The sequence below is a fragment of the Shewanella sp. TC10 genome, assembly GCF_009663145.1.
GTDB lineage: Bacteria > Pseudomonadota > Gammaproteobacteria > Enterobacterales > Shewanellaceae > Shewanella.
This window is the reverse complement of sequence record NZ_VKHR01000023.1, coordinates 1-57,671: the sequence shown is the minus strand read 5'-3', so window position 1 is coordinate 57,671 and position 57,671 is coordinate 1. Positions and strand designations below refer to the sequence as shown.

The window sequence follows — 57,671 nt, the reverse complement described above, 5'->3', positions numbered from 1 at the left end:
CGTTCGTAGTGAATTAGCAGAGCGAAACAATATCGAAGATGTGAATGCATTAATCATCAACCCTAATAGCCAACATGCCATTCCATTGAGTGCGGTAGCCGATGTTTCATTACAAGTTGGCCCTTCTGCAATTAACCGAGTGAGTCAGCAGCGTGTGGCAATTGTATCGGCTAATTTAAGTTATGGTGATTTAAGTGAAGCAGTTAAAGAAGCACAGCTAATCTTAAACCAACAGCAATTCCCTTCTTCTATTCAGGCTCGTTTTGGCGGTCAAAATGAAGAAATGGAACATTCTTTTGAGTCGCTTAAAATTGCATTAGTGCTTGCTGTGTTCTTGGTTTATCTGGTCATGGCGAGTCAGTTTGAGTCGTTATTGCACCCTTTACTCATTTTATTCGCTGTACCTATGGCTGTTGGCGGAAGTGTTATTGGTTTATTTATTACTGGCACACATATCAGCGTCGTCGTCTTTATAGGCTTGATTATGTTGGCAGGTATTGTGGTGAACAACGCCATTGTATTAGTCGACAGAATTAACCAATTGCGTAAAGAAGGCATAGAAAAAGACCAAGCAATTAGCACTGCTGCTAAATCTAGGCTTCGCCCAATTATGATGACAACCATGACAACTACACTTGGCTTATTACCAATGGCAATTGGTGTCGGTGATGGTAGTGAAATCCGTGCGCCAATGGCAATTACCGTTATATTTGGCCTAAGTATGTCAACCATGCTGACGCTGTTGGTGATCCCTGCCCTGTACGGCATATTCGATAAGAAAAATTATCAACAAACTGATGCAGAGCAAACAGCGTCAAAAGTATCAACTGAACCTTCAATGGAGGGACAGTCATGAGTAAAGAAAACCCCAATACACAAAACATGAAAAATGAGCAGCCAGGTTTTAGTATTACCAGATTGGCAATAAAAAGACCTGTCACAACGAGCATGTTCTTCCTCGCCATTTTATTGTTTGGCATGGCTTCAAGCCGATTGTTACCTCTAGAAATGTTTCCTGGGATCGACATTCCACAAATTCAGGTTAATGTGCCGTACAAAGGCTCAACTCCTGCTGAAGTCGAGCGAGATATTACTCGTGTGTTAGAAGAGTCATTGGCAACAATGAGCGGCATCGAAGAGGTACGCTCAAACTCTTCACAAGATGGCGCGAATATTCAACTGAACATGAAATGGGGAGAAGATGTCGCCACCAAAAGCTTAGAGGCTAGGGAAAAAATTGATACAGTAAGGCACTTACTTCCTAAAGATGTTGAGCGGGTATTTATTCAGCAGTTCTCAACTGCAGACATGCCAGTGCTCACTATACGGATCTCAAGTGAACGAGAGTTATCTAACGCATTTGACTTGCTCGATAAACAGCTTCGTAAACCCCTCGAACGTATTGAAGGTGTTTCCAAAGTGACTCTCTATGGTGTTGACCAAAAACAAATAGAGATCCGACTTGATGCAGACAAGCTTGCAGCTTCAGGAATTAACCCATCAGAGCTGAGACAACGTCTGCAATTAGAAAACTTTGTCATTAGTGCTGGCACAGTGCGTAATAACAATCAGGTATTTCAGGTATCGCCTAAAGGTGAGTTTTTATCTCTTGAAGATATCAAAGCTGTGAAACTCAATACCACAACCACTGTGGGAGATATCGCATCTGTTAAGTTCACTTTGCCAGAACCTTTTGAAGGTCGTCATTTGGATCAAAAGTATGCCGTCGGTTTAGATGTATTTAAAGAATCTGGTGCAAACCTCGTACATGTGTCAGAGCGTGTTCTTAATGTCATTGAACAAACTAAACAAGACCAACAATTCCAAGGCATCAAACTCTTTGTCATGGAAGACCAAGCCTATGGGGTTAAATCATCATTACAAGATTTGCTGATTTCAGGATTAATCGGTGCCTTCTTATCATTTGGAGTTCTGTATCTATTTTTACGAAACCTGAAAATGACACTAGTGGTGGTTTCATCGGTACCTATATCAATTTGTATGACCCTCGCTGGTATGTATTTACTGGGCTACAGCTTAAATATTTTATCAATGATGGGACTGTTATTAGCTGTGGGTATGCTGATTGATAATGCGGTTGTGGTTACCGAAAGCGTATTGCAGGAGAAACAACGCAATGGTTTAACTGGCCAAGAAGATACTAAGCCTCAGTGCCAAAAGGCCAATGAATCCGCGGTATTAACAGGTGTCGAGAAAGTCGCCTTGGCGGTACTGGCTGGTACATTAACCACAGCGATTGTATTTTTGCCAAACATTGTGGGGGTAAAGGTTGAGCTGACCATTTTCCTTGAGCATGTAGCAATCTCAATTTGTATTTCTCTGGCAGCATCTTTATTAGTGGCAAAAACATTAATTCCGTTACTGCTCACCAAGTTGCATTTTGAAATTGATACCGAAGAAAAAGAGTCTAAGCTGCAACACTATTATCAGCGTAGCTTAAGCTGGGTTTTAGCCCACTCAAAAATATCAGGAGTACTTGCGGTATTAATCCTTGTTTCTACTGCCCTTCCCCTGAGCTTGGTAAAGCAAGACCAATCTGATGGTGAAGGAAACGACCGCCTCTATATTAACTATCAATTAGAAGGTCGCCATAACCTTAAAGTCACTGAAGCCATGATTAATCAAATGGAAGACTATCTTTATAGCAATAAAGAAGCATTTATGATTGATTCGGTTTATAGCTATTATTCAGCCGACAGTATTCAGACGACGATTCTTTTGCAAAAAGACATTGAAACACCGATGTCTGAGCTTAAACAAACTATCCGAGATGGTTTTCCTAAATACGCGGCAGCAACTCCGCAATTTGGTTGGGGCAATGAAAACTCTGGGCTAAGGATAACCTTAACTGGTCGTTCAACGTCTGAGTTAATTACCTTAAGTGAACAAGTCGTGCCGTTATTAAGCGCTATTGAAGGGCTTGAAGATGTCCGCTCTGAAGTTAATGCTGCCCAGCAAGAAGTCATTGTGACTATAAATCGAGAAATGGCTGCGCGTTTAGACTTAAAACTTAATGAGGTTGCATCGCATATTTCGATGGCACTTCGCGGCTCACCACTTCGCTCATTCAGGCACGATCCTAACGGCGAGTTACGTATTGAATTGGCTTACGATAAAAGCTGGCAACGCTCTTTAGAGCAACTAAAGCAATTACCTATCATTCGTAAAGGTGAACGAGTATACAGCTTAGATAACTTAGCTGAGATTAAAATCCAGCCGCGTTTTGACACCATCAGACATTACAATCGCCAAACTGCGTTATCCATTGGCGCCAATGTCAACGATATCACCACTGAAGAGGCTCAAGAACAAATAGAAAAAGTCATGCAGAATGTTAACTTCCCATACGGGTATGACTATAGTCTGCGTGGTGGCTTCCAACGCCAAGATGAAGACCAATCGATTATGGCAGTAAACATGATTTTAGCGCTGGCGATGATTTATATCGTTATGGCAGCCTTGTTCGAATCACTGTTATTACCTACTGCGATTATCAGCTCAATCTTGTTTTCAATTACTGGTGTATTCTGGGCCTTATGGATATCAGGTACAGCGATGTCAGTTATGGCAATGATAGGGATCCTTATCCTGATGGGGATCGTAGTAAACAATGGGATTGTTCTGGTTGACCAAATAAACCAGATGACACCTAAACTTACCGATCTTTCGACAACCATAAAATCAATTTGTATTACACGATTACGTCCGGTATTGATGACAGTGGCAACCACAGTATTAGGTCTTGTGCCATTAGCAATGGGAGACACTCAAATAGGCGGTGGTGGACCACCTTACTCACCAATGGCGATTGCGATTATTGGTGGATTAAGCTTCTCCACTATCACAAGTTTATATTTGGTGCCCTTGTGCTATCAGGCCTTGTACCGTATCCGTTATCAATCTTCAGTTAAATTAGGTTTAGCTGACAAAAGAGCAAAAAAACTGCTACCTTGGACATTGTAATGGAGTAATACCAATGCTTAACCATCTTGCCAGAAGCTCTACTGATTAAGTAGCTTTACTAATTTAGTCGCTTTACTGGCAAGATGGTCAAATAACACAGGAGCTTGTAATGACGCTGAAACGTCTCAGTTTATTGACCCTTTCATTGATACAACTATCCTTTTATAGCACCGCTGCACTTGCAGATGATGACCGTTTTAAAGATGTACAAATCACTTCGCAAAAACTCACTGATTCCACATACATGTTCACCGGCTCTGGTGGCAATATCGGCGTCTCAGCTGGCAGTGATGGCATATTAATCATTGATGACCAATTTGCCCCTTTAGCAGATAAAATAAGTGCTTCATTAAATAAAATTCAACCGGGTAATCCTAAGTACGTCATCAATACCCATTATCATGGTGATCATACTGGTGGTAATGCTCACTTCGGTGAACAAGGCATAATTTTTGCCCATCACAATGTATTAAAACGTCTTAGCGCTAAAGAAGGCACACCCAAAGCGGCATTACCTGTAGTCACCTACTCAGAAGATGTCTCAATTCATTTTAATAATGATACTTTGACCTTAAAGCACTTAGGTCCTGGGCATACTGATGGGGACAGTGTCGTATTTTGGAAAAAGGATAATGTCGTGCATATGGGCGATTTATTCTTTAAAGACCGCTTTCCTTATGTTGACTTAAAAGGCGGCGGCTCGGTTCTTGGCTATCGCAATAATGTCGCTAAAGTGCTTATGATCATTGATAACCAAACTCAGGTCATCCCGGGACATGGCGAGCTCGCGAGCAAAGATGATTTAATGAAATTTAAACATATGCTCGACGATTCAATTAATTGGATGAACAAGCAATTAACTAACGGAAGAACGCTTGAGCAAATCCATGCGACAGGTTTACCAGAACAATGGAAAAGTTGGAGTTGGAATTTCATCACTGAGAAAAAGTGGATTGATACTCTTTATCAAGACTTAAAGGCTTAAGCGTTTAAGTTTCAATAAAAAGCTTGTGCTTGTCACAAGCTTTTTTAGTTGCTCAGCAATTAATTATTTCTGAAATGCCATAAAACCCAATAAACAGGCTTTAAGTCTTTACCGCCAATGTTTTTAAAAGGACGTGCACAGTAATACAACCATTGCCATGAAGTGAGAAACTGCTTAGATTTTTGCCAAATCAATTCACCACCAGCCTGTCGATAAGCGGTAATAGCCTTCGAAATCCGCTCGCTGTCTTCACCTAAATATCGATATAAGCTATGAACATAAACCAATAAATCACGGATCTGTAGATCCACCACTGTGCCTTTTTGCTGATTTGCTTCAAAATCAATAAATTTAACTTCACCTGATCGCCAGCTGATATCCCTTAGTGCAGGACGTCCGTGAGCTAATTGCATTTGATGTAAGTGGGCTAATGCTTGGCTTGAGTCATTGAGGATACCTTGCAACTTTGAAGATTCGATATCATCTCTATCTAACCATTCTCGAACCGTTCTACCCGCGTCTTCAACCACTAAATAACCTTCACCGTTCGCCACAACTTTAGGCACAGGTGCTCCTTCGGTATCCAGTTGTTTTAAAACTTGTGTTTCTTTAGTCAACGCTTTAGCAGAATTGGCTTTTAAAAAACGCATTGCACCTTCTAACTGTTCAACTTGTTTTAACCAGTAACGCTTACCATCATATTCAAAGTGACTGATCCTTTGCCCTTGGTTTAATACCAACATTTGAGCGACTTTGTCTTTGAAGGATTGCATTTGAGTCATTGAAATTATCCGATACTGATCTGAATATTCAGTATCCTGATAAAAAGACAATAACTGCAAACTTAAGCAGAATTAATTCTCTAAGTTTTACTTCAGACAAACTTAGTGCAATTACTCTATAAACAGTACCTACATACGAATAACATTAAACGCACAAAATTTAACCAAAGCAATTAAATGTACCTCAGTTAAAGTAGGCACAAAAAAAGCGCCATATAGGCGCTTTTTATCATTTTAATAAACTCGTTTACTAAAAGTCAGCTAAAGGATTTTCGCAAGCTAAAGGCTTCTAACAAGCTAAAGGCTTTAACCGTAAGCTAATGACTTCTCGCAAGCTAAGAATCATTACGACTCTAGTGGTATCGCTCTGTTTTCGAGTAATACAGGAATACCTTCTGTTATTGGGTAAGCTAATTTATCAGCTTTACAGATAAGTTGATCTGCTTCTTTATCAAATTCCAACTTACCTTTACATACAGGGCAAGCCACAATCTCAAGTAATTTTTTATCGAACGCCATGGAGGTTTCCTTGTTTAACTTTGATGACTTCTTTTAGTCTGTTCAAAAATGCTAGATCAAAACTTTCATTAAGCTTCGCATTTACTGGCAAATACCACCAGTTTTGTTGTGCAAAATCGCGACATTTAACCGCATCTTTTTCAGTCATAATCAATGGACTTTGAAGAGATAGCTGCTTTAACTCCTCTTCATCAAAGGTTTGATGGTCTTCAAATGCTTTAGTTTGTGTAATTGAATAACCCAAAGTCTGCAGACTATCAAAAAACCGTTGGGGATTACCAATGCCAGCCATCGCCACAGCATCTTGATGCAGCCATCCATCATTATTTGACGGCTTTACTGATTTAAGCGTACTAGGCTCTAGACTCATACTAACTTCATTAGCTTGAGACTCTCCGCCATTATTTATCACCCAATCGATACTGTTTAATCGCCATAGCCCTTCTCTAAGTGGTCCTGCTGGGATTAAACATTCATTACCATAACGGCGTTGCCCATCAACAATGGCAAGCTCTATATCTCTTGCTAAAGCATAATGCTGTAAGCCATCATCACTAATGATCACATCAACATCAAATTCAGATAATAATGACTTAGCAGCATCGATACGTTTCGCGCCAACAACCATAGGAACTTGAGTACGAGCAACAATCATAGCTGGCTCATCACCTACTTCAGTCGCTTTATCAGTAGGCCTTACCGCTTTAACGCCATCAATATTAACACCGTAACCACGGCTAATGACCCCAGGCTTGTAACCTTGTTGGCGCAATAAATTAATCAAATAAATCACCGTGGGCGTTTTACCACTTCCGCCAGCGGTAATATTACCTACGATAATGACTGGAACAGGGAGAGTTTCTGCAGTGCTTAAACCTAGTTTATAACCTAGACGTCTAAGAAAAGACACTAAAGCAAACAACCAGCTTAATGGCATTAATAACCATTTAGCTGGATGCCCTTGGTACCAGATTTTATTCACTAACGATTGCATTTAATTACCAAATTGCATTTGGTACAGGTTGGAATAAATGCCTTCTTTGGCGATAAGATCTGTGTGAGTTCCACGCTCAACGACCGAGCCTTGATCTATCACTAAGATTTCATCAGCAGATTCAATAGTTGAAAGGCGGTGAGCAATCACGATTGAAGTACGGTTATGGCGTAAATTGTCTAAACCATGTTGAATGGCTTTTTCTGATTCAGTGTCTAAGGCAGACGTTGCTTCATCTAAAATCAACACAGGAGCATCACGTAACATCGCTCTTGCTATCGCAATTCGTTGACGCTGACCACCAGAAAGTAAAACACCATTCTCGCCCACTTCGGTATCTAAACCTTCAGGTAAGGTTTCAATAAACTCCATGGCATAAGCAAGCTCAGCTGCTTTGACAATTTGTTCACGGGTTACCTCACCTGGATATGCGTAAGCAATATTATTGGCAATGGTGTCATTGAATAAGGTCACTTGTTGAGAGACTAGTGCCACTTGATTACGTAAAGAGGTTAATTTGTAATCATAAATACTAACATCATCAAGAGTAATATCCCCTTCAGATACCCCAGTATAAAAACGTGTCATTAAGCTGGCAATCGTCGACTTACCCGAGCCACTGCGACCTACCAATGCAATAGTTTTACCTTGCTTAACTTCAAAATCGATATTGGTTAATGCTGGTTTTTCGGTATCAGGATAGCTGAACGTCACGTTATTAAACTTCAAATTACCTTTAACGCGCTTGGTTTCAAATTCACCGGTATCAGATTCAGGCGCGGTATCTAATAACTCGAACACTGTGGTACAAGCTGCAATACCACGCTGAAACTCAGCGTTAACTCGGGTTAAGTTTTTAATTGGCTGAAGCATCGCCATCATGGCACCTAAAATAGCCGCAAAAGTACCTGCTGTGATGTCTTCTTTAAGACCAGGAAAAGTCGCTGCATATAACACAAAGGCCAGAGCAAAAGAGCCAATAATCATAATGACTGGTTGGCTAATAGCTTGAGCCACAGCAAGTTTCATATTCTGATGACGGTTAGAGTCATTCACTTTAAAGAATCGATTAACTTCGGTCTTTTGACCACCAAAAGCCAACACATTTTTATGGCCTTTAATCATCTGCTCTGTAGTTGCTGTTACGCCGCCCATTGCAGATTGAATTTGCTTAGAGACTTTACGAAAACGCTTACTCACAACACTAATAACAATGCCCATCAATGGACCAATCACTAAAATACACAGTGATAATTTCCATGAATAAAAGAACATAATGGCTAGCATAGCAATAACAGTGATTGAGTCACGGACGATAGAAATTAGCGCGCTGCCTGATGCACGTGCAATTTGCTCAGTATCAAAGGTCACACGAGAAATTAAGTTACCGCTATTTTCACGGTCAATATAACTCACAGGTAAACGTAAATAATGCTCAAATACCTGTTGGCGCATATCCATGATTAACTTTGCACTCATATACGAAACACAATAAGTGGATACAAAGTTGGCAATACCACGCAAAGTAAACATGCCAATCACCACTAATGGTGCCATCAACATAATATCTTTATTGGCATTAAAGCCACCGTGGGTAGGAACATCGACTTCAACGCCTCCTACAACAGCAGGCGCTTGGCCGAAGCCTTCATCAATAAAAGGCTTAATGAATGCAATAAAAGCAGCATCAACTAGGCCATAAGTCAGTAGGCCTGCGATAGCTAACAGGAACATCCCTTTCATAGGGACCAGATAAGTAAGAAGGCGTCTAAATACGCTCGACATTTCGTTATTAGTTGTTGTCATTGATTACATTAACACTTGAATAGCAAACAAAGGCCATATTCTACTCTGCTTTAACTTTCTCACCAAATCTAAACAGCTTGTTATACCAAAATGGCGCAATATCTGTACGATATTGACGAATAACATAATTTGATGGTTTAAAATCTATACTAATTTGACCAGACCGTCCGCTTACAAGTGTTTCTATTCCTCTTATTTTGTATCGATTAACGACATCATCTTTAGGGAATCCATATTGATTGGCAAATCCTGCTGTAAAGATAACTTGCTTTGGTGACACTTCATCAATAAATGCAGCTGTAGATGAAGTACGACTGCCGTGATGTGGTGCCAGTAATATATCAGCCTTGGTTAAGCTGTTATTTTCGATAAAATACTGCTCAGATTGCTTCTCAATATCTCCAGCCAATAACAGCTGATGTTTATCATCACTAATATAAGCAATACAGGAACGATTATTATCGTTTTCAGCTTTGGAGTTAACAGCTAGATCCACCTTTAGTCCCTGCCAAATAAATTGCCGTTTACTACACGGGTTTACAATAGGCTCTTTTACCTTGCTTAGATTAAAGTGATGCTCATGCGTATCGCTAATGAGCGTGCTATTAGGATATTGAGCGAGTAATGTGCTTAGTCCACCAGCATGATCATTATCGTCATGGCTAATAATAATATAATCAAGCTGGCTTACGCCTTTAGCTTTTAAGGTGGGAATAATCACCCGCTCTGCATAACTGAAATTTTCGCCGTATGCAGCGCCAGTATCATAAAGTATTCCCCTATTCCCTTGTTGGATCAAAACAGCAGTGCCCTGACCAACATCTAAAATATGGGCTTGCCAGTTTGTAGGAAGGTCATTGTTTTCTTCATTTATTAAGTTGTTAGTGAGATACATAAAAAATGGCAAACACAGTAACCCAGCACATAACCGCCACTGGATATTGCCCGTCCATTTCAATAGAAACAGCCCAAAAACAAACATCATTAAACAGATAATTAATCGATCAGGTAAATAAATTAACGCCACTGGCCAATGGTTGCTTTGGCTGATAAGTAGCTGAAAACCTTCAAGTGTAAAATTTGCCACCGTCATTAACTGAGTGCCAATACCAACCATTATTTCATCAGACAATGGCAACAACATCATCAGTAAAATTAATACCAATGCAATGATGCTTAAGGGGATAACCAAAATGCTAAACCATGGCACCATGAGCAAATTAACCCATATACTATTAATCGATACTGTACCGAACAAAACGGCTTGAATTAACCCAAGTCCAACAGCGAGTCGCCATTGAATTGACCAAAACCGCTGAAAATAAATCACTAACTGCCAAAAATAATTTCGAGACTTCATTTTGAACAAATGAATATATGACCAATTATTTGCTAATGATGGGTCAACTTGATGGATACTTTTTTCGTTATCTTGAGTTTGGTTATCATGAGTATCGATATCTTGAGTATCGATACCTTTAGCAGCATTAACTTCATCGTTGTTAACTTCATCATTGTTAAATTCAGTGTCGTTAGTTCCAGCGTCGTTAGCTCCTGTGTCGTTAAATTCGATCACTTCATTTATGCTTCTGGAATTAGCTTCTGAATATTCAAGTGTAAACAGTATGATGACCAGTGCACTAAACGATAGCCAAAACCCTGCACTTAAACTTGCGAATGGATCAATGATTAAAACGGCAAATAACGCCCACATAAGCCGCTGCCAGGGTGATGAGTATTGATTCACCATAGTGAGTACCACCAGCATAAGTAACATTACGAATGCTCGCTGAGTCGAAATAGCAAACCCAGCTAAGTAGCCATACCCAGCTGTCATTAACACAGCAAAAACCATGGCCATCAATACATTTCGTCTACTTTCTGTAGGTAAAATGCGTTGCAAACCAAAGCGAGATAAAAACCAAAACAAGCCAAATACCACTGATAAGTGCAAACCTGATATTGCCACTAAATGTCCAGTACCCGTTTGCCTTAATTGCTGCCATTGCTGTGGCGTTAATGCTGACTTGTCACCGAATAAAAGCGCTCTTAACACAGATCCATTAGATAAGCTGTGTAATATTGGCGTCATCTTATCAATGATTATTTGTCGTATTGGCGCTTCATAATGAAGAAGCTTTGCTTGCTTGACTCTACCTTTAGCGACAATATGACGACTTAATAAGTATTTTTGTTGATTAAAACCACCTTGATTCAATGGGCTTGTTATGGGTTTCATGCGGGCTGTAAATAACCATACTTGACCGACTTTAACCTCGGGCGGATGTTGCCAAGTGAGTCTATAGTTAGATTGGTAGAATGCTTTATGTTCAGAAATCAACCGAATGTCGAAACTTATCCAGTCGCTGTTTGTGCTAACTAGTGATACTATCTCTGCCTTGAATTGTTTTTGAACAGGAATTTCAGATTCGTGTGATGAAAATAGTGAATTAAAACAAAAAGAAACTAATAAAACTCCACTAAGTGTCCCACTGATGAATGGCCATTTTTTGAAGGTGGATAAAACGACAATCAGAATGATAGACGCCATCCATATAGGAAGTAAGCTTGGCAATATATTGCTAAAAAGCATACTGGCGCAAAAACCATAAATGAATCGATTTATCATTGATTAATTAAAGACAGTAATCGCGTATATGCCAAAAAAATTATTACAAAAATTTATGCCGAAGCCTGAAACCTTGCGTAATCACAAGTATTTACGTGTTTTCGGTAATTTATTAGATAAGCCCAACTTGTGGAGTTTAAATCGTAAGTCAGCTCCAGGTTCATTTGCGGTAGGTCTATTTGTTGCTTGGCTTCCAGTCCCATTTCAAATGGTCATTGCTGCTGGCATGGCGATATTTTTTAACGTCAATATTCCTTTGGCGGTTGCACTTGTATGGTTAACAAACCCAATCACAATGCCGTTTATGTTTTACGCCGCTTACCTGTTAGGCGCTAAAATATTAGGTATGGACACCACTGACTTTGCGTTTGAAGCCAATTGGCAGTGGATAGAAAGCTCAATTGGAACCATTGGTCCACCTTTTCTATTAGGGTGTGTAGCACTAGGACTTATTTTTGCTTTTATTAGCTTCTTTGTGATTAAAAGCCTGTGGAAGTACTCAGTACTCTTTAAATGGAAAAACAGAAGTTAACCCATTAGCAGCATCAAACAAGTCAAAATAAAAAGTCAGCTTGTTCGCTGACTTTTTATTGATATCCTATTAGCCGTTTTTTATATAAAACCCTAGGGCCTGTTGATCTTTGCAGGTTAAGTTTTGTTCGAAATAAAAGCATTTTAATCGAGGCGGATGAATTGATGCCTAGTCATCTAAGCAAAGTTCATTCAACAAAGAGTAAAACGCTTTTAGTCGAACCCTTCGGGCAGCGTTTGTTGGTCATTTTTACTGCGTTATCGACTTTTTATGTAGAATAACTACACCACAAAGTCTCTGCCTTGTACAAATGACCAACAATTCGCTGCAAAAGCAACCTCGAAAGATCAACAGGCCCTAACCTATTCATTCTAAGTGATTAAGCTTTCGATACCCCAATACCAGCAAGTGAATGCTTAATAAACCAGTAAAAGCGCCACAAAAGAACATCATTGCAATAGATTCAACGGATGAAATATCGTCGCTAAACAAATACCACCAAAGTGGCCACCCCAACAACGATAAAACCGTTAATTGCCACATACAAGTCTTACAACGGCCAATTTTTTGTTTAAAAATAGAATCCTGACAATCATCGCAAGACATTGACGCCTTCCTTTGATTTAGTCATGTATTCACTATTAAGCATGGCAAAAAAACATTCATCGCCCCAGCGGCCTTTAAAAAAGATGTTTTGCAAATAATGGCCTTCTTTTCTAAATCCTAACTTTAGCAATAAGGCCATTGAAGCAAGGTTTTCAGCATCTGTAGTGGCAACGATTCGATGTTTATTTAACGAATTAAACAAGTACTCGATCACTGCTGATACCGCTTCATACGCAATCCCTTGTTGTTGGTAATCTTGAGCAATCGTGAAACCGATTTCTATTTGCTGCTTATCAATAAAATGCAATGCAATATCGCCCATGAGCTGATTAGTTTGATTATCTGCAATCGCCAATTGAAACCATAAACCAGATTCACCGAATTGTTGATAATCCATTTGCTCAAACATGGCTTGAGCTTGCTCAAGGCTATAATCAGTCCAACTTTGGTATTGCGCAATCTGAGGATCAGCTCTGTATTTCGTAAATGCCGCTAAATCGCCCGCTTCAAACGCTCGAATGCTAAGACGTTGCGTTTTTATTTGAATATCCATGTTTACCTCAAAACGTTGCAAATTATATTCAGGTTCATTGTGTTTTCTCAATAAAGCTCGTACTGCTCAATGCTTGAATAAAAAGCTCATAAATTATTGTTTCATTCTAGCCACCAAGAAATCCACTGCCGCTTTGACTTTCGGAACATGATAGCGCTGTTTTTGATATATAAGATAAACCCCAAAATCAGCACTTTGAGTTGCTGATAATGGTGGTTCAAAATTTAACTCTAATAACTCGCCTCTTTCTAAAAAAGGACTAAGCACCCAACGAGGCATCATCACAATACCATCATGGTTTTTGGCTTTTTCTATTAGCCACTCCCCTACGTTACTGATTGCAGCTGCGGGAGCAGAAACATCCTGCCATTGGCCATCAATATAACTAAGCCAAGATACTCTGCCATTGGGCGAGCGGTAATATAGACCTTTATGGTTTGATAACTGGTTAGGATGACTTGGCCGGCCCATTTTTTGTAAATATTGCTCGGTTGCAGCTGGAATAAACTGATTGTCCATCAGGCGTATAGCCATCACTCTATCATTGGGAGCATAACCCCCTCTTATAGCAATATCGACATCATCACGGCCCACAGAAGACAATTCATCGCTTAACTCAATATCAAGGATCACCTTAGGATATAACTGCGAAAACTCTTCCATCAGTGGAATTAACACTTCTCGACCAATCCCCACCATTGCACTTATTCGCAGCTTTCCCATTGGTTCGGTCTGATAAGTTCTCACTGCCTCATTACTTTGCTCTAGCTGGTTCAGCAACACCGAGACTTGCTTATAATATTCAGCGCCAATCTCAGTTAAGTTCACCGCCCTTGTTGAGCGTTTTAATAAGGTTGCCCCAAGGCTTTTTTCTAAATCAGCCACACGCCTTGAAAGTGAAGAAGCGGGAACCGAAAAAACCTTAGCAGCTTGAGTGAAACTACCAAGCTCCACCACTTTCACAAAGTATTTAAGCGCTCTTAATTGATCCATACCCCAACCATTATTGTCTTAAAAGCAATAAAGAATCGCTTTTTAACCACTATATCTTATAAAAAAGAAAAGGAATAATAACTTCATTAACTTTTAAAACCGTTTCCATTTAATAAGGATTTTCAATGAGCACCTTTACCGCCATTAAACTTGTCAAGCGTCCACAAGGTGGCCCAATCACATCAGACATTTTTGAAGTGGTTCAAAAGCCAATGCCTACCGTTAAACCTGGTGAGTTACTGGTTAAGCAAAACTACATGTCACTAGACCCTGCTATGTTTGGTTGGATGCAGCCGGATACTGATAGCTATATTCCACCGGTTAATTTAGGCGATGTGATGCGAAGTAGTGGTGTTGGTGAGGTCGTTGAAAGTAATCATCCTGATTTTAAAGCTGGCGATCGCGTGATGGGTATGATGGGTTGGCAAGAATACTTTGTCAGTGAAGGTAAAGGTTTAAACAAAATCGATGCACCGCTCCCTGATGAAGCCATTTTATCTGTTTTCGCATTACCAGGACTTACAGCCACTCAAGGTTTATTCAATGTCGGTAAACCCAAAGCTGGCGAAACAATCATTGTCACCGGCGCAGCGGGCTCTGTTGGTTCTATTGTGGGGCAATTAGCTAAAGCTGATGGCTTACATGTGATTGGCGTGGTAGGCAGTGATGAAAAAGCAGACTGGATTGTCAACGAGCTTGGTTTTGATTCTGCGATAAATTATAAAACAGCAGATCTCGCTGCTGAATTAGATAAGTTAGCCCCGCAAGGAATTGACTTATTTTTTGAAAATACCGCTGGTCCAATTCAAAGCTTAATTATCGACAGAATGAATCCACATGGGCGCGTCATGGTATGCGGCTTAATTGCTGATTACAGCAAACAAACACCTGCACCAGGACCAAGTTGGATGAATATCCTAAAACGACGCATTACAGTGCAAGGGTTTACTATGCCAGATCATTATGGCGAAGTACCAAGCCTACTAGAGAAGTTAACCCCTTATGTGCTACAAGGTAAAATCAAACATCGTGCACACGTATTAGAAGGGCTTGAGTCATCAATTGAAGGACTAAATTTTTTCTTTAGTGGTGGTAACAAAGGTAAGCTGATGGTGAAGCTCTAATTCAATGAAGTCGTCTCTCCTTCGACATTGATTTTATTGATATTTAATCAGTTCAAAAAACTGCTTATTAGCGTTGCATTCCCCCAAATGTAGCGCTTTTTTATGTGCTATGTGCTATGTGCTATGTGCTATGTGCTCAGCAGCTTTATCCATGTCACAGCACTTAGCTGACTTAATAACGGTTTTGGTTGGGGATAATCTCAACCCCAGCTAAAAGCTCGTCTAGAAGATTGCGAACCACACGCTCAGCATCAGAGTAAATAGGATGCTGATGGTTTGCTTGCAAGTAATAAATGGCATAACTCAAGGACGTCGGTAACAGCTTATTCAATCGCTGTGGCGCTTGATAACAATAATATTCTTCATAATAATGGCTAGACAACTCATCGACTAAGATAACACTATTGTCATTCAGTAAATGATTCGCCAATATCGACTGTGACTCAGACCGATATTTAAATCTAAACCCTTCCATTAAATCCGTGTTTTCTAGAATTGCCTGAATGCGATTAATCCCACTGAGTATGACACCAGCAAAAACGTGGTCTTTAAAGCCACTATTTTCCATGCCCTCTTCAATCCATTTATTTTCAGTTCTGCTAACAAAAATAGGCTTTGATTCTCTGATAGGAATTTGTCTAATTTCTTTTGGGGCATTTAATGGAAACAGGTTAAAACCAATATGAACATCACCATTAATAATTTGATCAAGGGTATGGTCGTTCCAATGAATAAACGAAATTCTCGCTTTTGGCAAAATCTTTGAGCTGACCTCAACGAGTGGTTTTGAAATGATATCAATCAGTGGACTGGAAATGGCAAATGTGATCTCGCCGTCAAAATCGGCCTGATTAAAAAACTCATCAGGATATAGCTTTTTTTCCAATGACATCAGCTCAGCAGCTAAACCATCACCGATTGTTGTTGCTCTAACTGTAGGTACTAAATGACCTTGGCCCTTGATGAATAAAGGATCGCCAGTAGCTTCGCGTAACTTAGATAATATCTGGCTTACAGCAGACTGAGAGATCCCTAATTTTGCCGCCGCACCTGTGGTACTGCGTGTAATATACAGTTCATTAAATACACGTAGGTAGTTGAGGTTTATTTGATCAGAATACTTTACGTACATGCGTTAACCCTTGATAAATTCGCCCTAATATTAGCATAGCTTATAGTTATTATAAGTAGCCTATGTCACAGATGTTAACTAGGATTTGCACCGTTTAAATAGCAACGACATTTAGCTCACATATGTATCAAGGGGAAGCGCGTGGCAAATCAGTTCACTGAGACCGAATTTAACAAAGAAAGTTTTTCAACTGTGTTAAGACAATACCGAAAGTCGTATCGTCTATCTCAACAAACCTTAGCTGATGATTTAGCTAATAATCACAGCCTGTTTAAAAACATCAACCAGTCAATGGTGAGTCTTTGGGAAAAAGGCACTATTCTTCCGTCTTTAAATCGAAGAGTAGGTTTAGCGAACTTTTTTAATCAGTGCTACCAATACGACGAACATGAATTAAAAGTTATCAGAAAAGCCCGTAAAAATCGTACTCATGATGGCCAAATGCCAAACATTTACAATTACAGCATTAATCAAATTAAAGAGTTTTGGTTTGACGAGATGACTGAAGATGACAAAGAGTCGATATACCAAGCGCACAAAGTACAAAGCGGTTACGACTTTAATGAGACTCTTAAGCATATTGAATGTAAACGTTTAAAGGTTGTATGTTTTTACTACAACAATTCAATCATCGGACACCTTGCTTTTTGTGTTGCACAAAACGGTTACCTGAAACTGGCGAGTGTCGTGGCGATTGATAAAACTATTCGTATGAATATTTTCAAATTCATTCAAACGTTATCATCAAATCTTGTACTGATTTTACCAAGCTTCATTAACTATTATAGCCATTTGTTTAATGACATTTACCTTGAACAAGTGCCAACTAGCGGCCCAATCACCTTGCATAGCGCTACGAGTGAGAGCCTGTTTAATAATCCTTTTATTAAACACGTACTCAACGGTAACGATGACTTGGTATTACTTCGCTATGAGCAAAATACTGACTAACGTCACTTATTGAGTAAAGTCACTCATGATGTGACGTAAGATTAACGCCTATCAAGCTATTGATAGGCGTTTTTGTTTTTAATCTTAGACGTTTGCACACTAATTCACGCTTAAAACGATGAGCCAGGTTGAGTGAGAAAGGTCATTTCAGTAGCAGTAGACTCTCTAGCTAAAATATTGTTTCGATGAGGGTAGCGGCCAAATTGCTTGATGATGTCAAAATGCTTAATTTCAAACTGATAGTTTGACTCCAAGCCATCTTGATTAAATAACACTAATGCCTGCTGATGGATAGCCATAGACTCGCTATGCATGTAAGGCATGTATAAAAAGCTGCGCTCAGTGACTGTTAACAGCTTATCTTGCCCCTGCGCTACGGCTTCTTGGGCTAATACCAATGCAAGTGCGTCTGATGCGAACGCTTTTGCAGTGTCTCGGAACATATTTCTGGAAAACTGATCCAATATAATAATTTCTGCCAACCTGCCTTGAGGATGCTTTCGCCACTCATACAGTTCACCAGCCATAGCTTGACTGTGCAGCGAGGTAAATTTAGACATGATAACTCGATCGAACTCAGTGTCTTTTTTAAACCACATTGCCTTGTCTATTTCATCAAACCAAAATGAAATCACTTGCTGAAAATCTGTCATCATTAATGCCTTAAATATTCCGTTGTGTTCCATTTCAGTAACCATACAATTGTATGCTAGATTTAACTTAATGGTTAATAAAGATAAACAAGAGTAAGGTTAGTATGACTGGCGCTCCTCAAGTTCCAACAAATGACGCCATTAGGCAAGATCCACTCATTGAAAAAATGCTCAAACGCTCACCATCCGATGTTGCATCAAGTTTTACTGATGAACAACTCCATGCCATAAAGATGTCACTAGGTCCTAATACTTGGGGAGGACACTTCGTAGATAAACGGGGGACATTCAAATTTCCTTTCATTAAGTTGCGTTTTTATTATGTGTTTTTATTAGGTAAAAACAAACGCGCCTATACTCGTCGAGAAAAGAACCTATCTATGCTGATGATGTTTGCTAGTGTCAGTGGCTTTATCATTGTTAGTATGCTATTTGGACTGCTAATGTTGTACCTTTTAAAATCGGCACTGGGTATCGACTTATTTCCTGATACGTCTTTAGGGATTTGGGACAGTGTTAAAAGTTACTTTGACTAAGGTGAGTGGTTAGATCTAACAAGGGAATTGGACTCCATGAGCTGAAATCGAGAGGCATTTAACGAGCCAGTAGAATTTCTATTTCAGTAAACCAGCTTCAGAATCGTTAAAATTAAGCCTCTAATGGTGTTGATACGTGAAATCAAAGGGAATATTCCACTAGAAAGTGAGTTGTACGGACGCTGTAAACAAAGAAATCATCTACATTTTACCACTATAGATTAATTCTATATCCTCAACGCCCTAATAATGGGCAAAAAATTGTTTGCTAAAATGTTGAGGAACGAAAACAGCAAGCTGTTTTTTGTCCTTATTTATTAGCTTGTTATATGGCAAAGCTACCAAAATCGCCACCATGGTTTTTTATTAGGAAAGTTAAGAAGTTTAGCGTTGTCGTAGCAGATGCCACATAGAATTTTGATGTTTGCAAATTTCTCAGCTTCTCCTTCCCATTCTCCAGTCTTATTTACTAAGTCTTCACACTCTGAACACCACGCATCTGGTCTAGGATTTTCTGGTTGCTCAATTGACCACCAAAAACCTCTAGGCTTGTCATCTTTCAAGCTTTCAACGATGTGCTGGCAAACAAAAGTTTCTTGCTGCTTTCCATGTTGGCAACATTCAACATACTCGATTTCATCAGCCATACTTTAGTGCCATGTAACAGCTTATTATAGGGCTCGCCTGATAAAGCCGAGCGTTTAAGTTATTGATTAATTACACCAAGCACTTGCTATCTTATTGATAAAGACAACAAACTCAACTTACAGAATCAAACAAACCTTGCTTGCTCTGGAAAACTAGCGGCGTAGAAATAAGCCCTTAACGACCTGCCAGTGCTGATGCTGGAGCAATTTTAGTGGCTTTATAAGCTGGGTAAATTGTCGCAAGTAAGCTCATGATGAGTCCCATTGAGACCACTAGAATTACATCTTGTTGTTGTAATTCAGACGGTAAAAAATCGATAAAATAAATATCTGAAGCTAATAGCTGGATCCCGAAGGTTTGTTCAACAAAACTGGCTGTTGCGCTTAAGTTGGTTGCCAGCAGCACACCAATACCAGCGCCGATGGTACAACCTAACAATCCGTTCAAACCACCCTGCATGATAAAAATCGCCATAACAGCGCCACGTTTTAAGCCCATGGTCATTAAAATCGCTATTTCAGCGCTTTTGTCTCTTACTGCCATCACTAAGGTAGACACGATATTAAAACACGCCACAGCGATAACAAGAGCTAGCACAAGGTACATTACCATTCTAACAAGCTGAATATCTTGATATAAATGTCCTTGAGAGCGAGTCCAATTATTTAAATGCAAATACTGACTTTGCGCATAACCTAGATCGCGAGTAATTCTTGGCGCACTGAATACATTGTTAACGGTAATTCTAAGGCCCGTTGCTGAACCTTGGGGAATTTTTAATACGTCAGCAAGGTATGACATCGAAACATAAGCCTGAGTCGATTCAATCTCGCCGCCTAAATCGTAAACGCCTGCGACAATAAAACGGTGACTTTTAGCTGCTGACAATTTATTAGATTGGCTCATGTCCGGCGTATACATAGATAATGTATCGCCTTCTTTCAACCCTAGCTTATCAAGTAAGCTTCGTCCTAATACGATGTTATTTACAGGTTCTGCTAACGCATTCCAAGCCTTGGCAGGCATAAATTCAGCCAAGGTTGAAACCTGTCGCTCAAAGTCAGGCTCGATACCGTTAAGCTCAATACCTTGAAAACCACCCGGCTTTTGCACGAGTCCTTGCATTCGAATAAAGGGCGCTGTGGCGACGATTTCGGGCATGTTTTTAGCTGTTTCTGCAATAGACTGCCAATCATGTAATGGCTCATTCACACTGAGCAATTCACCATGGGAAACGACCCCTAGCAAACGCTGTTCAAGCTCGCGCTCAAAACCGTTCATGGCGGATAACACTAAAATAAGGACAGCAACCCCAAGGGCAATACCCGCGGTAGAGGCAAATGAAATAAACCCAATGAATCCATTAGATTGCCTTGCTCGATAAAAACGCCAGCCTATTGTCAGTGGCAATAATGATTTCATTAGCTATTTTCCACTGCAATCGATTCAGACGAAGACTCATTTGATAAAGTTTGTAGCACTCCATCTTTCATTGTCAGTTGCCTATCCATTTTTGCGGCTAACTTGTAATCATGGGTTACCACAACAAATGCTGTCCCTAACTGTTGAGCCAACTCTCGGATCAGTTGATAAACACTGTCGCCGCTGTTGGCATCTAAGTTACCCGTCGGCTCATCAGCAAGGACAAGTTTAGGTTTATTAATTAGCGCTCTAGCAATCGCGACACGTTGACGTTCACCACCAGAAAGTTGCGCGGGAATATGTTGCAGGCGATGACCTAGCCCGACTCTTTCGAGTAATTCAGTCGCCTCTTTCAGGGTTTGCTTTTTATCTCGGCCTTGAATAAATGCTGGCATCGCCACATTTTCAAGTGCTGAAAACTCAGGTAACAAGTGATGAAATTGATAAATAAACCCTAAATCTTGATTACGAATTTCAGCCTGACGAGTAGCAGTTAATTGGTACAGGTTTTCCCCATCCAGTAACACTTGACCAGAAGTTGGAATATCTAACGTTCCCATTATATGTAGCAAGGTACTCTTGCCAGAACCTGAACTCCCCACAATGGCCAACTGCTCACCTTTGAATACATTCAAGTCAACATTTGCCAGAACTTTAGTGGTGGTTTCGCCATCGTGAAACTGTTTACTTACATTGCTAACTTGCAATATCACAGGACGTTCATTATTCATTATTCATATCTCAATGCGGTTGCAGGCTGAACTCGAGCAGCGGTTAATGCAGGGTAAATAGTGGCAATTAAGGTCATTGCCAGTGTGCCCACAACGATAATAGCAATCTGGGTGACGGATATTGCAACTGGTAACATTTGACCCGCACCAAGGACAGAAATGCCCAAGACACCCAAAATAAGGTTCAAGTTTAGGGTGATGGTGACTCCAGCCAATGCTCCCAACGCTAAACCAATAATGGCGTTAAGGGAGCCTTGAACGATGAAAATGTTCATCACAGCCTGAGTGGTTAACCCTTGGGTTTTTAGCACTGCCACATCGGTGGTTTTATCAATTACCATCATGACCAAGGCCGACACAATATTAAATGCAGCTACCGCAACAATTAGCGATAACATCAGCGACATCATGTTTTTTTCCATTTTCACCGCAGCAAATAAATGACCGAAATCATCGCGCCAATCTCTTGTGGTGATATCAATGTCCTGCTGATTAAGCTGAGCTTTTATGGTTTCACCCATTTGCGGTGCAGAAAAAGGATCGGCTAGATACACTCTAAGCTCGTTAATCTCACTTGGCTTTAAGCGCATTAACCGTCTGGCATCTTGATAATGGATATAAGCTAACGCTGAATCGACTTGCGAGCCCATTTCAAATACGCCAGCAACAGTAAATTTACGCTGACTTGGCACAGGACCGAGGGGCGAATACACCACACCGTCACCACTAAGTAGTCTGACTCTGTCGCCAATATTGATGGATAACTTTCTCGCTAATTCACTGCCAAGTACAATATTGTAACTACCCGGTGTCAGCTGCTCAAACGCACTGGAATAGGTATTAGCGATAATGGCCGACAAGTTTTGTTCATATTCAGGGAATACGCCATAAACTTGCACAGCACTGATATTTTGACTGGATTGCACCATGGCTTGAGTTGTTACAGTAGGCGCTAGCCCATGTACTTGAGATTGAGCAGTTAATGACTGGGTCTGTTGTTGCCAGTCACTAAAACCTGCTTCATTCACTAAGGTCAATTGTGGAACAGCGCCTAAAATACGGTCTTTAAGCTGGCCTTCTAAGCCATTCATCACTGAGCTGACGATGATCAATGCAGCAACGCCTAGAAAAATGCCAGAAACAGCGAAAAAAGTAATGAAAGATGCAAAAGCATTGGCCTTTCTTGTGCGCCAATAGCGGTAACCAATAAATAATGAAAACCGAAAGTTCATAAAGAAAAATGCATCCCTGGTGTAATTTGAATTAAAAAGTCGTTTATTAGAATAAAAAACAGCCATTTAATTAAGCAAGCGGGCTAAAACTTGCTAAATGATAAAGATGAGCATGATAATAGGGGTATTAGTTTGATAAATAAAGAGGCAAACCTTGATCACTGAATCCAATGCATATTTTACTGTGCCTCATCAATTTAATGTCTATTTAGAAACCTGGCCTGATTCAAAAGGTATCCCGACAGAAGAAGACTTACGTTCAATGCAATCTGTTGGCTTAAAGCTGCTGTCTGAAGTCAAAGAACTTGAATCAAGCTGCCTATTACAGCTGCGTAGTTTAGATAATGACGCTAAAGCTGTGGTTGACTTCCTTAAGCTTCAATCACGTAAAGTCGATTTAGTGCTGCACCACGTTTTGGAGAAAGAAGTCCAAACGGGTGAGAGATTCAGCGGTACTCATTTTGGCGGAAGCGGCATTAACCTAAGCTCAGACACTCCCCTTAACGTTGGCGATTATTTTAAATCATCCATTTATATCAGCAGTGAATTAGTGGCCATATTATGTTTATGCCAAGTCACTCAATGCCAAAAAGTCGACCCATCAGCAATTCATAATGATGACACTGTTCTATTCAATATTAGCCTCGAATTTAGCCAAATTTTAGATGCCGATGTTGAGCAACTCGTTAAAGCCAGCTTAAATGTGCAACAAAAAATGCTTAAAATGCGTAAACAAAGTCGTCAACAAGCTGCTGACTAACGAATAATTCCTGCAACTTAGCTTATGCTCGCTTATAATAGCTGCCATCATTTAAGGCAGCGAGGAAGCTTGCCTTAGTTAAAACCTTTTATGACCAGTTACGCTGTTTTTTATATGACCGATATCGAAAACATTAGCTGGATAAACTACACATTTATAGAAGCCAACTTAATAATTCAATGAAGAATTTTAGCGTTTTAACACCGCCTAGTGTCAAAAAAGGCCAACAATTTCAGACCTTATCGACTTTAGGTGGCGTGTCGCAAGCCATAACGCTTGCCAGTCTCATCACCCAGCATTCTGGTACCAGTTTAATTGTCACCAGTGATACGCCAAGTGCATTACAACTGGAAGTTGAATTGGCCTATCTATTATCGCAGTCTGATGTAAATGTGTGTTTATTTCCCGATAGAGAAACGCTGCCATATGACAGCTTTTCACCTCATCAAGATTTGATTTCTCAGCGATTAGAAACGTTAGCGCAAATGAGCCAAAGCCAGCACAATGTCATTATTGTGCCGGTGAATACCTTAATGGTGAAATTGCCGCCAAAGTCGTTTTTAACCGCCAATGTCATGTTGCTCAAAAAAGGCGACACATACAGCCTGCAGCAGGTTCGTCAGCATCTAACAGATACAGGTTATTACCTTGTTGACCAAGTTTATGAGCACGGCGAGTTTGCCATTCGTGGCTCAATTATGGATATATTCCTGACAGGTTCAGATCAGCCGTTACGTATCGAATTATTCGATGATGAAGTTGAGTCTATTCGCTATTTTGATGTTGATACCCAGCGTTCTAAACAAGAAGTTGATGCAGTGCGTATGCTACCTGCAAAAGAGTTCCCAACGGACGCTGCCGGTATTGAAGGTTTTAGGCAACGTTATCGCCGCCGCTTTGAAGTAATTTCCAAAGAGGCTGAATCTGTTTATCAGCTGGTCAGTCGCAACTTAATGCCAGCAGGGATAGAAAACTACCTGCCGCTATTTTTTGATGATTCAGCTAACTTGTTTGACTATTTGCCTGCTGATACTCAGCTAATGACCTTGGGTGATATTGAACAAGCAAGCCAACATCACTTAAATGAAATTAATGCGCGTTATGAAGACAGACGTGTCGATCCGTTAAGACCACTTCTTGCTCCGCAAGAGTTGTATTTACTGATTGATGAACTGTTTGCTCAGTTTAAAAACTACCAGCGCTCTCAGTTTGCTTTAAATAGCGAAGATGTTGCTAAAGCGCAGCTAGCCAATGTTTCAGCGCTGCCAGACATTAATGCAAACCATAAATTAAAGCAGCCACTGATTAATTTGCAGGAGTACAGCGAAACCCACAAACAATTGGTGTTTTGCGCCGAATCTGAAGGCCGCCGAGAAGCGTTAATCGAACTGTTAGCCAAAATTGGCCTGAAACCCAAGCTGTTTAATCACCTTGATGAGTACTTAAACGCCAAAGACAGTATTGGCCTTGTGGTATCTCCGCTTTCCCGTGGTTGTGTGCTACATGACACGCCTAAAGGTGAAGTCAGCATAATTTGCGAAACCGAATTATTTGGCCAGCGTATATCTCAGCAGCGCCGCCGTGAAAAGCAAAAGCAAGTGAGCTCAGATGTACTGGTTAAAAACCTTGCTGAACTTAAAGTTGGTGAGCCAATTGTTCACCTTGAACATGGCGTTGCACTTTATAACGGCCTAGTGACCCTTGATACCGGTGGCTTAGTCGCAGAATATTTACAGCTTGAATACACTGGCGGCGATAAATTATATGTACCTGTTTCATCATTACATTTAATCAGCCGTTACAGTGTTGGCGCTGATGAAACGCCAAGCTTAAATAAGCTTGGCAATGAAACTTGGGCAAAAGCCAAGAAAAAAGCCATTGAAAAAATTCGTGATGTTGCCGCTGAATTACTCGATGTTTACGCGCGCAGACAAGCCCGTCCTGGCGATGCGATGAAAATTGAAGCAGATGAATATGCTCAGTTTGCGCAAGGTTTCCCATTTGAAGAAACCGTTGACCAAGAAACGGCGATTGAAGCCGTACTCACCGATATGCAAACCCCCATGGCAATGGATAGACTAGTCTGTGGCGATGTGGGCTTTGGTAAAACCGAAGTGGCTATGCGCGCTGCTTTTGTTGCGGTAAATGCCGGTAAACAAGTGGTTGTGTTAGTGCCAACTACCCTGCTTGCCCAGCAGCATTATGAAAACTTTAAAGACCGTTTTGCCGATTGGCCTGTGGTTATAGAGGTCATGTCACGTTTTCGCTCAGTTAAAGAGCAAAATGGCGTGCTACAACAATTATCAGAAGGCAAAGTGGATATCGTTATCGGTACTCATAAATTGCTTCAAGCCGAAGCCAACTTCGATAACTTAGGTTTGCTGGTTATTGATGAAGAACACCGCTTTGGTGTGCGTCAAAAAGAAAAAATCAAAGCCCTGCGTGCGAATGTGGATATCCTTACCCTAACCGCCACCCCAATTCCACGTACTTTGAACATGGCGATGTCGGGCATGCGTGATTTATCGATTATCGCGACCCCACCCGCTAAACGCTTAGCAGTAAAAACTTTTGTTCGCGAATATGATATCGCGACAGTAAGAGAAGCGATTTTACGTGAAATCCTCCGTGGTGGTCAGGTTTACTTCCTACATAACAATGTTGAGACCATTGAAAAGTGTGCCCAAGACATTCGTGATTTATTGCCAGAAGCCCGTGTTGTAACCGCTCATGGTCAAATGCGAGAGCGTGAACTTGAAAAAGTGATGTCAGAGTTTTACCACCAGCGTTTTAACGTTTTAGTGTGTACCACGATTATTGAAACAGGTATTGATGTACCAAGTGCTAACACCATCATTATTGACCGTGCTGATAAGTTTGGTTTAGCTCAGTTACATCAATTACGTGGTCGTGTGGGACGCTCACATCACCAAGCTTATGCATATTTAATGACGCCGCACCCGAAACTAATGAGTGCAGATGCCCGTAAACGTCTTGCCGCTATTGATGCTTTAGAAGATTTAGGCGCAGGCTTTATGCTTGCTACTCAGGATTTAGAAATCCGCGGCGCGGGTGAACTCCTTGGTGATGAGCAAAGTGGTCATATTTCAAAAATTGGCTTTAGCCTTTACATGGAAATGCTTGAATCAGCAGTTAAAGCATTAAAAGAAGGTAAGGAACCATCACTTACATATATGCTCAATTCACAATGTGAAGTGGATTTACGCATACCTGCTCTTTTGCCTGATGATTATGTATCCGACGTCAATATGCGCTTGTCTTTATACAAACGTATTGCCAATTGTGAAACGGAAAAAATGCTTGATGAATTGAAAGTCGAGTTCATTGACCGCTTTGGTTTATTGCCTGATCCAACACGTAACTTGATGGAACTGACTTTATATAAACACCAAGCAACAGCCTTAGGCGCCAGCAAAATTGAAATGCACGCCAAAGGCGGTAGTATCGAATTTAGTGATGACCATAAAATCGATCCTATGTTTATCATTGGTTTATTACAGAGTCAGCCACAAATTTATCGAATGGAAGGCTCAAATAAGTTAAAGTTCACTATGCCTGCAGAAACCAGTAAACAACGTCTAGACTTAATTAAGACTTTACTGGAGCAATTAGCTAAACACCGTATTGGAGAAACTAAATAGTGCTGCGTAACTTTGCTATTTCCATTGCCGCTATAACAGCGATGACAGTATCAATTAATGCTCAAGCCAAATCATGGTTTGAGGTTGAAGTGTTTGTATTCGAAAGACAGTCAAACAGTCTAGAGCAATGGCAAGAAAACACTGCACTGCCAGCTAACCGTAAAAATATCGATTTAATCACCCCAATGATCAGCAATGATATTACTGGGGTCGCTTTAGGGTTAACGGGTTGCACATCTTCTGACTGGACTAGCAGCGAAGTAGATTGCCAAGATCCATTAGTCAGTGCCAATAAAACAACTTTCCCAAGCCAAGTGCCATTTTCAATTGCAGCAGAGGAGCCGCAAGTGGCTTACCTTGAAGAAGGCCCACTGCTATTGGCTGAATCTCAAAGCGAATTTGCTGACATTATTAGTACTGTACGCCGTGAAAAAGATGTCCGCAGTTTACTGCATTTAACTTGGCAACAAGACATGCAGTCACGCAATCGTGCAAAACCGATTCGTATCTTTGCTGGTAAAGATTTTTCTGAACAGTTTGATTATGCAGGCCACCCAGTAACTGAAAAAGTAGAAGATGAATTTTCAACTTTTGACTTCTACTCTTTTGGCAGTTTTGTTGATGAACCGCAAACTAAGCCTGTGTGGGAACTAGACGGGAATATCAATATTTATCTCAGTCATTATTTGTTTATTGAAACCAAACTTGCATTACGTAAGCCGATTCAAAAACAAACCAACACCAATGATTATTACCAGTACAGCTCTGATACAAATAATGAAAAAGTCATGAGCCCGTTTTTACAATCCATCCCTATGGTACAAAACCGCCGGGTCAGATCTGGCGAAGTTCATTACTTTGATCACCCAAACTTGGGGATCATTATGCAAATCAGAAAGATGGAACAGCCAACGACGACAAAACCTGCTGATTTAGCACTTGAAGATGATTCACAGATTGAATTGAATACAGAACCAGTTACTGAATCGATGGCTGCTGGTACCAGTTCGACTCAAAGCCAGCTTAATTAAAAGCAGCCTTGATTAAATATTAGTAAATAGCTTTAGCAAAAATTAAAACCGAATGTGTAGTATTCAATACTTATCATTCGGTTTTTTACATAAAAAAACAGCTAACCATACGGCTAGCTGTATTAAGCAAAAATTTGCAAATAATATGACATTGATATAAATGAATTTAAGTCGCATGTTAAACTCATCTGTATCATTTTGTAACATACCCATATCATTTATGCTAACACTTCGAGTTTAACCGCTCAGCAATTAACCAATTCTTATGGATTTACGCTAAACAGCCTTATTCAAAAGAGCCCAGACTCAAACTCAAATGGCTTTTACTCAAATTAGTTTTAATAAAAGTGACAAGTTACTAAAGGCCCTAGCCTAATATTTGCTTAGCCAGCATTTGCGCTTTTTCCCAACGTTCAGTTGAACCAAGCCCTATCATGACCTGCGCCATATCAGCCTTAAGTAACTTTGCATTATTTTTCGGCGCAGTAGACGGCCAAGTAAAGTCACTCAGCAGTGTTTTCACGCCTTCAGGATCATTACATACCAAAATCATATCGCAGCCTGCAGATAGCGCAGCTTGGGCACGACCTAAATAATCTCCTGCAAATGAAGCCCCTTTCATGCCCAAGTCATCTGAGAAAATAACACCGTCAAATGCGAGAGCTTGACGTAAAACATCTTGCAGCCAGTACGATGAAAAACCTGCTGGATTAGCATCAACTTGCTTGTAAACAACATGAGCAGGCATGACACCATTGAGCTGCTTGTTGGCCATTAACTGTTTAAAAGGCAAAATGTCATGATTGAAAATATCATCTTTACTGCGGTTGTCCTCAGCCATAGCCACATGGGTATCCGCTTTGACACTGCCATGACCTGGGAAATGTTTACCCACTGCAGCCATACCCGCTTGATTCATTCCTTCAATAAAGCTTGCAGCTAGCAAGCTAACTTCCTGTGGATTTGGACTAAAACTACGCTTGCCAATAACATCACTAATGCCATTGACATCAAGCACAGGGGCAAAACTTAAATCAATATCACAAGCCACTAACTCTATCGCCATCAAGAAACCAAGCTCTTTGCTCCAGCGCTGCGCTAAGCTCATATCTCCATTTGCAGCGGGTAGAATATCTCCCATTGCAGGGATAAGGGTAAACTCATCTCTAAAGCGCTGCACTCGGCCACCTTCGTGATCCACTGCGATTAAAAGATCTGCGCGAATAGCACGAACCGACTTAACTAAATCAATCAACTGAGCTTTATTAGAAAAATTGCGGGTAAATAAAATGATTCCCCCCACTTGAGGATGCTGTAATAAAGCCGTTTCTTCATCGCTGACACTGAGTCCAGCTAAATCCATCATTAAATAACTCACGCTAACTCCTATTTATTCCATAACGCTAGCAGCTTGATTGTCCATATTACAAAAAAGTCGCCATTGTGATCTCGACTGCAATTACTTCAACTAATCTGAAGCTAATCGCATAAAAAAATCTAATGAACACTCTCATAAAAAGTATGGGATACTCAGTAAAATAACAAAAAACGTTTGAAAAACCGTTAGGTCAATACTGCTTTAAAATCTGCTTTTAATTACTCACTATTATGCAGAGAAACACAAGCTAGAGATACAGTTAACCAAGAATTGTTAATCTAAGTGGAAGCTTTATCAACACCGCGGTAAATGAATAAACGACTATAATAAAAACGACTGAACACTAAGGTTGATAACAATGATTAGCGTATTTGATATGTTCAAAATCGGTATTGGACCATCGAGCTCCCATACTGTCGGACCAATGAAAGCAGGCAAGCTGTTTATGCAGCATTTATCTGACCGAGGCCATTTACCTCAAACAGATGAATTACGTTCAGAATTATTCGGTTCTTTAGGCCAAACAGGCAAAGGCCATGGCACCGGAAAAGCGGTTATTTTAGGCTTGATGGGTGAAGATCCTGATACCGTGGACACTGATGCTATTGACGCTATCCTTGAGCAAGTCTCAAGCAATCAAACCTTAACCATTGCAGATGGACGTTCAGTTAAGTTTACCCGTGATAATGGCATTACTTATCATCGCCGTAAAAGTTTACCCGCTCACGCAAATGCAATGACCTTATACGCTTTTAGCCAAGGCGAATGTATTTTTGAGCGCACATATTACTCCGTTGGTGGTGGTTTTATTCTTGATGAAGATGAAATCACCCAAACCAATGCATCCCCTGCCACTCCGATAAAGTCAGCCCCTTATGACTTTAATACAGCAAGTGAATTACTCGATGTATGTTGCGATAACGGTTTAAGTATTTCGTCATTAATGATGGCTAACGAACTTAGCATCGCATCTGAAGATGACGTCAAACAAGGTTTGTGGAACATATGGCAAACCATGAAAAACTGTATCGAACGCGGTTATCAAAAAGAAGGCATGCTTCCTGGCGGACTTAAACTGCGTCGCCGTGCTCCAGCGTTATATCGTCGCTTGCAGGCAGAAGGACGTAATAATATGGATCCATTAACGGCAATGGACTGGGTAGATTTATTCGCCTTGTCTGTAAATGAGCAAAATGCTGCAGGTGATCGCGTAGTTACAGCTCCGACAAACGGCGCAGCAGGTATCATTCCAGCGGTTCTATGTTACTACCATACCTTTGTACAAGAAGTGGATATGGACGTGTGTTGTCGTTACTTACTCACCGCCGCTGCTATCGGTATTCTGTACAAGAAGAATGCCTCTATCTCTGGTGCAGAAGTGGGTTGTCAGGGCGAAGTTGGCGTAGCCTGTTCAATGGCTGCAGCAGCATTAACCGAAATCATGGGCGGCACTGTTGAGCATGTTGAAAATGCAGCCGAAATCGGTATGGAGCATAATCTTGGATTAACCTGCGATCCCGTCGGTGGTTTAGTTCAAGTGCCTTGTATTGAGCGTAACGCTATGGGCGCAGTGAAAGCCATTAATGCATCACGCATGGCGCTTCGCGGCGACGGTAATCATAAAGTCAGTTTAGATAAAGTGATTAAAACTATGATGGATACTGGCAAAGATATGCGCAGTAAATACAAAGAAACAGCTAAAGGTGGTTTAGCGGTAAATATTGTCGAATGTTAAGGGTTAATTACGTCGTTAGTTACCTCGTTAATTACATCATTAGTAGCTACGTCATTAATTACACAGATTAATCTACGAGTTTAATTCGTCCAACTGAAAGAGGCTATTTAGCCTCTTTTTTGTGACTCGATTTTCTATAAAGCCTTGTTCACTTTTGCGCATTTATCAGAATTTGGATGATTAGTGCGCTTTTGATTGTTTTTTAGGTAGAAATACCTTTAGATGTTTATAGTATTCATCCAATTAAGAGCGTTCAATGAAAAATATTATCTGCGATATTGACGGCGTTTTACTGCACGACAACAAACTCATCCCTGGAAGTGATACTTTTATCCATAGAGTACTAGAGCAAGGTAATCCGCTCGTTATACTCACCAACTACCCAGTACAAACAGGAAAAGATCTGCAAAACCGCCTTGGGGCTGCAGGAATTAATGTTCCTGAAACCTGCTTTTACACCTCAGCAATGGCCACTGCCGATTTCCTTAAGCACCAACAAGGCAGTAAGGCCTATGTGATTGGTGAAGGTGCCCTAACCCATGAACTCTATAACGCTGGCTTTACGATTACTGATATTAATCCTGACTTTGTCATTGTCGGTGAGACTCGCTCATTTAACTGGGACATGATCCATAAAGCTTCACGTTTTATTGCTGATGGCGCCCGCTTCATCGCGACGAACCCAGATACCCATGGTCCTGCTTACAGTCCAGCTTGCGGCGCACTTTGCTCACCAATAGAGCGTATTACAGGTAAGAAGCCTTTTTACGTGGGGAAACCTAGCTCTTGGATAATACGTTCAGCGTTAAATCATATCAAAGGTCACTCAGAAAACACGGTTATTATCGGCGACAATATGCGCACTGATATTCTGGCAGGCTTTCAAGCTGGTTTAGAAACGATATTAGTAACCAGTGGCGTCAGCCAAATGGCCGATATCGATAAAGAGCCTTTCAGACCCAATCATGTATTCAAATGCGCTGGCGATATTGATGTGGTCTAGCAGCTCAAGGCTAAAGTTAACTAGGCTCATACATAAGCAATTAGCTCAGCTCAATATACTTAAATACTCTGTTAAATAGTCATTATTCAGAGGAATCTGCTACCTCTCCTTTCGGTTAACATTAGGTAACATATTTTCAAGCTTATAACCTTGTTCGTGTTATAAGCTTGATTCATTATGCCTGCATGGCTATATCCAATTACCTGTCGCAAACTCACTGAGGTAGTTCTGGTTTTAATATACCTATAGCTGGTTTTAATATACCTATAGCTGGTTTTAATATACCTATAGATAACAATACCTAAAAATAACAATAGGACGACCTATGAAAAAATTGCTCCCATTCTGCGCCTTAGCTTTATTAAGCGCATGCAGCCCTCAAAGTGCTAAAGAGCAAACCTCTAATCCCTCTTCTGTAACTGCTGATTCAACTTCATCCAGTCAGGTAACCTTTGATGAAGCTCGTTTTAGAAAAGATATTAAAACATTATCGTCAGATGAGTTTGAAGGACGTGCTCCCACAACTAAAGGTGAAAAGTTAACCCTTGATTACCTATCTGCAGCCTTTAAAGAAATGGGCTTAAAAACGACTTACCAAGACAGCTATTTACAGCCTGTCCCTATGGTGAGCTACACTGCCAGTGAATCTCAGCAGATTAGCTTAGCTGGAATTAATTTAACCAATCGAGAAGATATTGTTTTAGGTACTCGCCATGATAAAGGTGGCGTTGATATTAACAATGCACCATTGGTTTTCGTCGGTTACGGCGTTAACGCACCAGAATATCAATGGAATGACTATGACGGTTTAGACATGAAAGGCAAGATTGCGGTGATCATGGTTAACGATCCCGGTTTTGCTCACCCAGAGTCTGATAAGTTTAATGGTAAAGCCATGACTTATTACGGCCGTTGGAGTTATAAATTTGAAGAAGCGAGTCGACAAGGTGCGTTAGGTGCCATCATTATTCATGATACAGCTCCAGCTTCTTACCCTTGGTCAGTTGTCGAAAATAGCTGGACTGGCGCACAACAAGATCTGGTATTCAGTAAAGAAATACAAGATAAGCGTATCGCAGTTGAAGGCTGGATGACCTTAGAAAGTGCCACTGCTATTTTCAAAAAAGCAGGTTTTGAGCTGCCTAACTTAATGGCCCGAGCTTCAGACAGTGCAATTAGCCTCGACTTAAACCAAACTGCTGATATTGCCTTTACCAGTAAAGCCGAATACGCCGACAGTTATAACGTAGTCGCAACGCTTCCTGGAACAGACGCAAAAGCAGAGCATATTTTGTTCACGGCTCACTGGGATCACCTCGGCATCGATTTAACCAAAGATGGCGATAATATCTATAATGGCGCACTTGATAACGCCTCTGGTACAGCCGGTATTCTAGAAATTGCGCGCCAATTCGCTAAACAAGCTGAGCAAGGAAATGGCTTAAAACGCTCGCTGACATTTATTGCAACAACAGGTGAAGAGCAAGGCTTACTTGGATCTCGTTATTACGCCGCCAACCCTATTTACCCTATTGATAAAACCGTTGCCGTGTTTAATTTAGACAGCACCAATGTGTACGGTAAAACCCAAGATTACACTATTGTGGGTAAAGGACAGTCGGAATTAGAAGAGTACCTTATTTCTGTAGCAAGCACTCAAAACCGAACCGCTACCCGTGAACGTAACCCTGCATCAGGTGGTTTTTTCCGCTCTGACCATTTCAGTTTTGCCAAACTGGGTGTGCCAGCAGTGTTTGCAGGTGGTGGAAGTGTTCCATTAGATGAAGCCACAGCAAAGTATAAACAAGCGATGCAAATCGAAATGAAAGGTTGTTATCACAGCGTCTGCGATCACTACCGAGAAGGTTGGGACTTATCTGGAGCTCTGCAAGATCTCGCTGTTTATTATCAAGCAGCTGAAACCTTGGCAAACAGTAATGACTGGCCTGGTTATTATAAAGGCTCAGAGTTTAACAGCCTTCGACCAGCAAAAGACTAATCCGAGAACGTTATAACGATTTTCATTACTCAATCCCTTGGAAGTTTCTATTCCAAGGGTTTTTTGTTTAAATTTACGCCAAATAAATACATATTTTAATCTTTAGAATTTATCTCTCCCTGATTCAATATTCTCAAATCGACATGGCAATTTTAGAGAGTAAAATCAATATTCATCAATAAAATCGTTACAAGTTTAACCGATCCTCAAAACGACAAGGCAAAAACAAAGATTAACCACACCAGAAACAACATTTTACTAAGAATAATTCAAAAATTAAGGTTGAACCCTGCATAAAATGCTGTCAAAGTGAATTCCAGATAAAGATTATTAAGTGTTGTATTACATTTTTGGAGCCACATTATGTGTTCAATTTTTTCGATTTTAGATATTCAATCAGACGCTAAAGAATTGCGTCAAGTGGCTTTAGAAATGTCAAAGCTATTACGTCACCGTGGTCCAGATTGGTCAGGCGTTTATGCCGATGATAAAGCGATTCTTGCCCATGAACGTCTTGCCATTGTCGACGTTGATCACGGCGCACAACCACTAATCAGCGAAGATGACAGCATCGTCCTCGCAGTGAATGGTGAAATTTATAACCATAAGCAACTTAAAGAACAGTTAGGTGAAAAGTATCGTTATAAAACGAACTCTGACTGTGAAGTTATTTTAGCCTTATACCAAGAATACGGCGTAGACTTCTTAGATAAGCTGAACGGTATTTTTGCTTTTGTACTTTACGACAAAACAAAAGATGCATTTTTAGTTGGTCGCGATCACATGGGAATTATCCCGCTTTACTCTGGCCGTGACAGTTTAGGCAACTATTATATTGCCTCTGAAATGAAAGCATTAATGCCTGTATGTAAAACCGTAGAGGAATTTAAGCCTGGTCATTATCACTATTCAAAAGATGCTGATTTAACCGAGTATTATCAACGCGATTGGCGTGATTATGATGCTGTAAAAGACAACCCAGCAAGTAAAGAAGACTTACGTGATGCCTTAGAAGCTGCGGTAAAACGTCAACTAATGTCAGATGTACCTTACGGCGTATTATTATCAGGCGGCTTAGATTCATCCGTTATATCGGCCATTACTCAAACGTTTGCGAAACGTCGAATTGAAAACGACAGTGAAACTGATGCTTGGTGGCCACAACTGCACTCGTTTGCAGTAGGCTTAGAAGGTGCTCCTGATTTAATTGCAGCTAAAAAAGTGGCTGATGATATTGGCACTATTCATCACGAAATCCACTTCACTTTCCAAGAAGGTCTTGATGCGATTAAGGAAGTGATTTACCACTTAGAAACCTATGACGTTACAACCATCCGCGCTGCAACTCCAATGTATCTAATGGCACGTAAGATTAAAGCCATGGGGATTAAAATGGTGTTATCAGGCGAAGGTGCAGATGAGCTATTTGGCGGTTACTTGTACTTCCATAAAGCACCAAACGCACAAGCTTTTCATGAAGAATTGGTTCGTAAGCTTGATAAACTGCATTTATTTGACTGCTTACGCGCAAACAAAGCGATGGCAGCGTGGGGACTTGAAGCTCGTGTACCCTTCTTAGACAAAGAGTTTATGGATGTAGCGATGCGTATCAACCCTGAAGCGAAAATGTCTAAAGATGGACGCATTGAGAAAAACATCTTACGTGAAGCCTTTGAACATGCATTGCCACATGAAGTGGTATGGCGTCAAAAAGAGCAGTTCAGTGATGGCGTGGGTTACTCTTGGATTGATGGATTGAAAGATATTGCAGCAGAACAAGTAGACGACTTACAGCTGGCAAATGCTAAATTTAGATTCCCATATAACACGCCAGAATCTAAAGAAGCCTATTACTACCGTAGTTTCTTTGAAGAGTTCTTCCCACTTGAAACTGCGGCTGAAACAGTTCCTGGCGGGAAAACGGTTGCTTGTTCAACACCTGAAGCACTACTTTGGGATGAAAGCTTACAGGGCATTAACGATCCTTCTGGACGCGCAGTTAAAAACGTTCATGATAGTGCTTATTAAGTTTTACACATAAAAAACCATAATAACTAACCACTTGAATTAGTGGTTAGTCCCGAATTCAACTACGAAGTGCGACACTCGGTAAATTAAGCGGCTAGTTGTTTAAATACAAAAGCTGGCTGCTTAAACTTCAAACACTTCCTTGGTCTGCAGTTAATTCTGTTCATTGCAAACACAATAGTCTCATCACTTACTTTGCTTAAATCGGTAACTTTTTTAACATATCGCCTAAACAGACCATTGGCGTTTTCATTCGCACCACGTTCCCAGGAGCTGTATGGGTGGGCGAAGTACACATCTGTTTCTAGTGCCTTAGCTATGTCTTGGTGGCCTGTAAATTTTCGACCATTGTCAGCCGTTATTGTATGAACGAACTGCTTGTACGATTGTTGCTCTAGAGACATCTTCTGCTGATTTTGAAGGCACTTTCTTGGCTAGGTAAAAACGTGTTTCTCGTTCTAAAATTGTCACTATTACCCCAGTTCCATGCTTACCCAAAACAGTATCAATTTCCCAGTCACCAAAACGCTCACGCTTATCAACAACCTCTGGTCTTTCATCTATAGAAACTGCATTCTTAATGACAGGTTTGCGTTCTTTTTTACCTCGTCGATACCTTTTATGCCCCTGACGCAAGTGACGGTATAGCTTGCCGCCTTGCCTCTTATCGAGCGCAATGAAACGATAAATCCATTCATGATTTACATTAGCACCCACATGGGTTAACACGTTCGATATTTGCCCAGGGCTCCAGTCATTGGTGAGTAAAACCTCAGTAGAATCGATACGATGTTGTGGTATTCGATACTTGGTTGCATAACGTCGTTTCATCACTGATAACTGGTGCGCTACCACAGGTGAATACTGCGAATTATTACAACCACGCTTCAATTCTAGATAAACGGTTGAACGATGACATTTTACTGCGCCTGCAATGTCTGATACTGAAATATCTCCTTCCAAAAGGGCTGAAATCTGATATCTTCCTCCCTCAGTCAACTGCTTATAACTCATAGTGATACTCTTTTTTCTTTGGCGAAATAAAGCCTACCACTTTCTTCAGTTAGCTCCTCTATACCTCAGTTAAGAGTGTCGCAGTTATTATCTGAATGCTGGGTTAAATATTTTGTTTATCCAAAGAAGAATACATTACCCTGCATTAGCTAAAATTGATTTCCCTTAGGTAAATCAATTACATCATCTTAAATTACTATGCCTTGACCTTAGTTTTGAATTAATACAAAGTAATAAAAATAAAGGATTTAAAATTATATTTTTATAGTCACAGGGAGTTCGCTACAAAATGATAAACAAAGGTATCGTATCGATAGTAATCATTATATCTATTGGAACTATTGTAATGTTTAATCACTTTAGTAAGCTAAGTGAGCCCTTAGTAAATAGCAAAAAAGAAAAAACCTTAACCACTCCGCAAAACTTCTCCGAACAGCTCGAAACCAAAGTGACAATGCAAGATGATAAAGCTAACGTCATAAAAAATGCTGAACCTGAAATAATATTATCAGAATCAGAGGTAATGGATTTATTGTCACAATGCGGTGTTGATACAGAAAGATTAAATGCTCCTTTTGATAACCCGAAATCAATTATAGATGGGCTAGAAAAATCAACTTTAGCTGAGGATAAATTGGGTTTTGCGTTATTTTCAAGCCCTCAGGAAGGTTCAAGGTTAGACAACCTTTATCAATTTAGTTTAAATAATCCTGAGGAACCAGTATCTCGTATAAGCCTTATCGGTGAGTGTGTAACTAATTCAAATAACCCAATATGCAATGAAAACTTGATCGAAAGTACATCGGAAACGGTTAAAAAAGATGGCGCTTTTTGGTTAGCAGCTACAGCTTACTTTATATCCCAAAAAAATGATGCTCAAATATATGAAGCTATCACCAATTTAGACGAAAGCACTTTTTTTTCTAACAACTATGCCAAGCGAATCAAGCTATTTACACAAATAATGGAGAATAACCAATTTGGCCACTTTGGCTCGAATTTAATTACAGCTATAGGAGTGGAAGCAGCTACCATCCCTGCTATATTGTCACCTATAACAACTTGGTGTAACAATGAAGATAATGATGTTAAAACGTCAAATGCCTGCCTAACCGTTGGTAGAAACATAGTTGAAAGACCAACGACTGTCTCGAATCAGGCTTTCGGGTACTCAATACTCAAAAACACATATCAAAATGAAAACAACGAAAAAGCAGCAGAAGAAATACAAAGGCAAATCAACAAATTCAGATCAGATCAATTTATTAGTTTACCGCCTTATGCAAATTTAATTATGCTAGTTGATGAAGAGTTCGCCAGTAATTGGCTAGATAACCAGGAAGTGTTAGGTGAAAGTGAAGCTCAAAAAAAACTCATAGTAGATTTAGAACAATTAGTGAATACTGAAAAATATTATCCCTGCAGAGTTCTATTTTCCCCAAAGCTCAACATAAAGCTTTAAAAATATTCTGAAATGAAACAGTACCTGCTATTAAAACAGTTGTTTGTTCCTCCCCTCTCTGAACGCTACTGTAAGAGAAGCTTACAGAGCATTAACGACCCATCTGGACGTGCCGTTAAAAACGTCCATGACAGTGCTTATTAACTGTTATAAACAGCCTATTTTTAATAAAGCCATCGACTGTCGATGGCTTTTTTATTATTGTTTATACACTATATTTTCAATGCTATTTTAACAATTAGTTATAAATTCAATATTTAAAGGATTAAATAATGTCAATTAATGCCACTTTTATTGGACAATTAGTGATGCTGCTTTGGTTACCATTTACGATTTTTATTACTTGGAGCAGTTATAAATTAGGGAGTAAAAAAACGTCTTCACCTAAACTAGCCACTACGATTGGTTTTTTACTCGCTTTCTTTCCTCCTTTAGCACTAATTTATATTGCAGTTTTGGTCATGATTAAAGATAATTCGCCTTTAAAACCTGTAAGTTGAAGCCTCCAATCTTAAAGTCACTGTTCCTACTAATTTTTAAAGGTTTTCCATGTCTGATGTAACTATTTTTCATTTAGAAATGACCCATGTAAATCAATTAAACGCAAAAACTGATGCAAAAGGGTTAACAGTGACAAAAGCTGAGGTTCCGCAATTTGAATATAATCGTTTCTTGTATCAGTTTGTTGGCGCAGCTTGGGAATGGACTGACAAGTTGGGCTGGAGTGAAGCACAATGGCAGCAGTATAGCGAAGATAATAAGCTTCATTTATATGTCGCGTACTTTGAAGGCTCTCCAGCGGGTTACTTTGAGCTGCAGCAACAAGAAGATGGAAACGTCGAGATAATGTACTTCGGACTTGGGGTTCGCTATATTGGTAAAGGCATGGGTGGGTATTTACTTAGCCAAGCTATCGAAAAAGCATGGTCACTTGAAAATACCCAAAGAGTTTGGGTTCACACTTGCTCTCTTGACCATCCTAGTGCTTTAAAAAACTATCAAGCTCGTGGATTTTCAATATTCAAGACAGAAATTGAAGCTTAGCTTTCACAGTCTGTGAATATAATAAATGCCCTACTATTTAGCGACCTAATACTGGCGGCGCTTTTTAGCTAGAGCCGCTCTCATTGCTAAATCCGTTAAGTGGGCATTTTTATCATCAATAGTCATTTTGTGCCAAGCCAATATTTCTTGATGGGTTCTAAGACACCCTAAACAAGTATCTTGTTGATCAAGGCAACAATTGGCTACACAGGGTGAACGAGGTTCATTCAGACCAGACGGCATACTCATTCCCATTAATATCTGCAAAGTGAAAACGCTTGCCACCAGGAAAGCTAAATACGGGTTTGAGGATTTCACCACCAGCAGCCAGTACTTTGCGTTCACTGGTTTCAAGGCATTGACTATAAAGTACAATCAATGGGCAACCTGTACCCAAATTAAATCCTTGTTCTGCTTGGTAAAAACCACCATCAATACCGACATCCAAAAAGCAACTGTATTCAGGGCCATAGTCTTTAAAATGCCAACCAAATACGTCAGTAAAAAACGCCTTTGTTTTAACTAAATCTAAAGCAGGTATTTCTAAGTAGTTAATTTTATGGTGTTTAGACATAAGTAACCCCTTATTTGGTTAACAGATCTATACCGCTACAACCTAAGCGACCTTATTTCAAAATAGAGGAATTTAAGCAGATTGTCGAACGGGTTGGGAAATTAGCGATAAACGAAAGCCAAAGCGTTGTAGTTAATCTCACACTTCCTTCACGCTCACTTCATGCCAATGAGTCAATTAAGATTGAAGTACTGCTGCTAAAGCACCAATTAAGCCGCCAAATACCCCACCCCATACCACTAACCAACCGAGATGCTTGCGGATCATTTCTTGAATAATATCTTTCACCATAACCGGGGTTAATTCATCAAGACGTTGATCGACAATATTTGAGACCTTACCTTGTAAGTCAGCCATCACATTAGGCTGCTCAAGTTCATTGATTAAAATTTGGTTAAACTCTTCGCTTTGAGTCAGCTCTGTCAGCGACTGCTTCATTTTATCAATAAAAGGTTCTTTCAACGGAATAAGCGCTTCTGTTCCGCCAAACATGGATAACATACCACCAAAAGAAGAGTTCTCAACGGTCGTCACAAGCGCATCAAACGAAGGCGCTAAATCAACTTTATCAATCACAGGTGTTAAATCGATAGCACTCGCGCTGTTTTCAGTCAGTAAACGATCTATGTTCTCTTGAGTAAAAAACTGTTCCATCATCAGATGTTTAATGCCAGCTTTAAACTCTTCAAAGCGTGATGGAATAACGCCAGAGCCATATAATCCAGGGACTTTTTCAAATAACATATGCACAGCTAGCCAGTTTGTTACTGCGCCAGACAAAGCAAATAAACCAATGGTAAACACCATGGTGATTTCAGCAAAGTAACCAATTAATACTAATGCTGCGGCAATGACATTCGTCACTAAACTCTTGTTCAACCTTAAATCCTCGGACATAAAAAAACCTTTGGTATTTTATCAATTTCCAAAGGCTAGATGCTACTGACTATTTAATAAATTTAACTACAGACCTGAATGGTACAAGTACATTCCTTCAGATTCAGTCATATTCGATAAACTTCCTTCGAGCTCGTTATCAAGTACTTTCGTCCGCTTAACTAACATCACTTCTGTTCCAGCTGCTAGCATTTTTGCTTTTTCGATTAACTGAGTGGCAATGCCTTCACCACGACGAGATACATCCACAAATACATCATCAAAATACCAAACAGGCTTGAGTAACAATGAAGAATATGAAGGATAAAGTTGCACAAAACCGAGACACTTTTGCAGCTCCCATGCCATCAAAATCATAGAGTCATTTTCAACTAAGCGAGTTTTAATAAACTGAAGGCATTTTTTAGGTTCAGATTGAAACCCCATACTCTGACGGTAGTCATCAAATAAACTCACTAAAACGTCGGTGTCTAACTCTGATGCTAGGCGAATCTGCATTATTTCGTCCTTGAAAATGGTTGCTTAGGTTGTGGCATTTAATGAAAGTCACGCCTAAAGTATCGATTTTACGTTACTTGGTTTGCACAGGTAAAACACAACAAAGGAGCAACATAATGTTTCTCGCCTTTGTATATCTGTCGATAAATCACTTGCAGCAAACCGTTACGTTAACACTTAAAATACTCATTAATACATTAGCTTAAATATAAATACCACTTTTGTCCATTTAAAAAAGCTTATGAAGAAAATTTGTAAATAAATCTAAAACAAACGAGTAACTGAACCTTAAATTCGTTAAAATGTCTAAACAACTACTGTCTAAAACTTACTATAAGCAGTCGCCCCTATGATGCCGTTGTTAAACACATTGAAAATTGCCTTTAATCATCGCCCTCGTTATCAAAAAATTGCGATCATTTTTTCATTTATCTACTTACTTTTCGTATTAACCTTAGGGCTGTTACTGCCATTTATTGCTACCAAGCAAGCACCTAATTCGTTATCTGAGTTACTGGGTAGAACGGTTAACATCGAATCAATTAAAGTGAACCCCTTCACTTTTGAAGTTAGCATTAGCCAATTTACCATTAATGAACAAGACAATAACAAAGCATTTTTCCATCTAGACAAGCTCGACGTCGACATCATGTTTTGGCGCTCTTTGTTTAACCTCAATGTGAGTTTAGATTACTTAACCATTGAAGGAACCACACTGGCACTTGAACGCATAGCCACACTCAACAGCTCAGCGCAGACTAAATCAACGCCAACCAACGAACAGCTTGGTTATCAATTTAATTTCACCGATATAATTGAAACATTTGATAATAGAGCTGAACAAGCTGCTAAAAATCAAACTGATGAAGCCATTGAGACTGAAGAGCCTTCTAACCCCGTTGCCATTCATATTAATCAATTTGCGTTTAAAAATGCCAGCTTACAAATCGTCGATAAGCTCACTGATACTCAATTGCAATATCCAAATATCAACTTAACGGCGCCACAAATAAAAACCGATGCCTTATTATCTGAAGTACCTGAAGCCAACAAGTTAACACTCAGCATAACTGACGCTCAGAACGGTCAAGTTAACCTAGAGTCGCAAGTGCAGTTATCCCCCATCGACGCCAAAGGAAAGCTATCAGTCATTCAAGTGGATTTAACCCAGTATTGGTCTTTTGTAGAAGCACTTTTTAAAGTCTCATTACAATCTGCTAATTTAAATCTAAGTTCTACATTCAATATTAAAGAGCCTAGCGCAGTGGATTCATCAACAGATACTGAATCAGCTAGTTCACCGCTTGCTATTGAGATTTCTAATACTGATATTAAGCTCGACAACATAGCTGCCAACGATGATAAACGACAGGTTAGTAAGATAGATTTATTCGCTTTAAACGGCATCAATGTCTCAACTCAAAATCAAACAATTGATATTGATGAACTACGCACTACAGATGCAGACTTTTGGCTAACAATTGCGCCAGAAAAAATTAATTTAGTGGAGTTATTTACTCCCATTTTTGTCGATGATGAAAGCACAGCTAAAGATGCTAATGCTCCGTTAGCAAGTGCTAAAGAGTCTAGTGAACAAGCGCCAACCGCTGTTGATACTGCAACTGTTGATACTACAGATGAGACACCGACTTGGTTAGTTTCACTAAACCAGTTCAATTTAGAAAACTATCAATTCGAATTGACAGAGTCGGTAGCCAATAAAACGGCTAATTTCTGGAAAATATCTGAAATTAACCTTTCAACTCAAACGATAAAATCTGACTTAAGTTTACCCATTGATTATCAGTTAGGTTTAACCATTAATGAACAGAGTGAATTGACGTCCCAAGGTCAATTTGATGCAAAAAAATTAAGTTTAGAAGCAGACATTAGCTATCAAAAACTTAACTTAACTAAATTGCAGCCTTACATTTCGCCATTTATGAATATCACCCTTGAATCGGGCTTATTCAATACTAATGGCCATATCAGTGCCAATGCTGAACAGCATTTTGTTTATCAAGGACAAGCCTCTGTCAATCAATTAAAGATTAGAGATAACTTGCTTAAGCAGCCGTTACTGAATTGGGAGTCAATGGCAGTAACGGCATTTACTTTCGATAACTTAGCGCAATCCTTAGCTATTGATGAGATTTTATTTGACGGCCTATTTAGCCGATTGATTATTGCTGAAGACAGAAGCACTAATATTGCAGATCTTGTGGTTCAATCTACAAGCGAAGATAGCAGTAACCCAGATGAGATTAATCTTGAAGTAACAAAGCAGACTAATACCAAATCGACTAACTTAAAATCCCCTGAAACTAACGATAACATGGCACAAGAGTCCGCTTTCGAAATCGATATTAAACGCATAGGCTTTAAAGATAGCTCTGCATTTTTTGCAGATAACTCCCTTACCCCAAACTTCGCATCCGGAATTGAACAGTTAAACGGCGAAATAACTCAAATTTCGACCAATCCAGAAACGCGAGCATCAGTTGATTTAGAAGGAAAAATTGATAAATATGCGCCAGTTACTTTAAAAGGCGATGTTAACCCATTACTGGCGAGTCCCTATTTAGATTTGAACCTAGCGTTCAATAAAGTTGAATTAACTTCAATCAATCCTTATTCAGGGACTTATGCAGGTTATTACATTGACAAGGGTCAGTTATCCCTCGCGCTTAATTATCAATTAGAAAATAACCAATTAGTTGGCAGTAATCATTTAGTTATTGATCAATTAGAACTTGGTAAGCCAAGTAACAGCTCGCTTGCTACCTCATTACCGATTACTTTGGCCATTGCCCTATTACAAGATAGACATGGTGTGATTGATTTAGGTGTTGATGTAGATGGCGACCTAGACTCACCCAGCTTTAGTTTTGGCAGCATAGTGATGACAGCAATAACGAATGTCATCACTAAAGCGATTACTGCGCCATTTTCATTATTAGCAGGACTTGTCGGTGGCGATGAAGATGAAATGGATAAGATAAACTTTCAATATGGTCAGGCTGATATTTCCAGCGAGCAACAAGCCACATTAACTTCATTAGCTAAAGCGTTGAACGATCGTCCATTACTGATGCTTAATATTAAAGGAAGTGTTGATTTAGTTAACGATCAACAAGCTCTTCAACAGCAGGAGTTACACCAAAAGCTTGCAACACAAGCTCAAATGGAATTGTCAGCATTACCAGAAGATTTATCTGCTAGTCAATATCCTCAACAAGGCCCGTTAGTGGATGCATTAATCAATGTATATCAAACAGAAACCCAACTAGACCCGCAATTAATAAGACAGAATATTGAAACAGAAAACCCAGAAATTGAAACTGCAGAACTGCAAACCCGCTGGCATATTGCTCTATATAACTTCACCATGAACCAGCAAGAAATTGAGCAGTCTCAGCTTGGGCTATTGGCTCAAAATAGAGCTAAAACGGTTAAAACTTATTTAGTTGAACAGTCAAACATTGACCCAAGCCGAGTATTTATCTTAGAAAGTCGCGTACATATGGAACAAACAGATGCCCAAGCGCTGCTGACTTTGGATGCAAATTAAGCCCCTGCAATGGCAAGATATGTTATGAATTTAAGTTTTATCTGATAGAAAGTTGCTGATAAACCCCAACTGGCTTTATCCGCTAATGTTAAAATTAGGCCACTTTTTCTGAATAGACGTATAAATAGACATTAAAGCTGGCTCTGTTCACAGATGACTGTTATCTGTGAACAACATCACGTAAACTGTCGCAGAAAATTAAGTAAAATGACTTAATATACGATTTGTTTTTAGCAAGTTTGTTAAATTCGATAATTAAAGGAAGTGGTATGTTTGCAATCCGTTGGCTTCTTGGCCGCATTATCTTGTTAGTTAACTTTTTATTCCCAGGTAAAAAATTTCAACGACCTGTCTCTGAGCAAGCAAAAATGGATGAGCAAACCAAGGCGTTAGCTTTATATCAATATGCTGCATGCCCTTTCTGCGTTAAAGTACGTCGCGCTATTCGCCGTCAAGGTTTGAACATTGTTACTATTGATGCAAAACAAGAAACCAATAAACAACTACTCGTTAAAGAAGGCGGCCAACTAAAAGTCCCTTGTTTAAAAATTGAAAAAGACGGTCAGACACAATGGATGTATGAGTCTAATGACATTATTGCTTATCTACAGAAGCAATACGCTTAGCCTCAATTTAAACTATTGACCTTGTGTACTGGATTTAGTGCCTATGTGGAGCGGTTTAAATCAGGTACACAATGTCATTGCTAATAAAGGTCACAAGCTAATATAGGTCAATGGTAATATAGGTCAATGGTAATATAGGTAAAAATAAAGACACTTCACGAGCAGAAATATAAACTTAATAAGATAGGGCCTGTTGATCTTTCAAGGTAGTTTTTGCAGCGAATTGTTGGCCATTTATACAAGGCAGAGACTTTGTAGTGTAGTTATTCTACATAAAAAGTCGATAACGCAGTAAAAATGACCAACAAACGCAGCCCAAAGGGTTCTACTTAAAGCGTTTTACTTTTTGCTGGATGCATCTTTGTGAATAAAAGGTGCTTAGATGACTAGGCATCAACTCATCCGCCTCGATTAAAACGCTTTCATTTCGAACAAAACTTATCCGGCAAAGTTCAACAGGCCCTAGTTAATCATTGTCAAACATACCCAAACACTATCAATTACAACCCATTTCGTTTTAATATGAATTGAATCTATTTAAAGCTTGATAAAGGACTATTTCTGGTGCCAAAGTACTCTGTATTATTTTTTAGTTTACTACTGCTATCTGCCTGCTCTTCTGCACCTATTGAACCTGAAGCTTACGCTGGACAATTTAAAGATAAATTCAGCACCTCCATTAAAGGTGAAGGAATCAAGCTATTCACTTACCAAGCCAAAGTCGCTTCCGCTACTGATCGCGGTATTGAAGATCCTCTTCCCCATCAACAAAGAGTTAACCGCCGCCGTCAAGATGCACGTAGTTATGCCATTGAACAAGAGCGCAGACAAGAACGTCTAGAGTTATGGAGCGAACAAGTTGATCTAGGCTTAAAAAAGACCATTGATATGACGGGTTATTGTAAAGATGGTTATATGGTGCTCAACCGAAGTGTCAGCGAAGGTCGCGGGGAAGTTCGAGGCGAGTGCAACGATGGCGCAACAGAAGAAGATATTAAGAAATTTAGCCGTAATTATTAACGATTAATTTACATCACCAGCTGCTATTGCTTAAAACAGCCATGAAATACGATAAATAAAGGGTTTAACTATAACCTCTAGTCAGTTTGAGCTAAACTTAACCCAAATCATTTTAAAAACATGTCATCACATTTACCTTCAATCGAAATAAACTCTATTGAAACCTAATCGTAGATACCTGTTTTACTGAGTAATACAAGCGCCATATGCGCAATGAAGCGAGTTAGATAGACCCATGAACAGAAAACAGCTGATGATCAAAAAGACCGCTAAGCGGGCTAAAGCTAAGCAAAATAAAATTGTAAAAGATAACCCTCAGAAGAATCCTAAAGTCGGTTATATCTCTAAAGCCGTGCGTGCTCAAATGGAGCTAGAAGAGCAACAAAAACTTGCTGCACAGGCTGAACAAACAGAGGCTGTTACTGAAGAAGTATCCGTAACCGATAAATAATCTAGCCTAGTACAGGTTTAGAATGTAATTAGATACACTAAAAAAGCCCCGAAACCGTATAGGTTTTCGGGGCTTTTGTTTGCTTGAACTTTGATTTACTAGAACTTTGATTTACTAGAACATTGATTTACTTGAGCTTTGGTTTACTAGAACATTGGTTTACTAACTCCGCTATTATCGAGTTACCGATAATCACTTAGTCTAGGGCATGTTGATTTTTCAAGGTTGTTTTTGCAGCGAATTGTTGGTCATTGATACAAGGCAGAGACTTTGTAGTGTAGTTATTCTACATAAAAAGTCGATAACGCAGTAAAATTGGCCAACAAACGCTGCCCGAAGGGTTCGACTAAAAGCGTTTTACTCTTTGTTGAATGCATCTTTGTGAATAAAAGGTGCTTAGATGACTAGGCATCAATTCATTCGCCTCGATTAAAACGCTTTTATTTCGAACAAAACTTAACCAGCAAAGATCAACAGGCCCTTGTATTTAGTTTAAAGTTATTACTTATCCTTAGATGAAAGCGAATTATCTAAATCGCCATCTCTAATTATTTCTTCACACAATGGCTCTTCATTTAGTTGCGCTAAATGCACGTAAGAAGAAGATTGCGGCGATGATGTTGGACTCATTTCGAGTTCAATCTCATCGTTTTCATTGTTCATTTCAGTCTTATGTTGAGCATGTTCTTTAACTGTGATTTTTTCAATCAACCGATAACCGACCCACACTCCTCCAAGGCCAAATAAGATTGAACCTAAAGCCTGGCCAATTAACACGCCATAAACGCCACCAATTTGGGCACCGAAATACACAAATGGAATCGTACCAATAGTGGCTTTACCCACATTAAAGAAGGTCGAGTATTTGGCTTTACCTAAATTATTAAATGAGGCATTAGCAACAAATAAAATACCGTTAAAAATAAAGAAGATGGCGATGTACTGACAGAAAAACACAATTAACTCTGCTGCCTCGCCTTGCATATCAAAAGCAGCAACAATTTGATGTTTAAGGGCAAACAGAATAATTGAAACCCCTAGAACAAACACCACACAAAACTGTATCGCTTTGGTCAAACTTTCCTTTACTCGCTCAAACTCCAATGCGCCATAATTTTGGCCAATAATCGGACCAACTGCGCCACTTAGCGCAAATATCATCCCAAAACACACAGGGATTAGTCGTCCTAACACTGCCCAACCAGCGACATAACTATCACCAAAATCAGCGATAGCTTTGGTGACAACCGCATTACCAATAGGGGTCGCTACGTTGGTTAACATCGCCGGTAAAGCAATGGCAAAAATAGTGCGAATGTCTTCTACAAAATGCTGACGATTAAACTGTCCAAGCATCTTATGCTTCACTACAATTCCGCGCGCAGAAATGATAAATACCGCAATGCGCGCAAACACAGAAGCCACTGCAGCCCCTTCGATCCCCATACCTAGGGCAAAAATGAATATTGGATCTAATACTAAATTTACGCCACCACCAGCAAGCGTTGACATCATTGATAGCTTGGCATCACCTATGGCTCTTAAAGCGCCGCCTAAAGCCATAGCTAAACAAATAAATGGCAATGAAGGCACTAATATACGTAGATAACTCTCAGCAAGAATAGCGGTTTCACCGTTAGCACCAACAAGAGACAATAATTCAGGAATAAAAATAAACACAGTTACAGCAACTAGCACACTAGTGATAAGAGAAACCACTGCGCTGTTAAGTAACATGCGTTTTGCCAACACCATGTTTTTTGCGCCCACGGCACGGGAAACTAATGCTCCCAAAGCAATAGATAAACCAATACCGATTGATGTAGTGAAAAAAGAAATAGCACCGGCATAGCCGACCGCAGCAGCGAGTTCTAGCTCACCGAGTAAACTTAAGAAAAAGATATCTAATAAATCAACCACGAACAGTGCTGATATTCCCACTGCCGCAGTAGAGCTCATCACAAGAATGTGACGTAAAATCGAGCCTTGAACAAACTTAGCTTCGGTCATGGGTTCCCTTCTGAATTTGGTTGTTCTAATTCGCTACCACAATGATGACAGTAAACCGCTTGTAAATTATGTCCGCGAGTGCCGCAATTGCTGCACTTTCTTAAATCTCTTTCGGCTACCATCTCATGAGAGATTTCAGCCGTTAAAATTCCTGTCGGAATAGCAATAATTGAATAACCAATTAACATGGTCAGGGAAGCTATCGCCTGCCCTAAATTAGTTTGTGGAGTAATGTCACCATAACCCACAGTCGTTATTGTCACTATGGTCCAGTACATTGACTTCGGAATAGAACTAAAACCATTATTTGGGCCTTCGACCACATACATTACGACACTTAACGCCATAATGATCAGGCTCACAGAGAAGAAGAAAATAAACACTTTTCTTCTCGATTGAACCATAGCTTTTAATAACAAATTTCCTTCACTTAAATAGCGGAGTAATTTGAGTACCCTGAATATTCTGAATAAACGCAATATCCTAAAGGCCAGTGATACGTTAGCACCAGGGAATATTAACGCTAAAAAGCTAGGTAAAATTGACAACAAATCAACTACGCCATAAAAGCTTTTCATGTATGCCCAGCGACTAACAGAACCATACAGCCTTAATAAGTATTCAACAGTAAATAACCAAGTAAAAGCCCACTCGGCGTAATAAATAGCTTGACCATACTGCTGATGATAACTGTCAATCGTATCTAAAATAATGAGTAACACACTGAGTAAAATACAAATAATTAAACCAATGTCAAACCAACGGCCTGAGCGGGTTTCAGTGCCAAAGATGACCTTTCTTATTTGTTTTTTAAAAGCGGTATCTTGTTTTTCTTCTAATGTCATAGCTCTCTCGAAATGACGTCCAATTTAATCCCGCACTTGATGTAAAAGTACGGTATTATCTATAAAATATTTCATTTCATTATGGCAATTATTCGCTCTTCTGATAGATTGCCTAACGACTGATACTCATGTTAACACTATTAACAATAAACAAACTTAGAAAAAACTGCTTTTTTGGAGACTTCATGTACTTGGTTAAATGCTTCATTTTCATAGCCATATTTTGCTCGACCTTAGCCAATGCTTCAATCGATCAGCTTAATTCTTCAAAAGTAGATTTAGTGGTAGTTAATAAGTCCGAATCGAGTATGTCGATATTTCACCAAGGACAAAAAATCAAAACCTATCAAATTGCGATGGGTGATGCGCCCCAAGGACACAAGTTAAAAGAAGGCGACCAACGCACTCCTCAAGGTCGTTACGTTTTAGATTATAAAAAATCAGATAGTGCTTTTTATAAATCGATTCATATTTCATACCCAAATGAAGAAGATCGCCTCCGTGCAAATGCTTTGGGCGTGAGTCCTGGTGGCATGATAATGATCCATGGCCAAAACCCTAATTCAAGCTTAACACCTGAACAAGCTCAACAATATAACTGGACCAATGGTTGTATTGCTGTAACAAACAAAGAAATGGACGAACTATGGCGTGTTATTGAAGAAGGCACCCCAATCGAAATTTGGCCATAATCATAACCATAGTGATAGTCATGATTATCACTCCACTCATTTTTCTCTTCCAACGTAGTAACAGGAATTAGATATGGATTACGCCCAGTTATTGAAAAGCTGGCCTGACTTTAGTCAGCGTATCACTTTGTTCATAAAAGAATTAGGTTTAGATAATTTGCAGCTCGATTGCGATCATTGCGCACTTAGAGTTAATAGTGTTGATGCTGCTGAGCACCTGACAACAAACTTTGAGCAACACGGTCAGGTTATTTCTAACAATATGATTAATGGTCGCCCAATATTAATCATTAAGTTGAATACACCAATGGAGCTAGATGGCTTAAAAGTCCCTTGTGTTGAGCTTCCTTTCCCATCAGATAAGATATATCCCCAAGAAGGCTGGGAGCACGTAGAGCTTGTTCTACCAACCAATGCAACCACATGTGAACAGCTAATAGAAGAGTTAATAAAAGTAGCCCCATCAACTCAAAATATCATCGATGGCAAAACAGATATTAAAGTCAAACTTAGCTCACCAAAAGGTGATAATGAACGTTTAGCCAACCCTACAATTGCGTTTAAGCAAAATGGCATCTGCGTTAAAGTGCACCCACAAACCATTGAAGCGATTATTGCCAGCGAGCAAGATTAATCACCTCATGGTAATAATCTATTAGACATCAAAATGGGTTCAATCATAAATTGAACCCATTCTTTAGATGATAATTGCCTGCCAATCATTCGAATCAAATCTATTGCGCAGCTTTCTCTGCTGCAAGCACTTCTGACATTGGCGGTACAATCGTTACCGGATCTAAGCGCATTTGATACCAGTTAACTCGCCAATCAAGGTGTGGACCAGTTACACGACCTGTAGCACCAATTTCAGCTAAATCTTGTCCTTGCTTAACCACATCACCTACTTTTGCATACAGCTTACTCAAATGAAGAAAAGTAGAGTTAATGCCGTAGCCATGGTCGATAATCAAAGTGCCACCAGAATAAAACATATCGGGTTCAGCCAAGGTAATGACACCATCAGCAGGTGATACCACTACCGTTCCTGTGGGTCTTGCTACATCCACACCATAATGTGGGCTACCAGGCTTACCGTTGTATACACGCTGGCTGCCATAAACACCGGAGATTCTGCCAGTAACAGGCCAGATAAAATCTTGCATGAAGGCTGTTTGCTCACTAAAGGTGTTCCTAGCTGCTCTCGTTTGCTTTGCATCTTTAGCCGCCCTTTCTTGAGCTGCTGGATTAGGTTTCATGATTTTCTTACTTATGCCAGTAAGGCGATCAATCTTGTACTCTTTAGCTTCAACCTTCAAAGGTTTAAGCTCTGTTAGTCCATCAGGATAAACCACCTCTAACATTTGCTCAGCTTTAGCTTCACGCTCAAAACCAAATGCAAACTGCCCTGATGCGGTAACGTCAACTTTTTCTCCATTCAATTTAACCACTGAACCTGCTGGGACTGTTCCGCGAACCAATGCCCCTTGTTCAAACTTACCTTGTAAATTGATTTGAGCGACAGTAGGTAAAGAGCAAAGCGAAAGTGCGAATATTGAAGATAAGGTGAGTGTTATTGGTTTGTTCACAGCCATGTCGTATTTATTCCTCTATTTTGAACACTTTGCTCAATACTTTTAGTTTGATTGGCTCAATCATAGGGTGTTGATGACAGGTTTTCAATTCATTGATGAGGCAATAGCAAGACTCATCATCACAGTGAACGACTGGCAGTAAATTGGTCACAAGAAAGATGGCAAAAGATTGATTATAACATTTAAGGAAAGCGTAAAAGACTGTTTAAGATAAAAGTGCACTCACAACGAGTGAGCGCACTGCTTAGAATAAGTAAAACACTTATTTGACTGCGATAGCACCTTTGCCAATCCCTTCAAAAGCGATGACTTTAAACTCTGAGTTTGGTGACTGCGCTGACATAGACTCAGCAATAAACTGTGCTAGTAATTCAACTGTAGTATCGTGGGGAATGATGTCACAGCATGCTTTTGGCATAGCTAATTGAAAGTCACCTTGTGGCGCTTGATAATGAAACCCATAGTGACTTTCATTACTGACAATAGTTTGTTTAGACAGAACAAGACTTGCCACATCGACAACATCTTCTTCGCTACCTAAATAAATATCTTGCCATCTATCAGCCCAATATTGATCCCACTTAGGCGCAGCAATACCATTTTCAAATACGGTGATCGGACTTCGATGACCATGAGCGATACGCTGACAGTTTCCGTCATGCTTTCTTAAGCCATGGGTGTAGTGATAATAAGGGGTATCTAATACTTCATTACGTAGCGTTAGGCTAATCCCTTCGACGTTATCAGGTAAAGCTTCACGCAGTGCTTTAATTAAAAATGAATTTACACTCTCAAAGTCAATAACTTCGGTAGGTACTAGCGCAAATGCTTGCGATGGACATGCAAGGTGAATATCACCAAGTTTACTAGAAAAATCCATCCACACTCGATCGCCTTTTTGCTGCCAGCGAACTTCACTACATGCTGTTGGGATGAGTAATCGGTGGTCGGCAACATCATCAATGGTATTTTTAATGGTTTTTTTGACCTTGGAAAAATCAAGTACCATGTTTTGCTCATCTAAGCCGCCATCAAGTAATACATCCACAATCCAGCTTTCGCCGACCATGCCACGAATGGGACACAAATAGGAAAAATCGATAACGGTTAAATCTTTTACGAACAGTTGCATTAAGGCTCCTAGGCAGAAAAACAGTCCACCTCAGTTAACTTATCCCAAATAGCTTTGGCTAAAGGGAGTGATATATCAAGGCTATTCTAAACAAAAGCATGCCTAGGCGCGAGAAAACAAACTGAGTTTATGTAAAAAGCTTACATATTGAATACCATTTGGGCTAGGGCCTGTTGATCTTTCAAGGTTGTTTTTGCAGCGAATTGTTGGCCATTTATACAAGGCAGAGACTTTGTGGTGTAGTTATTCTACATAAAAAGTCGATAACGCAGTTAAAATGACCAACAAACGCTGCCCAAAGGGTTCGACTAAAAGCGTTTTACTCTTTGTTGGATGAATTTTGCTTAGATGACTAGGCATCAACTCATCCGCCTCGATTAAAACGCTTTTATTTCGAACAAAACTTAACCAGCAAAGATCAACAGGCCCTAGTCATAGTGACTTATTGGGCTAAAACCCCTTATTCAACTTTGTAACCCACACCATAAATAGAATGAAGCAGATTACCTTGGGTATTGTTAACTGTTAATTTTGAACGCAGGTTTTTAATATGGCTATCAATTGTGCGCGAACTCACGACTCTATCATCGACATAACAAACTTGCATAAGGCTATCTCTTGAATGCACGACACCAGGGCGTTTAAGCATGGTATGTAACAACCTAAACTCTACCGGTGTTAAATCAACCTCTACGCTTGATACATTGCATTTAAAACGTTGAATATTAATCAATAAATGCTTGTAAGCAATTTCATCTTCATTAGTGAGTGGAGGTGTTTCTATTCTACGTAAAATGGTTTTCACTCTAGCCACAACTTCACGCGCCGAAAAAGGTTTACAAACATAGTCATCGGCGCCGATTTCTAAGCCAATGAGACGGTCAATTTCCTCTACTCTCGCTGTGAGCATTAATAGTGGAATATTGGAAAATTGACGAACCTCTTTGCAAATGGACAACCCATCTTTATGAGGTAACATCAAATCCAATATCACAAAGTCCACATTGCCCTGGTTAATTGTTTCTACGGCATTAAGTCCATCATGTAAAACTTGCGAATCGAAGCCTTCAAGACTAAGGAAATCCACTAAAACTTGTGCAATTTTAGGCTCATCTTCGACAATTAATACCTTCATTTTTGGATGGCTGAAATTCATAATTAATGGGACTCTTTAAAGATAGGTAAACTAATTTCGACGCAAAGACCACCTAGGTTTGATGGTCTAGCAGTGATACTGCCGCCATGGGCTTCTACAATGTTTCGACTAATGGTCAAACCTAAGCCTGCACCATTGTTTCTTCTCACTCTCGAGCTGTCTTGTCTGTGTAAAGGATCAAACAATAATTCGCATTCATCGATGGGGACACTAGGCTTGGTATCATTGATAAGTATTAACACACTGCCAGACTCTTTGAACAAATCTACATCAATATTTCCAGGACTATCCGTATAAGCTACAGCGTTTAATATCACATTGGAGAAAAGCTGCTGAAGGCGCATTTTATCGCCATTAACAATCACTTCTTCGGTATGTATGAAATTGATCGATAATCCTTTTTCATTCACTTTATCAATTAAAGAGCTCATTGTTTCAGCAACACATAAAGTGACATCAATGGGTTCGAAATGATATTTAAGACCGCCAACATCAGATAAAGAAAGTTGATATAAATCATCAACTAAATGCTTAATTCGCATCACCTCTTGCTCTAATGATGCTAATTGCTGTTGGTTAAAAGGTCTAATGCCAGCTTTTATAGCGTCTATTTCACCACACAGAATACTGAGTGGGGTTCGTAGCTCATGGGAAATATCAGCAAACCAGCGGTTTTTTGCTGTTCGGTTTTTATCTAAGGTCATCGCTAAATGATCGATATCTTTCATTAATAAACCAAGCTCATCATGTCGGTTAACGTCAAAGCGTTCTGCATAGTTGCCTTTAGATAAATGTGAAATTCCGTTCACCACTTCTCTAACAGGGACTAATAACAGTCGAGCTAAAACCCAAGAAATTAAGCTCGCTAATAATAAGCAAAGCAGGCCTATACCTAAGCTGGTCCATAACTGCTGCTTTGAAAAAGCTTCCGCTGAAATACTGTTCACTTTCTCAATGGGCTTGGTGTAAAGCTTAGCCACTACTTTCCCGTTATACATGACATCAACAGGAATCGATGCTTCAATATTAAACTCTTTCCCCACGAGTAATTTTCCTGAGTTTGAGTATAAAGCAGTTGGCGGACCACGCCTTATGGGAGGTGAAGGAAAATTATCTCTTAAATGAGGAGGAATAGCGTTCTGGCCATTGCGTTCGGGTCGTTTAGGCATAGATTGTCGTCCCTCTCCTCTGGGTGGCATTCCCTTTAATCTTGGAGGCGGGCCACTTCTATCGGCATCTATGGGACCATGTTGCGGTGTATACTGACGCAGGATATCTGCTAATTGTTTTTCAGTGACGTTATTCCAATTTGAATCAGATTTATCATAAAGTTCTGCATATGAAACGGCTAAATCTTCCAACCTTTCTTGTTGAAGCGAATTGATGAAACTAATAAACCCTTGATCAAACCCCCACCTCGCCAGCGAAAGAGTGGCAATAAGTACCACACTGGTTAAGCCAACAAAGGCTAAAAATAACTTTTGAGAAATGTTCATTTACGTTTTACCAAAGCTAAAGTAGTCGTTAACAATATATTCAGTCGAATCAGCATGGATTACTTTTAAAAATGAGAGACTTGTTGAGTATATATTCCTGTTACGTTTCCCACTAGTTTGTAACACAAGCTAATTATAATCTCCTTTATTTCTGCACATTTCCTGCATATTTACTTGATATGGTGATCCAATCATCAAACTCTTCATTGCTTAGGAAACTATCATGAAAAAAATGTTAACAAGTATCATATTAGTCATTATTAGCTGTGGTTCCTCAGTATCTGTATCAGCCCAAGACCAACAAAGACAAATGCGTAAACCGCCGCAAGAAGCGTATACCTTATGCAAAGATAAATCTGAAAATGATGTTGTGAACATCACAACACCAAAAGGTGATGAAATTGAGGCGACATGTCAGCTGATGGATGACCAATTAGTGGCTGTACCTGAAAACCACAAACCACCTCAACGTCAAAAAAGATAGAGGCCGTTATGCAAATTAATACTCAATCAATCAACATCTCGAACACTCAAAATCAGATAAATACCAACTCTACTGACAAGCCTAAAGGGCCACCACCTCCACCACCAGGCGCTACACCACCTGGTCTTGAAGATGCGGTTTCGACCTTAACAGATGAACAGCAAACTGAAGTTTCAGAAATGCTTGCCTCATTATCTAAAGAGCAACAAGCAGAACTGAAATCATCATTGGATGAACTAAAACCACTCACTGAAAATATGTCTAATGAAGATATAGGAAGTGTATTCTTTGAGGCATTAACCATAGCGAGTATGAATTCTACTGAGCAACAAAGCAGTGCTATAGATACTTACGCTTAAGCAAAATAATAGGCTTATGTTTCAGACATTAAAAAAGCGATAATGAAAATTATCGCTTTTTTAATGAGGTTTATATGAACCTATGACTAAGAAGTTACCTATTCAAATTATGACAATACGCTGCATATTAAATTGAAGGTAATTGTTCGGTTAATAGAGTCGCCACTTGTGGTTTACTAAAATAATATCCTTGCGCTTGATCGCAGCCGTTTTCTAATAAAAAAGCAGCCTGTTCCTTGGTTTCAACACCTTCCGCAATAACAGTTAACTTTAATGCATGACCCAAAACAATAATGGCTTTCGCTATAGCTGTATTGTTACTGTCAAACGGAATATCACA

General features: G+C 39.8%; 51 protein-coding genes and 1 pseudogene (1 of these 52 running past the window's edge). 25 read left to right on the top strand and 27 right to left on the bottom strand.

The window, feature by feature from the left end; all coding sequences use genetic code 11:
- The 3 genes from FNZ24_RS10055 to FNZ24_RS10045 all read left to right on the top strand — a co-directional run.
- Positions 1-856, top strand: the final stretch of a protein-coding gene (locus tag FNZ24_RS10055; protein ID WP_153914351.1) for an efflux RND transporter permease subunit. The gene continues 2,420 nt to the left of window position 1, outside the view; 856 of the gene's 3,276 nt are visible here — the last part of the coding sequence; its start codon lies beyond the left edge, outside the window; its stop codon occupies positions 854-856.
- Complete coding sequence (locus FNZ24_RS10050; RefSeq protein ID WP_228768444.1) at positions 853-3,984, top strand: efflux RND transporter permease subunit; 3,132 nt, start codon at positions 853-855, stop codon at positions 3,982-3,984. The genes FNZ24_RS10055 and FNZ24_RS10050 overlap by 4 nt, the downstream gene beginning before the upstream one ends.
- Positions 3,985-4,093: 109 nt before the next feature.
- A complete protein-coding gene (locus FNZ24_RS10045; RefSeq protein ID WP_153914350.1) occupies positions 4,094-4,969 on the top strand; it encodes an MBL fold metallo-hydrolase in 876 nt (291 codons plus the stop codon).
- A 59-nt stretch (positions 4,970-5,028) separates the two neighbouring features.
- Here the strand turns inward: FNZ24_RS10045 and FNZ24_RS10040 are convergent, their stop codons facing one another.
- From FNZ24_RS10040 to FNZ24_RS10020, 5 genes are all read right to left on the bottom strand, one after another.
- Positions 5,029-5,751 carry a phosphotransferase gene (locus FNZ24_RS10040; RefSeq protein WP_153914349.1) on the bottom strand — a complete coding sequence of 241 codons (723 nt, stop codon included), beginning with the start codon at positions 5,749-5,751 and terminating at the stop codon, positions 5,029-5,031.
- Between the two features lie 345 nt (positions 5,752-6,096).
- Positions 6,097-6,270: a Trm112 family protein gene (locus tag FNZ24_RS10035; RefSeq protein ID WP_102528526.1), complete on the bottom strand. Its 174-nt coding sequence runs from the start codon at positions 6,268-6,270 to the stop codon at positions 6,097-6,099.
- Positions 6,257-7,264 (bottom strand): tetraacyldisaccharide 4'-kinase, encoded by a 1,008-nt coding sequence (lpxK, locus tag FNZ24_RS10030; protein ID WP_153914348.1) that lies wholly within the window; start codon positions 7,262-7,264, stop codon positions 6,257-6,259. Before lpxK ends, FNZ24_RS10035 begins: the two co-directional genes overlap by 14 nt.
- Positions 7,265-9,070: a lipid A export permease/ATP-binding protein MsbA gene (msbA, locus tag FNZ24_RS10025; protein ID WP_153914347.1), complete on the bottom strand. Its 1,806-nt coding sequence runs from the start codon at positions 9,068-9,070 to the stop codon at positions 7,265-7,267.
- A gap of 40 nt (positions 9,071-9,110) precedes the next feature.
- The gene (locus tag FNZ24_RS10020) at positions 9,111-11,663 is read right to left on the bottom strand and encodes a DNA internalization-related competence protein ComEC/Rec2 (protein WP_194945033.1); all 2,553 of its coding nucleotides are present in this window, start codon (positions 11,661-11,663) and stop codon (positions 9,111-9,113) included.
- A 64-nt stretch (positions 11,664-11,727) separates the two neighbouring features.
- Between FNZ24_RS10020 and FNZ24_RS10015 the strand changes: the two genes are divergently transcribed.
- On the top strand, positions 11,728-12,231 hold the full coding sequence (locus FNZ24_RS10015) for a DUF2062 domain-containing protein (RefSeq protein ID WP_153914345.1): 504 nt from the start codon (positions 11,728-11,730) through the stop codon (positions 12,229-12,231).
- A gap of 366 nt (positions 12,232-12,597) precedes the next feature.
- Here FNZ24_RS10015 and FNZ24_RS10010 read toward each other — a convergent pair whose 3' ends face one another.
- The 3 genes from FNZ24_RS10010 to FNZ24_RS10000 all read right to left on the bottom strand — a co-directional run bounded on the left by FNZ24_RS10010 (position 12,598) and on the right by FNZ24_RS10000 (position 14,383).
- Positions 12,598-12,837, bottom strand: coding sequence for a DUF3624 domain-containing protein (locus FNZ24_RS10010; RefSeq protein WP_153914344.1), 240 nt, complete (start codon positions 12,835-12,837; stop codon positions 12,598-12,600).
- Complete coding sequence (locus FNZ24_RS10005; protein ID WP_153914343.1) at positions 12,824-13,390, bottom strand: GNAT family N-acetyltransferase; 567 nt, start codon at positions 13,388-13,390, stop codon at positions 12,824-12,826. Before FNZ24_RS10005 ends, FNZ24_RS10010 begins: the two co-directional genes overlap by 14 nt.
- A 93-nt stretch (positions 13,391-13,483) precedes the next feature.
- Positions 13,484-14,383: a LysR family transcriptional regulator gene (locus FNZ24_RS10000; RefSeq protein WP_153914342.1), complete on the bottom strand. Its 900-nt coding sequence runs from the start codon at positions 14,381-14,383 to the stop codon at positions 13,484-13,486.
- A 125-nt stretch (positions 14,384-14,508) separates the two neighbouring features.
- Between FNZ24_RS10000 and FNZ24_RS09995 the strand changes: the two genes are divergently transcribed.
- Complete coding sequence (locus FNZ24_RS09995) at positions 14,509-15,507, top strand: NADP-dependent oxidoreductase (protein WP_153914341.1); 999 nt, start codon at positions 14,509-14,511, stop codon at positions 15,505-15,507.
- A 172-nt stretch (positions 15,508-15,679) separates the two neighbouring features.
- Here FNZ24_RS09995 and FNZ24_RS09990 read toward each other — a convergent pair whose 3' ends face one another.
- Positions 15,680-16,639 (bottom strand): LysR family transcriptional regulator, encoded by a 960-nt coding sequence (locus FNZ24_RS09990; RefSeq protein WP_153914340.1) that lies wholly within the window; start codon positions 16,637-16,639, stop codon positions 15,680-15,682.
- A gap of 141 nt (positions 16,640-16,780) precedes the next feature.
- Between FNZ24_RS09990 and FNZ24_RS09985 the strand changes: the two genes are divergently transcribed.
- The gene (locus tag FNZ24_RS09985; RefSeq protein WP_153914339.1) at positions 16,781-17,590 is read left to right on the top strand and encodes a helix-turn-helix transcriptional regulator; all 810 of its coding nucleotides are present in this window, start codon (positions 16,781-16,783) and stop codon (positions 17,588-17,590) included.
- A 110-nt stretch (positions 17,591-17,700) separates the two neighbouring features.
- Here FNZ24_RS09985 and FNZ24_RS09980 read toward each other — a convergent pair whose 3' ends face one another.
- Positions 17,701-18,246 carry a DUF924 family protein gene (locus FNZ24_RS09980; protein ID WP_153914361.1) on the bottom strand — a complete coding sequence of 182 codons (546 nt, stop codon included), beginning with the start codon at positions 18,244-18,246 and terminating at the stop codon, positions 17,701-17,703.
- Positions 18,247-18,347: 101 nt separating this feature from the next.
- Here FNZ24_RS09980 and FNZ24_RS09975 point away from each other — a divergent pair, with 101 nt between their 5' ends.
- The gene (locus tag FNZ24_RS09975; RefSeq protein ID WP_153914338.1) at positions 18,348-18,779 is read left to right on the top strand and encodes a hypothetical protein; all 432 of its coding nucleotides are present in this window, start codon (positions 18,348-18,350) and stop codon (positions 18,777-18,779) included.
- Between the two features lie 338 nt (positions 18,780-19,117).
- Here FNZ24_RS09975 and FNZ24_RS09970 read toward each other — a convergent pair whose 3' ends face one another.
- From FNZ24_RS09970 to FNZ24_RS09955, 4 genes are all read right to left on the bottom strand, one after another.
- The gene (locus FNZ24_RS09970) at positions 19,118-19,426 is read right to left on the bottom strand and encodes a hypothetical protein (protein ID WP_153914337.1); all 309 of its coding nucleotides are present in this window, start codon (positions 19,424-19,426) and stop codon (positions 19,118-19,120) included.
- Positions 19,427-19,601: 175 nt separating this feature from the next.
- The gene (gene lolE, locus FNZ24_RS09965; protein ID WP_153914336.1) at positions 19,602-20,849 is read right to left on the bottom strand and encodes a lipoprotein-releasing ABC transporter permease subunit LolE; all 1,248 of its coding nucleotides are present in this window, start codon (positions 20,847-20,849) and stop codon (positions 19,602-19,604) included.
- Positions 20,849-21,580, bottom strand: coding sequence for a lipoprotein-releasing ABC transporter ATP-binding protein LolD (gene lolD / locus FNZ24_RS09960; protein WP_153914335.1), 732 nt, complete (start codon positions 21,578-21,580; stop codon positions 20,849-20,851). The genes lolE and lolD overlap by 1 nt, the downstream gene beginning before the upstream one ends.
- Positions 21,580-22,812: a lipoprotein-releasing ABC transporter permease subunit gene (locus tag FNZ24_RS09955; protein WP_153914334.1), complete on the bottom strand. Its 1,233-nt coding sequence runs from the start codon at positions 22,810-22,812 to the stop codon at positions 21,580-21,582. The genes lolD and FNZ24_RS09955 overlap by 1 nt, the downstream gene beginning before the upstream one ends.
- Before the next feature lie 154 nt (positions 22,813-22,966).
- On the opposite strand from FNZ24_RS09955, the gene FNZ24_RS09950 reads away from it, so the two are divergent.
- From FNZ24_RS09950 to FNZ24_RS09940, 3 genes are all read left to right on the top strand, one after another.
- Entirely contained in the window at positions 22,967-23,572 is a 606-nt protein-coding gene (locus tag FNZ24_RS09950; RefSeq protein WP_153914333.1) for a hypothetical protein, read from the top strand.
- A 179-nt stretch (positions 23,573-23,751) separates the two neighbouring features.
- Positions 23,752-27,234: a transcription-repair coupling factor gene (gene mfd / locus FNZ24_RS09945; RefSeq protein WP_153914332.1), complete on the top strand. Its 3,483-nt coding sequence runs from the start codon at positions 23,752-23,754 to the stop codon at positions 27,232-27,234.
- Entirely contained in the window at positions 27,234-28,265 is a 1,032-nt protein-coding gene (locus tag FNZ24_RS09940) for a peptidoglycan binding protein CsiV (RefSeq protein WP_153914331.1), read from the top strand. Before mfd ends, FNZ24_RS09940 begins: the two co-directional genes overlap by 1 nt.
- 367 nt (positions 28,266-28,632) lie before the next feature.
- Here the strand turns inward: FNZ24_RS09940 and nagZ are convergent, their stop codons facing one another.
- Positions 28,633-29,643 (bottom strand): beta-N-acetylhexosaminidase, encoded by a 1,011-nt coding sequence (nagZ, locus tag FNZ24_RS09935; protein ID WP_153914330.1) that lies wholly within the window; start codon positions 29,641-29,643, stop codon positions 28,633-28,635.
- A 358-nt stretch (positions 29,644-30,001) separates the two neighbouring features.
- Here nagZ and FNZ24_RS09930 point away from each other — a divergent pair, with 358 nt between their 5' ends.
- The 4 genes from FNZ24_RS09930 (at position 30,002) to asnB (ending at position 36,408) form a co-directional block, all read left to right on the top strand.
- A complete protein-coding gene (locus FNZ24_RS09930) occupies positions 30,002-31,378 on the top strand; it encodes an L-serine ammonia-lyase (protein ID WP_153914329.1) in 1,377 nt (458 codons plus the stop codon).
- A 256-nt stretch (positions 31,379-31,634) separates the two neighbouring features.
- Entirely contained in the window at positions 31,635-32,381 is a 747-nt protein-coding gene (locus tag FNZ24_RS09925) for an HAD-IIA family hydrolase (protein WP_153914328.1), read from the top strand.
- 325 nt (positions 32,382-32,706) lie between these two features.
- Positions 32,707-34,380, top strand: a complete 1,674-nt coding sequence (locus FNZ24_RS09920) for a M28 family metallopeptidase (RefSeq protein WP_153914327.1) — start codon at positions 32,707-32,709, stop codon at positions 34,378-34,380.
- A gap of 363 nt (positions 34,381-34,743) precedes the next feature.
- A complete protein-coding gene (gene asnB, locus FNZ24_RS09915) occupies positions 34,744-36,408 on the top strand; it encodes an asparagine synthase B (RefSeq protein WP_153914326.1) in 1,665 nt (554 codons plus the stop codon).
- An 86-nt stretch (positions 36,409-36,494) separates the two neighbouring features.
- Here the strand turns inward: asnB and FNZ24_RS09910 are convergent.
- Positions 36,495-37,359: pseudogene (locus FNZ24_RS09910) on the bottom strand (IS30 family transposase).
- Positions 37,360-37,711: 352 nt separating this feature from the next.
- Here FNZ24_RS09910 and FNZ24_RS09905 point away from each other — a divergent pair.
- The 3 genes from FNZ24_RS09905 to FNZ24_RS09895 all read left to right on the top strand — a co-directional run bounded on the left by FNZ24_RS09905 (position 37,712) and on the right by FNZ24_RS09895 (position 39,928).
- Complete coding sequence (locus FNZ24_RS09905; protein ID WP_153914325.1) at positions 37,712-38,884, top strand: hypothetical protein; 1,173 nt, start codon at positions 37,712-37,714, stop codon at positions 38,882-38,884.
- 272 nt (positions 38,885-39,156) lie between these two features.
- Positions 39,157-39,384, top strand: a complete 228-nt coding sequence (locus FNZ24_RS09900) for a hypothetical protein (protein ID WP_153914324.1) — start codon at positions 39,157-39,159, stop codon at positions 39,382-39,384.
- A gap of 49 nt (positions 39,385-39,433) precedes the next feature.
- Positions 39,434-39,928, top strand: coding sequence for a GNAT family N-acetyltransferase (locus tag FNZ24_RS09895; RefSeq protein WP_153914323.1), 495 nt, complete (start codon positions 39,434-39,436; stop codon positions 39,926-39,928).
- A gap of 45 nt (positions 39,929-39,973) precedes the next feature.
- On the opposite strand, the gene FNZ24_RS09890 is transcribed toward FNZ24_RS09895, so the two are convergent.
- The 4 genes from FNZ24_RS09890 to FNZ24_RS09875 all read right to left on the bottom strand — a co-directional run bounded on the left by FNZ24_RS09890 (position 39,974) and on the right by FNZ24_RS09875 (position 41,897).
- On the bottom strand, positions 39,974-40,171 hold the full coding sequence (locus tag FNZ24_RS09890) for a DUF1289 domain-containing protein (protein ID WP_153914322.1): 198 nt from the start codon (positions 40,169-40,171) through the stop codon (positions 39,974-39,976).
- Positions 40,152-40,502, bottom strand: a complete 351-nt coding sequence (locus tag FNZ24_RS09885; protein ID WP_153914321.1) for a VOC family protein — start codon at positions 40,500-40,502, stop codon at positions 40,152-40,154. The genes FNZ24_RS09890 and FNZ24_RS09885 overlap by 20 nt, the downstream gene beginning before the upstream one ends.
- 177 nt (positions 40,503-40,679) lie before the next feature.
- On the bottom strand, positions 40,680-41,381 hold the full coding sequence (locus FNZ24_RS09880) for a DUF445 domain-containing protein (RefSeq protein WP_153914360.1): 702 nt from the start codon (positions 41,379-41,381) through the stop codon (positions 40,680-40,682).
- An 84-nt stretch (positions 41,382-41,465) separates the two neighbouring features.
- Positions 41,466-41,897, bottom strand: coding sequence for a GNAT family N-acetyltransferase (locus FNZ24_RS09875; protein WP_153914320.1), 432 nt, complete (start codon positions 41,895-41,897; stop codon positions 41,466-41,468).
- Between the two features lie 349 nt (positions 41,898-42,246).
- On the opposite strand from FNZ24_RS09875, the gene FNZ24_RS09870 reads away from it, so the two are divergent.
- From FNZ24_RS09870 to FNZ24_RS09855, 4 genes are all read left to right on the top strand, one after another.
- Positions 42,247-45,468 carry a DUF748 domain-containing protein gene (locus FNZ24_RS09870; RefSeq protein ID WP_153914319.1) on the top strand — a complete coding sequence of 1,074 codons (3,222 nt, stop codon included), beginning with the start codon at positions 42,247-42,249 and terminating at the stop codon, positions 45,466-45,468.
- Between the two features lie 269 nt (positions 45,469-45,737).
- Complete coding sequence (locus tag FNZ24_RS09865) at positions 45,738-46,094, top strand: glutathione S-transferase N-terminal domain-containing protein (protein WP_153914318.1); 357 nt, start codon at positions 45,738-45,740, stop codon at positions 46,092-46,094.
- Between the two features lie 564 nt (positions 46,095-46,658).
- Positions 46,659-47,114, top strand: coding sequence for a hypothetical protein (locus FNZ24_RS09860; protein ID WP_228768443.1), 456 nt, complete (start codon positions 46,659-46,661; stop codon positions 47,112-47,114).
- Positions 47,115-47,349: 235 nt separating this feature from the next.
- The gene (locus FNZ24_RS09855) at positions 47,350-47,565 is read left to right on the top strand and encodes a DUF2986 domain-containing protein (protein WP_153914316.1); all 216 of its coding nucleotides are present in this window, start codon (positions 47,350-47,352) and stop codon (positions 47,563-47,565) included.
- A 501-nt stretch (positions 47,566-48,066) separates the two neighbouring features.
- Here FNZ24_RS09855 and FNZ24_RS09850 read toward each other — a convergent pair.
- Positions 48,067-49,575 carry an MATE family efflux transporter gene (locus FNZ24_RS09850; protein WP_153914315.1) on the bottom strand — a complete coding sequence of 503 codons (1,509 nt, stop codon included), beginning with the start codon at positions 49,573-49,575 and terminating at the stop codon, positions 48,067-48,069.
- A complete protein-coding gene (locus FNZ24_RS09845) occupies positions 49,572-50,420 on the bottom strand; it encodes an ion transporter (RefSeq protein ID WP_153914314.1) in 849 nt (282 codons plus the stop codon). Before FNZ24_RS09845 ends, FNZ24_RS09850 begins: the two co-directional genes overlap by 4 nt.
- Positions 50,421-50,605: 185 nt before the next feature.
- On the opposite strand from FNZ24_RS09845, the gene FNZ24_RS09840 reads away from it, so the two are divergent.
- Both FNZ24_RS09840 and FNZ24_RS09835 read left to right on the top strand, forming a co-directional pair.
- Positions 50,606-51,112: a L,D-transpeptidase family protein gene (locus tag FNZ24_RS09840; protein ID WP_153914313.1), complete on the top strand. Its 507-nt coding sequence runs from the start codon at positions 50,606-50,608 to the stop codon at positions 51,110-51,112.
- 73 nt (positions 51,113-51,185) lie between these two features.
- The gene (locus FNZ24_RS09835) at positions 51,186-51,746 is read left to right on the top strand and encodes a VOC family protein (protein WP_153914312.1); all 561 of its coding nucleotides are present in this window, start codon (positions 51,186-51,188) and stop codon (positions 51,744-51,746) included.
- Between the two features lie 100 nt (positions 51,747-51,846).
- Here FNZ24_RS09835 and FNZ24_RS09830 read toward each other — a convergent pair whose 3' ends face one another.
- The 4 genes from FNZ24_RS09830 to FNZ24_RS09815 all read right to left on the bottom strand — a co-directional run bounded on the left by FNZ24_RS09830 (position 51,847) and on the right by FNZ24_RS09815 (position 56,488).
- Complete coding sequence (locus FNZ24_RS09830; RefSeq protein WP_153914311.1) at positions 51,847-52,704, bottom strand: M23 family metallopeptidase; 858 nt, start codon at positions 52,702-52,704, stop codon at positions 51,847-51,849.
- A gap of 262 nt (positions 52,705-52,966) precedes the next feature.
- Positions 52,967-53,836 (bottom strand): 6-carboxytetrahydropterin synthase, encoded by an 870-nt coding sequence (locus tag FNZ24_RS09825; protein WP_153914310.1) that lies wholly within the window; start codon positions 53,834-53,836, stop codon positions 52,967-52,969.
- Positions 53,837-54,296: 460 nt separating this feature from the next.
- The gene (locus FNZ24_RS09820) at positions 54,297-54,992 is read right to left on the bottom strand and encodes a response regulator (RefSeq protein WP_153914309.1); all 696 of its coding nucleotides are present in this window, start codon (positions 54,990-54,992) and stop codon (positions 54,297-54,299) included.
- A 2-nt stretch (positions 54,993-54,994) separates the two neighbouring features.
- The gene (locus FNZ24_RS09815; RefSeq protein ID WP_153914308.1) at positions 54,995-56,488 is read right to left on the bottom strand and encodes an ATP-binding protein; all 1,494 of its coding nucleotides are present in this window, start codon (positions 56,486-56,488) and stop codon (positions 54,995-54,997) included.
- 223 nt (positions 56,489-56,711) lie between these two features.
- On the opposite strand from FNZ24_RS09815, the gene FNZ24_RS09810 reads away from it, so the two are divergent.
- Positions 56,712-56,972, top strand: coding sequence for a hypothetical protein (locus FNZ24_RS09810; RefSeq protein ID WP_228768442.1), 261 nt, complete (start codon positions 56,712-56,714; stop codon positions 56,970-56,972).
- Positions 56,973-56,980: 8 nt separating this feature from the next.
- A complete protein-coding gene (locus FNZ24_RS09805; protein ID WP_153914307.1) occupies positions 56,981-57,331 on the top strand; it encodes a hypothetical protein in 351 nt (116 codons plus the stop codon).
- A 127-nt stretch (positions 57,332-57,458) separates the two neighbouring features.
- Here FNZ24_RS09805 and FNZ24_RS09800 read toward each other — a convergent pair.
- On the bottom strand, positions 57,459-57,671 hold a 213-nt coding region (locus tag FNZ24_RS09800), incomplete at its 5' end, for an EAL domain-containing protein (RefSeq protein WP_153914306.1).

Bases quoted from the DNA above. Each gene is read 5' to 3' on its own strand.
- FNZ24_RS09995 (WP_153914341.1), top strand. From the start codon at position 14,509: ATGAGCACCTTTACCGCCATTAAACTTGTCAAGCGTCCACAAGGTGGC.
- lolD (WP_153914335.1), bottom strand. From the start codon at position 21,580: ATGAATAATGAACGTCCTGTGATATTGCAAGTTAGCAATGTAAGTAAA.
- FNZ24_RS10040 (WP_153914349.1), bottom strand. From the start codon at position 5,751: ATGACTCAAATGCAATCCTTCAAAGACAAAGTCGCTCAAATGTTGGTA.
- FNZ24_RS09815 (WP_153914308.1), bottom strand. From the start codon at position 56,488: ATGAACATTTCTCAAAAGTTATTTTTAGCCTTTGTTGGCTTAACCAGT.
- FNZ24_RS10050 (WP_228768444.1), top strand. From the start codon at position 853: ATGAGTAAAGAAAACCCCAATACACAAAACATGAAAAATGAGCAGCCA.
- FNZ24_RS09890 (WP_153914322.1), bottom strand. From the start codon at position 40,171: ATGCCGTCTGGTCTGAATGAACCTCGTTCACCCTGTGTAGCCAATTGT.
- FNZ24_RS09870 (WP_153914319.1), top strand. From the start codon at position 42,247: ATGATGCCGTTGTTAAACACATTGAAAATTGCCTTTAATCATCGCCCT.
- FNZ24_RS10015 (WP_153914345.1), top strand. From the start codon at position 11,728: ATGCCAAAAAAATTATTACAAAAATTTATGCCGAAGCCTGAAACCTTG.
- FNZ24_RS09875 (WP_153914320.1), bottom strand. From the start codon at position 41,897: ATGCAGATTCGCCTAGCATCAGAGTTAGACACCGACGTTTTAGTGAGT.
- FNZ24_RS09930 (WP_153914329.1), top strand. From the start codon at position 30,002: ATGATTAGCGTATTTGATATGTTCAAAATCGGTATTGGACCATCGAGC.
- FNZ24_RS09830 (WP_153914311.1), bottom strand. From the start codon at position 52,704: ATGGCTGTGAACAAACCAATAACACTCACCTTATCTTCAATATTCGCA.
- FNZ24_RS09835 (WP_153914312.1), top strand. From the start codon at position 51,186: ATGGATTACGCCCAGTTATTGAAAAGCTGGCCTGACTTTAGTCAGCGT.
- FNZ24_RS09840 (WP_153914313.1), top strand. From the start codon at position 50,606: ATGTACTTGGTTAAATGCTTCATTTTCATAGCCATATTTTGCTCGACC.
- FNZ24_RS10035 (WP_102528526.1), bottom strand. From the start codon at position 6,270: ATGGCGTTCGATAAAAAATTACTTGAGATTGTGGCTTGCCCTGTATGT.
- FNZ24_RS09855 (WP_153914316.1), top strand. From the start codon at position 47,350: ATGAACAGAAAACAGCTGATGATCAAAAAGACCGCTAAGCGGGCTAAA.
- FNZ24_RS09975 (WP_153914338.1), top strand. From the start codon at position 18,348: ATGACTGGCGCTCCTCAAGTTCCAACAAATGACGCCATTAGGCAAGAT.
- FNZ24_RS09845 (WP_153914314.1), bottom strand. From the start codon at position 50,420: ATGACATTAGAAGAAAAACAAGATACCGCTTTTAAAAAACAAATAAGA.
- FNZ24_RS09990 (WP_153914340.1), bottom strand. From the start codon at position 16,639: ATGTACGTAAAGTATTCTGATCAAATAAACCTCAACTACCTACGTGTA.
- FNZ24_RS09970 (WP_153914337.1), bottom strand. From the start codon at position 19,426: ATGGCTGATGAAATCGAGTATGTTGAATGTTGCCAACATGGAAAGCAG.
- mfd (WP_153914332.1), top strand. From the start codon at position 23,752: ATGAAGAATTTTAGCGTTTTAACACCGCCTAGTGTCAAAAAAGGCCAA.
- FNZ24_RS10010 (WP_153914344.1), bottom strand. From the start codon at position 12,837: ATGTCTTGCGATGATTGTCAGGATTCTATTTTTAAACAAAAAATTGGC.
- FNZ24_RS10005 (WP_153914343.1), bottom strand. From the start codon at position 13,390: ATGGATATTCAAATAAAAACGCAACGTCTTAGCATTCGAGCGTTTGAA.
- FNZ24_RS09820 (WP_153914309.1), bottom strand. From the start codon at position 54,992: ATGAATTTCAGCCATCCAAAAATGAAGGTATTAATTGTCGAAGATGAG.
- asnB (WP_153914326.1), top strand. From the start codon at position 34,744: ATGTGTTCAATTTTTTCGATTTTAGATATTCAATCAGACGCTAAAGAA.
- FNZ24_RS09920 (WP_153914327.1), top strand. From the start codon at position 32,707: ATGAAAAAATTGCTCCCATTCTGCGCCTTAGCTTTATTAAGCGCATGC.
- FNZ24_RS09810 (WP_228768442.1), top strand. From the start codon at position 56,712: ATGAAAAAAATGTTAACAAGTATCATATTAGTCATTATTAGCTGTGGT.
- FNZ24_RS09980 (WP_153914361.1), bottom strand. From the start codon at position 18,246: ATGATGACAGATTTTCAGCAAGTGATTTCATTTTGGTTTGATGAAATA.
- FNZ24_RS09805 (WP_153914307.1), top strand. From the start codon at position 56,981: ATGCAAATTAATACTCAATCAATCAACATCTCGAACACTCAAAATCAG.
- FNZ24_RS09925 (WP_153914328.1), top strand. From the start codon at position 31,635: ATGAAAAATATTATCTGCGATATTGACGGCGTTTTACTGCACGACAAC.
- msbA (WP_153914347.1), bottom strand. From the start codon at position 9,070: ATGACAACAACTAATAACGAAATGTCGAGCGTATTTAGACGCCTTCTT.
- FNZ24_RS09865 (WP_153914318.1), top strand. From the start codon at position 45,738: ATGTTTGCAATCCGTTGGCTTCTTGGCCGCATTATCTTGTTAGTTAAC.
- FNZ24_RS10020 (WP_194945033.1), bottom strand. From the start codon at position 11,663: ATGCTTTTTAGCAATATATTGCCAAGCTTACTTCCTATATGGATGGCG.
- FNZ24_RS09885 (WP_153914321.1), bottom strand. From the start codon at position 40,502: ATGTCTAAACACCATAAAATTAACTACTTAGAAATACCTGCTTTAGAT.
- lolE (WP_153914336.1), bottom strand. From the start codon at position 20,849: ATGAAATCATTATTGCCACTGACAATAGGCTGGCGTTTTTATCGAGCA.
- FNZ24_RS09955 (WP_153914334.1), bottom strand. From the start codon at position 22,812: ATGAACTTTCGGTTTTCATTATTTATTGGTTACCGCTATTGGCGCACA.
- lpxK (WP_153914348.1), bottom strand. From the start codon at position 7,264: ATGCAATCGTTAGTGAATAAAATCTGGTACCAAGGGCATCCAGCTAAA.
- FNZ24_RS09850 (WP_153914315.1), bottom strand. From the start codon at position 49,575: ATGACCGAAGCTAAGTTTGTTCAAGGCTCGATTTTACGTCACATTCTT.
- FNZ24_RS09825 (WP_153914310.1), bottom strand. From the start codon at position 53,836: ATGCAACTGTTCGTAAAAGATTTAACCGTTATCGATTTTTCCTATTTG.
- FNZ24_RS09900 (WP_153914324.1), top strand. From the start codon at position 39,157: ATGTCAATTAATGCCACTTTTATTGGACAATTAGTGATGCTGCTTTGG.
- FNZ24_RS09905 (WP_153914325.1), top strand. From the start codon at position 37,712: ATGATAAACAAAGGTATCGTATCGATAGTAATCATTATATCTATTGGA.
- FNZ24_RS10000 (WP_153914342.1), bottom strand. From the start codon at position 14,383: ATGGATCAATTAAGAGCGCTTAAATACTTTGTGAAAGTGGTGGAGCTT.
- FNZ24_RS09895 (WP_153914323.1), top strand. From the start codon at position 39,434: ATGTCTGATGTAACTATTTTTCATTTAGAAATGACCCATGTAAATCAA.
- FNZ24_RS10045 (WP_153914350.1), top strand. From the start codon at position 4,094: ATGACGCTGAAACGTCTCAGTTTATTGACCCTTTCATTGATACAACTA.